At 66.6% G+C, this 53,206-nt stretch carries 53 protein-coding genes; 24 read left to right on the top strand and 29 right to left on the bottom strand.

Annotation, left to right across the window (positions count from 1 at the left end):
• Positions 1 to 632 precede the first annotated feature (632 nt).
• Genes rpsN through rpmB form a run of 3 tightly spaced genes read right to left on the bottom strand, consistent with a single transcriptional unit; the run spans position 633 to position 1,346 of the window.
• A complete protein-coding gene (gene rpsN / locus AC1D14_RS19645; RefSeq protein WP_026266887.1) occupies positions 633 to 938 on the bottom strand; it encodes a 30S ribosomal protein S14 in 306 nt (101 codons plus the stop codon).
• A gap of 4 nt (positions 939 to 942) precedes the next feature.
• Positions 943 to 1,110 (bottom strand): 50S ribosomal protein L33, encoded by a 168-nt coding sequence (rpmG, locus tag AC1D14_RS19640; protein WP_078026306.1) that lies wholly within the window; start codon positions 1,108 to 1,110, stop codon positions 943 to 945.
• Positions 1,110 to 1,346, bottom strand: a complete 237-nt coding sequence (gene rpmB / locus AC1D14_RS19635; RefSeq protein ID WP_050687447.1) for a 50S ribosomal protein L28 — start codon at positions 1,344 to 1,346, stop codon at positions 1,110 to 1,112. Before rpmB ends, rpmG begins: the two co-directional genes overlap by 1 nt.
• Before the next feature lie 481 nt (positions 1,347 to 1,827).
• Here rpmB and AC1D14_RS19630 point away from each other — a divergent pair, with 481 nt between their 5' ends.
• Genes AC1D14_RS19630 through AC1D14_RS19620 form a run of 3 tightly spaced genes read left to right on the top strand, consistent with a single transcriptional unit; the run spans position 1,828 to position 4,695 of the window.
• Positions 1,828 to 3,294: a ferredoxin reductase family protein gene (locus AC1D14_RS19630; protein WP_230121187.1), complete on the top strand. Its 1,467-nt coding sequence runs from the start codon at positions 1,828 to 1,830 to the stop codon at positions 3,292 to 3,294.
• Positions 3,291 to 3,848, top strand: a complete 558-nt coding sequence (locus tag AC1D14_RS19625) for an FMN-binding protein (protein WP_230121188.1) — start codon at positions 3,291 to 3,293, stop codon at positions 3,846 to 3,848. Before AC1D14_RS19630 ends, AC1D14_RS19625 begins: the two co-directional genes overlap by 4 nt.
• Positions 3,832 to 4,695 carry an FAD:protein FMN transferase gene (locus tag AC1D14_RS19620; protein WP_230121190.1) on the top strand — a complete coding sequence of 288 codons (864 nt, stop codon included), beginning with the start codon at positions 3,832 to 3,834 and terminating at the stop codon, positions 4,693 to 4,695. Before AC1D14_RS19625 ends, AC1D14_RS19620 begins: the two co-directional genes overlap by 17 nt.
• A gap of 112 nt (positions 4,696 to 4,807) precedes the next feature.
• Here AC1D14_RS19620 and AC1D14_RS19615 read toward each other — a convergent pair whose 3' ends face one another.
• On the bottom strand, positions 4,808 to 5,569 hold the full coding sequence (locus tag AC1D14_RS19615) for an SGNH/GDSL hydrolase family protein (protein WP_230121192.1): 762 nt from the start codon (positions 5,567 to 5,569) through the stop codon (positions 4,808 to 4,810).
• Positions 5,570 to 5,645: 76 nt separating this feature from the next.
• The gene (locus AC1D14_RS19610) at positions 5,646 to 6,128 is read right to left on the bottom strand and encodes a MarR family winged helix-turn-helix transcriptional regulator (protein WP_230121194.1); all 483 of its coding nucleotides are present in this window, start codon (positions 6,126 to 6,128) and stop codon (positions 5,646 to 5,648) included.
• Positions 6,129 to 6,269: 141 nt separating this feature from the next.
• Between AC1D14_RS19610 and AC1D14_RS19605 the strand changes: the two genes are divergently transcribed.
• Entirely contained in the window at positions 6,270 to 6,572 is a 303-nt protein-coding gene (locus AC1D14_RS19605) for a YciI family protein (RefSeq protein WP_230121196.1), read from the top strand.
• Between the two features lie 90 nt (positions 6,573 to 6,662).
• Here AC1D14_RS19605 and AC1D14_RS19600 read toward each other — a convergent pair whose 3' ends face one another.
• The 10 genes from AC1D14_RS19600 to AC1D14_RS19555 form a co-directional block, all read right to left on the bottom strand.
• The gene (locus AC1D14_RS19600) at positions 6,663 to 7,784 is read right to left on the bottom strand and encodes an ABC transporter ATP-binding protein (protein ID WP_230121198.1); all 1,122 of its coding nucleotides are present in this window, start codon (positions 7,782 to 7,784) and stop codon (positions 6,663 to 6,665) included.
• Positions 7,785 to 7,794: 10 nt separating this feature from the next.
• Positions 7,795 to 8,622: an ABC transporter permease gene (locus tag AC1D14_RS19595; RefSeq protein WP_230121199.1), complete on the bottom strand. Its 828-nt coding sequence runs from the start codon at positions 8,620 to 8,622 to the stop codon at positions 7,795 to 7,797.
• Positions 8,609 to 9,496: an ABC transporter permease gene (locus tag AC1D14_RS19590; RefSeq protein WP_230121200.1), complete on the bottom strand. Its 888-nt coding sequence runs from the start codon at positions 9,494 to 9,496 to the stop codon at positions 8,609 to 8,611. Before AC1D14_RS19590 ends, AC1D14_RS19595 begins: the two co-directional genes overlap by 14 nt.
• Position 9,497: 1 nt before the next feature.
• The gene (locus AC1D14_RS19585; RefSeq protein WP_230121201.1) at positions 9,498 to 10,592 is read right to left on the bottom strand and encodes an extracellular solute-binding protein; all 1,095 of its coding nucleotides are present in this window, start codon (positions 10,590 to 10,592) and stop codon (positions 9,498 to 9,500) included.
• Between the two features lie 233 nt (positions 10,593 to 10,825).
• Complete coding sequence (locus AC1D14_RS19580) at positions 10,826 to 11,644, bottom strand: SGNH/GDSL hydrolase family protein (RefSeq protein WP_476882325.1); 819 nt, start codon at positions 11,642 to 11,644, stop codon at positions 10,826 to 10,828.
• A 234-nt stretch (positions 11,645 to 11,878) separates the two neighbouring features.
• Complete coding sequence (locus tag AC1D14_RS19575; protein ID WP_476969041.1) at positions 11,879 to 12,886, bottom strand: siderophore-interacting protein; 1,008 nt, start codon at positions 12,884 to 12,886, stop codon at positions 11,879 to 11,881.
• 89 nt (positions 12,887 to 12,975) lie between these two features.
• Positions 12,976 to 13,803 carry an ABC transporter ATP-binding protein gene (locus tag AC1D14_RS19570; protein ID WP_230121203.1) on the bottom strand — a complete coding sequence of 276 codons (828 nt, stop codon included), beginning with the start codon at positions 13,801 to 13,803 and terminating at the stop codon, positions 12,976 to 12,978.
• Between the two features lies 1 nt (position 13,804).
• Positions 13,805 to 14,920: a FecCD family ABC transporter permease gene (locus AC1D14_RS19565; RefSeq protein ID WP_476882326.1), complete on the bottom strand. Its 1,116-nt coding sequence runs from the start codon at positions 14,918 to 14,920 to the stop codon at positions 13,805 to 13,807.
• Positions 14,917 to 16,017 (bottom strand): FecCD family ABC transporter permease, encoded by a 1,101-nt coding sequence (locus AC1D14_RS19560; RefSeq protein WP_476882347.1) that lies wholly within the window; start codon positions 16,015 to 16,017, stop codon positions 14,917 to 14,919. Before AC1D14_RS19560 ends, AC1D14_RS19565 begins: the two co-directional genes overlap by 4 nt.
• A gap of 48 nt (positions 16,018 to 16,065) precedes the next feature.
• Positions 16,066 to 17,187: an iron-siderophore ABC transporter substrate-binding protein gene (locus AC1D14_RS19555; RefSeq protein ID WP_476882327.1), complete on the bottom strand. Its 1,122-nt coding sequence runs from the start codon at positions 17,185 to 17,187 to the stop codon at positions 16,066 to 16,068.
• A 208-nt stretch (positions 17,188 to 17,395) separates the two neighbouring features.
• Between AC1D14_RS19555 and AC1D14_RS19550 the strand changes: the two genes are divergently transcribed.
• The 3 genes from AC1D14_RS19550 to AC1D14_RS19540 all read left to right on the top strand — a co-directional run bounded on the left by AC1D14_RS19550 (position 17,396) and on the right by AC1D14_RS19540 (position 20,810).
• Positions 17,396 to 19,354, top strand: coding sequence for an MFS transporter (locus AC1D14_RS19550; RefSeq protein WP_230121206.1), 1,959 nt, complete (start codon positions 17,396 to 17,398; stop codon positions 19,352 to 19,354).
• The gene (locus tag AC1D14_RS19545) at positions 19,351 to 19,899 is read left to right on the top strand and encodes a TetR/AcrR family transcriptional regulator (RefSeq protein ID WP_230121207.1); all 549 of its coding nucleotides are present in this window, start codon (positions 19,351 to 19,353) and stop codon (positions 19,897 to 19,899) included. The genes AC1D14_RS19550 and AC1D14_RS19545 overlap by 4 nt, the downstream gene beginning before the upstream one ends.
• A gap of 416 nt (positions 19,900 to 20,315) precedes the next feature.
• Positions 20,316 to 20,810, top strand: a complete 495-nt coding sequence (locus AC1D14_RS19540; protein WP_476969040.1) for an FBP domain-containing protein — start codon at positions 20,316 to 20,318, stop codon at positions 20,808 to 20,810.
• A gap of 186 nt (positions 20,811 to 20,996) precedes the next feature.
• Here AC1D14_RS19540 and AC1D14_RS19535 read toward each other — a convergent pair whose 3' ends face one another.
• From AC1D14_RS19535 to AC1D14_RS19525, 3 genes are read right to left on the bottom strand one after another with little or no spacing between them, the layout of a single operon-like run.
• Complete coding sequence (locus AC1D14_RS19535) at positions 20,997 to 24,467, bottom strand: ATP-binding protein (RefSeq protein WP_476969039.1); 3,471 nt, start codon at positions 24,465 to 24,467, stop codon at positions 20,997 to 20,999.
• A complete protein-coding gene (locus AC1D14_RS19530) occupies positions 24,464 to 25,300 on the bottom strand; it encodes a DUF4194 domain-containing protein (protein WP_476969038.1) in 837 nt (278 codons plus the stop codon). Before AC1D14_RS19530 ends, AC1D14_RS19535 begins: the two co-directional genes overlap by 4 nt.
• Positions 25,293 to 26,750: a DUF3375 family protein gene (locus AC1D14_RS19525; protein ID WP_476882330.1), complete on the bottom strand. Its 1,458-nt coding sequence runs from the start codon at positions 26,748 to 26,750 to the stop codon at positions 25,293 to 25,295. The genes AC1D14_RS19530 and AC1D14_RS19525 overlap by 8 nt, the downstream gene beginning before the upstream one ends.
• A 347-nt stretch (positions 26,751 to 27,097) precedes the next feature.
• Between AC1D14_RS19525 and AC1D14_RS19520 the strand changes: the two genes are divergently transcribed.
• The 3 genes from AC1D14_RS19520 to AC1D14_RS19510 all read left to right on the top strand — a co-directional run bounded on the left by AC1D14_RS19520 (position 27,098) and on the right by AC1D14_RS19510 (position 30,527).
• Positions 27,098 to 27,400, top strand: coding sequence for a hypothetical protein (locus AC1D14_RS19520; protein WP_230120282.1), 303 nt, complete (start codon positions 27,098 to 27,100; stop codon positions 27,398 to 27,400).
• A 62-nt stretch (positions 27,401 to 27,462) separates the two neighbouring features.
• Entirely contained in the window at positions 27,463 to 29,517 is a 2,055-nt protein-coding gene (locus AC1D14_RS19515) for an acyl-CoA dehydrogenase family protein (RefSeq protein ID WP_476882331.1), read from the top strand.
• A gap of 176 nt (positions 29,518 to 29,693) precedes the next feature.
• Positions 29,694 to 30,527 (top strand): TIGR04086 family membrane protein, encoded by an 834-nt coding sequence (locus tag AC1D14_RS19510; protein WP_476882332.1) that lies wholly within the window; start codon positions 29,694 to 29,696, stop codon positions 30,525 to 30,527.
• Between the two features lie 9 nt (positions 30,528 to 30,536).
• On the opposite strand, the gene AC1D14_RS19505 is transcribed toward AC1D14_RS19510, so the two are convergent.
• Positions 30,537 to 30,944, bottom strand: a complete 408-nt coding sequence (locus AC1D14_RS19505; protein ID WP_230120286.1) for a YchJ family protein — start codon at positions 30,942 to 30,944, stop codon at positions 30,537 to 30,539.
• 208 nt (positions 30,945 to 31,152) lie between these two features.
• On the opposite strand from AC1D14_RS19505, the gene AC1D14_RS19500 reads away from it, so the two are divergent.
• The 6 genes from AC1D14_RS19500 to AC1D14_RS19475 all read left to right on the top strand — a co-directional run bounded on the left by AC1D14_RS19500 (position 31,153) and on the right by AC1D14_RS19475 (position 36,219).
• Entirely contained in the window at positions 31,153 to 32,004 is an 852-nt protein-coding gene (locus AC1D14_RS19500; RefSeq protein ID WP_476882333.1) for a hypothetical protein, read from the top strand.
• Positions 32,005 to 32,137: 133 nt separating this feature from the next.
• A complete protein-coding gene (locus tag AC1D14_RS19495) occupies positions 32,138 to 33,142 on the top strand; it encodes an aldo/keto reductase family protein (protein ID WP_230120289.1) in 1,005 nt (334 codons plus the stop codon).
• Positions 33,143 to 33,150: 8 nt separating this feature from the next.
• Positions 33,151 to 34,002, top strand: a complete 852-nt coding sequence (locus tag AC1D14_RS19490) for an SDR family oxidoreductase (RefSeq protein WP_476882334.1) — start codon at positions 33,151 to 33,153, stop codon at positions 34,000 to 34,002.
• A gap of 137 nt (positions 34,003 to 34,139) precedes the next feature.
• Positions 34,140 to 35,249, top strand: a complete 1,110-nt coding sequence (locus AC1D14_RS19485; RefSeq protein ID WP_230120291.1) for a sulfite oxidase — start codon at positions 34,140 to 34,142, stop codon at positions 35,247 to 35,249.
• A 40-nt stretch (positions 35,250 to 35,289) separates the two neighbouring features.
• On the top strand, positions 35,290 to 35,733 hold the full coding sequence (locus AC1D14_RS19480) for a DUF1003 domain-containing protein (RefSeq protein WP_230120292.1): 444 nt from the start codon (positions 35,290 to 35,292) through the stop codon (positions 35,731 to 35,733).
• 99 nt (positions 35,734 to 35,832) lie between these two features.
• Complete coding sequence (locus AC1D14_RS19475) at positions 35,833 to 36,219, top strand: RNA-binding S4 domain-containing protein (protein ID WP_230120293.1); 387 nt, start codon at positions 35,833 to 35,835, stop codon at positions 36,217 to 36,219.
• Positions 36,220 to 36,308: 89 nt separating this feature from the next.
• Here AC1D14_RS19475 and AC1D14_RS19470 read toward each other — a convergent pair whose 3' ends face one another.
• The 4 genes from AC1D14_RS19470 to AC1D14_RS19455 are packed head-to-tail and all read right to left on the bottom strand — an operon-like array spanning position 36,309 to position 39,346.
• Complete coding sequence (locus AC1D14_RS19470) at positions 36,309 to 36,959, bottom strand: dihydrofolate reductase family protein (RefSeq protein WP_230120294.1); 651 nt, start codon at positions 36,957 to 36,959, stop codon at positions 36,309 to 36,311.
• Positions 36,956 to 38,536: a DUF4389 domain-containing protein gene (locus tag AC1D14_RS19465; protein ID WP_476882335.1), complete on the bottom strand. Its 1,581-nt coding sequence runs from the start codon at positions 38,534 to 38,536 to the stop codon at positions 36,956 to 36,958. Before AC1D14_RS19465 ends, AC1D14_RS19470 begins: the two co-directional genes overlap by 4 nt.
• 37 nt (positions 38,537 to 38,573) lie before the next feature.
• Positions 38,574 to 39,020, bottom strand: coding sequence for a flavodoxin family protein (locus tag AC1D14_RS19460; RefSeq protein ID WP_476882336.1), 447 nt, complete (start codon positions 39,018 to 39,020; stop codon positions 38,574 to 38,576).
• The gene (locus AC1D14_RS19455) at positions 39,017 to 39,346 is read right to left on the bottom strand and encodes a hypothetical protein (protein WP_476882337.1); all 330 of its coding nucleotides are present in this window, start codon (positions 39,344 to 39,346) and stop codon (positions 39,017 to 39,019) included. The genes AC1D14_RS19460 and AC1D14_RS19455 overlap by 4 nt, the downstream gene beginning before the upstream one ends.
• Positions 39,347 to 39,676: 330 nt before the next feature.
• Here AC1D14_RS19455 and AC1D14_RS19450 point away from each other — a divergent pair, with 330 nt between their 5' ends.
• Positions 39,677 to 41,170: an amidohydrolase gene (locus AC1D14_RS19450; protein ID WP_476969037.1), complete on the top strand. Its 1,494-nt coding sequence runs from the start codon at positions 39,677 to 39,679 to the stop codon at positions 41,168 to 41,170.
• Here the strand turns inward: AC1D14_RS19450 and AC1D14_RS19445 are convergent.
• Entirely contained in the window at positions 41,167 to 41,676 is a 510-nt protein-coding gene (locus tag AC1D14_RS19445; RefSeq protein WP_230120304.1) for a hypothetical protein, read from the bottom strand. The genes AC1D14_RS19450 and AC1D14_RS19445 overlap by 4 nt on opposite strands.
• 57 nt (positions 41,677 to 41,733) lie before the next feature.
• Positions 41,734 to 43,077, bottom strand: coding sequence for a serine hydrolase (locus AC1D14_RS19440; protein ID WP_476882340.1), 1,344 nt, complete (start codon positions 43,075 to 43,077; stop codon positions 41,734 to 41,736).
• A 203-nt stretch (positions 43,078 to 43,280) separates the two neighbouring features.
• Here AC1D14_RS19440 and AC1D14_RS19435 point away from each other — a divergent pair, with 203 nt between their 5' ends.
• Positions 43,281 to 43,898, top strand: a complete 618-nt coding sequence (locus AC1D14_RS19435) for a uracil-DNA glycosylase family protein (RefSeq protein WP_230120308.1) — start codon at positions 43,281 to 43,283, stop codon at positions 43,896 to 43,898.
• Positions 43,899 to 43,992: 94 nt separating this feature from the next.
• Here AC1D14_RS19435 and AC1D14_RS19430 read toward each other — a convergent pair whose 3' ends face one another.
• Genes AC1D14_RS19430 through AC1D14_RS19415 form a run of 4 tightly spaced genes read right to left on the bottom strand, consistent with a single transcriptional unit; the run spans position 43,993 to position 47,191 of the window.
• Positions 43,993 to 45,033: a CU044_5270 family protein gene (locus AC1D14_RS19430; protein ID WP_476882341.1), complete on the bottom strand. Its 1,041-nt coding sequence runs from the start codon at positions 45,031 to 45,033 to the stop codon at positions 43,993 to 43,995.
• Positions 44,999 to 45,595: an RNA polymerase sigma factor gene (locus AC1D14_RS19425; protein ID WP_230120311.1), complete on the bottom strand. Its 597-nt coding sequence runs from the start codon at positions 45,593 to 45,595 to the stop codon at positions 44,999 to 45,001. The genes AC1D14_RS19430 and AC1D14_RS19425 overlap by 35 nt, the downstream gene beginning before the upstream one ends.
• A gap of 58 nt (positions 45,596 to 45,653) precedes the next feature.
• On the bottom strand, positions 45,654 to 46,898 hold the full coding sequence (locus tag AC1D14_RS19420) for a type II toxin-antitoxin system HipA family toxin (protein WP_476882342.1): 1,245 nt from the start codon (positions 46,896 to 46,898) through the stop codon (positions 45,654 to 45,656).
• Complete coding sequence (locus AC1D14_RS19415; protein ID WP_230120315.1) at positions 46,895 to 47,191, bottom strand: helix-turn-helix transcriptional regulator; 297 nt, start codon at positions 47,189 to 47,191, stop codon at positions 46,895 to 46,897. The genes AC1D14_RS19420 and AC1D14_RS19415 overlap by 4 nt, the downstream gene beginning before the upstream one ends.
• Before the next feature lie 218 nt (positions 47,192 to 47,409).
• Here AC1D14_RS19415 and AC1D14_RS19410 point away from each other — a divergent pair, with 218 nt between their 5' ends.
• The 6 genes from AC1D14_RS19410 to AC1D14_RS19385 form a co-directional block, all read left to right on the top strand.
• On the top strand, positions 47,410 to 48,153 hold the full coding sequence (locus AC1D14_RS19410) for a phosphatase PAP2 family protein (protein ID WP_230120319.1): 744 nt from the start codon (positions 47,410 to 47,412) through the stop codon (positions 48,151 to 48,153).
• 67 nt (positions 48,154 to 48,220) lie between these two features.
• A complete protein-coding gene (locus AC1D14_RS19405) occupies positions 48,221 to 48,892 on the top strand; it encodes a response regulator transcription factor (protein ID WP_476882343.1) in 672 nt (223 codons plus the stop codon).
• Positions 48,889 to 49,860 (top strand): sensor histidine kinase, encoded by a 972-nt coding sequence (locus AC1D14_RS19400; protein WP_476882344.1) that lies wholly within the window; start codon positions 48,889 to 48,891, stop codon positions 49,858 to 49,860. The genes AC1D14_RS19405 and AC1D14_RS19400 overlap by 4 nt, the downstream gene beginning before the upstream one ends.
• Positions 49,861 to 49,931: 71 nt before the next feature.
• A complete protein-coding gene (locus AC1D14_RS19395) occupies positions 49,932 to 50,648 on the top strand; it encodes a FadR/GntR family transcriptional regulator (RefSeq protein ID WP_230120323.1) in 717 nt (238 codons plus the stop codon).
• A gap of 33 nt (positions 50,649 to 50,681) precedes the next feature.
• Entirely contained in the window at positions 50,682 to 51,782 is a 1,101-nt protein-coding gene (locus tag AC1D14_RS19390) for an asparaginase (RefSeq protein WP_476882345.1), read from the top strand.
• 9 nt (positions 51,783 to 51,791) lie between these two features.
• Positions 51,792 to 53,206, top strand: a 1,415-nt coding sequence (locus tag AC1D14_RS19385; protein WP_476969036.1) for an aspartate ammonia-lyase, incomplete at its 3' end; no start/stop codon positions are given.

The raw sequence follows: 53,206 nt of genomic DNA, 5'->3' as shown, positions 1-53,206 counted from the left end.
CGGAACCAAGCTGCACAAAATTTGAAACCAGCTGTAAAAACCAGACCACACCACAGGGGCGGCGCAACCTGGTCAATTCAACCAATTCATATAAAATAAACCGGTATCAACAAACTTGGCACACTATTGAGTTCTCAAACAACAGACACACCCGGCACCACCACAACCAAACAACCAGTCGCAGATCGCTCCGGAGCAACTTCCCAAACTTACCCGAATCCAAACCACATTGCAAACCAGCGTCTCCGCAACCTGCAACCATTCAAACTCGCCCCCACCAAACCCGGAGCGCACGAAGCGCCGACCGGATCAGGTCTTGAAATTTAGGGGATTTGTCACCGTCGGTTCCCAGCTTTCCGCTGGTCTCCCTCTCGGCGACTTAGAAAACAATACACCCACCACGCCCCCACCGCAAACCCGCCTCCATTCGGCATCCCGAACGCGAAAATCCGCGCCGTTCCGCGGAGAAAGGATGACGTCCGCAGCAAAAGCCAGGTGCCGGCGTCGTAATTCCTTGTTGTGTGCTGCATCACCCGCAACCGGCCCCGGAAATCCAGCCGCCGTCAACGCAAAGAAGGGCCGGCAACCATTCGGTTGCCGGCCCTTCTCAGGCTGGATTCAGCGGTGCTGAATTACCAGGAAGACTTGGTGATGCCCGGGAGCTCACCGCGGTGAGCCATGTCGCGGAAGCGAACACGGGAGATACCGAACTTCTGGAAGGTACCGCGGGGACGGCCATCGATGATGTCGCGGTTACGCAGACGTACCGGCGAGGCGTTGCGGGGCAGCTTCTGCAGGCCGAGGCGTGCGGCTTCGCGAACTTCGTCGGTCGAGTTGGGGTCAACCAGAGCCTTCTTCAGTTCGAGGCGCTTTGCAGCGTAACGCTCGACGATGACTTTACGCTGTTCGTTCTTAGCGATCATTGACTTCTTAGCCATGTGTTTAGCGCTCCTCTCGGAATTCGACGTGCTTGCGGATCTTGGGGTCGTACTTCTTCAGGACCATGCGGTCCGGGTCGTTACGACGGTTCTTACGGGTTACGTAGGTGTAACCCGTGCCCGCGGTCGACTTGAGCTTGATGATCGGACGTACGTCCTTGTCCTTAGCCACTAGAGCTTCACCCCTCGTGCCAGGATGGCGGCGACGACTACGTCGATGCCGCGTACGTCGATGGTCTTAATGCCCTTTGCAGAGACCTGCAGGGTGACATTGCGGCGCAGGGACGGAACCCAGTAGCGCTTCTTCTGAATGTTCGGGTCGAACCGGCGCTTGTTGCGGCGGTGCGAGTGCGAAATGCTGTGTCCAAAGCCCGGCTCGGCTCCGGTCACCTGGCAGTGTGCTGCCATGACGACTCTCCTCTGAAAAATAAATGAAACGGCTGGCAGAGTTCTGCGTTACCGTGCGGCAGGCGGCGTCCGCATCCAGCCCCCACGCGTTTCCGGTTTCCGCATGCCCGAAAATACTGGCGAAAAGCCAAGATTTCCTTGCTGCGGCGAAATACGATGAGCCACGGGCACCGGGCAGTCGAAACCACTGCGAAGTACCGGGATGCTGGGCGAATACAGGAATGCACGCAACTTGAGCCCCTAACTACCGGCCATTGGGACTGTCATTTCTGCTGACAGCCGCCGCCAACCGGAGCAATTGCACACGCTCCGCGCCACCTAGCGCCTACCAAGTCTACGAGACGTGCGAATTAAAGGCTAATCCGGCGGTGGAGGGTGTATAAGGGGAGCCTGCCGGCGCCACTCCCGCTGACAGGGAAGACACATCCGGGGAGAAGGATTTTCACAGGAAAATGAAAGCCTGGCAGCGGAGTCTTGAGACATGAACACAGACCTCCTTCCTTCCCCCGGGGCCGACGCCCTTCGGCGGCCCGGTCCTGGACAGCCCGCAAATCCCGGGCGCGGCCGCTTCGCCTCGCAGCACCGGCGCCGGCTTCTCCGCGCTGACGCCCTGACGGTAGCGGCGTGGGGATCGCTGGCGGCCTCGGTTGCGTTATGGCTGGCCGACGGCGGCATGACAGGGATCTCGACGCTCGGCGCCGGGATCACGGCCTTGGGGATTGTGGCCGGTCTCGCCGGCATGGACCTGGTGCTGCTCATGCTCCTGCTCGCAGCCCGGATTCCGCTCATCGACGGCGCGGTCGGGCATGACCGTGCCTTGGAGTTCCACCGGAAGCTCGGCAAACCGTCGCTCTACCTCCTGCTGGCTCACGGTGTCCTGATTGCTATCGGCTACGGCATGGCGGAAGGGCTGGACCCCGTGAGTGAGGCCGTGGCGCTGTGGGTCCTGGTGCCGGACATGTGGCTGGCATTCGTGTCCATGGCCCTGTTCATTGCCGTGGTGGTGACCTCGCTCGTGGCAGTCCGGCGGCGCTTCCCCTACGAGTTCTGGTACGTCGTCCATCTACTCACGTATGCGGCGGTGCTGACAGCCCTGCCGCACCAGTTCAGCGTGGGGGCACTGTTCGCTCCCGGAACGTGGCAGCGCTGGTACTGGCTCGCCATCTGCATCGCCACCGGCGCGGCGCTGCTGTACTACCGGGTGATGCAGCCGGTCCTCGCCACCTTCCGGCATCAGTTGACGGTTGAGCGCGTGACGGCGGTCGCCCCTGGAGTGGTCAATATCGAGATGAGCGGCCTGAACTTGAACACCTTGGCCGGCGCCGGCGGCCGGTTCTTCATCTGGCGCTTCCTGGCCCCCGGTCTCTGGTGGCACCCGCATCCGTTCAGCCTTTCCGCCGAGCCTTTGGCCGTGGACCGGAATGGCCGCGGCCGGCTAAGGATTACCGTTCGGAATCTCGGCAAGGGGTCGGCGCAGCTGTCCCGGCTGAAACGGGGAACCAAGGTTGCCGTGGAAGGACCCTACGGCCTTTTCAGTTCCGCCGCCCGCAGCAAGGACCACGTGGTGATGATCGGCGCCGGAATCGGCATCACCCCTTTGCGGGCACTGCTGGAAACGACGCCTTTTGAGCCGGGGAAGGCGACGGTGCTCCTCCGCGGCCACAGCGACCAGGAGCTCTATCTCGGCGATGAAATTCTCGAACTGTGCCGTGCACGCGGTGCCACGCTTTTCCACCTGACCGGCTCCCGGGATCCGGGCTCCCGGGAGAGCTGGCTTCCCGCGAGCGAACAGCGGGCAGGCTACAGCCTCACGGACTACGCTCCGGAGGTCGCCGGCGCCGACATCTACGTGTGTGGCCCCGCTCGCTGGGCGGAGAACGTCCTGGACGCCGCCCGCTCGGCGGGCGTCCGCGAAGATCAGCTCCACTACGAAAGGTTTGACTGGTGAGAATCAGAGCAGCGGTTTCAGCCGCCTTGGCTTCGGCCGGAATCCTCCTAGTCGGCTGGCAGTCAGGCGTCCATGTGGCCGACACCCGCAGCGCTGTTGCGGCTGCGTCCACGGGGAATGAAACCGCCGGGACTTCGGCGGGGACGGGATCATCGGACACCAGCGGCCCGGCATCGTCCGGGACATCCGGATCTTCAGGCGCTGCCGGTTCGTCCGGATCGGCTGGCTCATCCGGCGCTGCCGGCTCGTCCGCGGCAGCCGGTTCGGCGGCCAAAGCCGGCGGCACCTACGACGGCGACATCGTCCAGACCCGCTTCGGCACCGTACAGGTGCAGGTCACCGTCAAGGCAGGCGCCATCACGGACGTCACCGCCCTCAAGCTGACCGACGCAGAAGGCAGATCCATGCAGATCAGCAACTACGCCGCCCCGATTCTTCGCAGCGAAGTACTTCAGGCACAGTCGGCGGAGGTCCAGACCGTCGGCGGCGCAACGGTGACCAGCAACGCCTACCTCACCTCACTCCAGGCGGCCCTCGATGCAGCAAACCTCTGAACCCAGGCACGGTCTGCGGGCACGGACCTTCAGCTGCATGGGGACGGTCATCAGCCTCACCATGCCGGCCGGTCCGCACAAAGCACCCCATGCTGCGGACGATGAGCTGGAAGCCGCAACCGCGGTCGTCGAACGCCTTTTCGCCCGGCTGGATGGGACCTTCAGCCTGTACCGTCCCGATTCCGAAGCCAGCAGGCTGGGGCGCGGCGAACTTGGGCTGCAGGAGGCGTCGGACGAAATGCGGGCACGGTATACGGAGGCATCCGAGTGGCGGCTCCTGACCGAAGGCGCGTTCACGGCCGAACGTCCGGACGGCATCCTGGACCTCTCCGGCCTCATCAAAGGCCATGCTATGAAGGAAGCGGGGATTTCTCTCCACGCCCTGGGACTGGAGGACTGGTGCCTCAATGCCGGCGGGGATGTGCTCGTCAGCGGCTCCCCTGATCCCGGCAGCGGCGAAGCGTGGCGGGCGGGGATCGTGGATCCGGCCGACCGCAGAACGCTGCTCGCCGGCTTTCCGCTGGGTGGCTTGCCGGGCGGGCTTGCGTCTGGACTCGCGGCCGACGGCGGTGCCCCCGGAAACACCGCCTCCCGGAGCAGGATGGCCCTGGCGACCTCGGGCTCAGCCGAACGCGGCGACCACATCTGGGCCGCGGGCGGGCGTGCCGCGGAATTCTGGCAGGTCTCCGTGGCGGCGGCCGACGCGGTCACCGCCGACGTCCTCGCGACGGCGATCGTGGCCGGCGGAACCGCGATGCTAAACCGCGCAGCCGAGTTGTGGGACGTCGAGGTGCTGGCTGTGCGCAGGGACGGGGACCTCCTGGCGACGGCGGGATTTCGACGTTAGGTCTCGACAGGCTCGACCGGCGTCGACAGGCTCGACCGGCGTCGACAGGCTCGACCAGCGTCGACAGGCTCGACCAGCGTCGGTGGGCTGGGCCCGCAGCGCCGCCGGCTCGTTAGAGCCGGGTGAGCTGGCCGTATTTCGGCTGGAGGCCGTCGCCGGAGGATTTGCCGGTGACCCGCCGAACCACCCAAGGGGCAGCGAATTCCTTGACCCAGCGGGCATTGGCCCGCACCGCCTCAGCGCGGCTGAGCTCCGGCACCGGCGTCATGGGCGGGACCTCGATCGAATGATCGTGTTCCAGGACGGTAAGGACGCGCTTGGCCATGTTCGTGTGGCCGGCGGCAGACATATGCATCCGGTCCTTGGCCCACATTCCCCAGTCGTAGTATTCGTTGAAGCGCCAGTAGTCGACGATCAACGCACCGTGGTCACCGGCGATGCCACGGACAAGTTCGTTGTAGATGGCGGTGCGGCCGCGCATGGTGCCGAACACCTTGGAGCCGCGGGCGTCGAAGCCGGTGAACATCACCACTGTGGCGCCGGTGGCCCTGAGTTTGCGGATACCGGCGTCGTACTCCTCAAGCAGGTCGTCGATGTCTATCTTAGGCCGGAGGATGTCGTTGGCGCCGGCGTAGATGCTTACGAGCGTCGGTTTGAGGCCGACGGCGGCGTCCACCTGATCGGCCATGATCTGGCGGAGTTTCTTGCCGCGGATGGCAAGGTTTGCGTAACCGAAGCCCGGGTCCGCGGCGCCGAGCTGTTCGGCCACCCGGTCTGCCCAGCCCCGGACGCCGTTGGGTCGGGTTGGGTCGTCGTCGCCGACTCCTTCCGTGAAGGAGTCTCCGAGGGCTACATAGCGGGACGTGAAATCCATGGATCCAGTCTGCCAGCAGTTGCCGCGAGCAACCAAGACGGCCGCCGGCGGCGCGGCTTCGGCTGACTGGCCGCGGCTACGGCTGCTCGCGGAGGATCCAGTGGTTGTTGTCCAGGCGCGCCACGATCTTTTCCCCAATCCGGGCGAGATCGGCGACGTCGCGCTCGGTCAGGGCGTCAAGAAACAGCGAGCGGACGGATTCCACGTGGCCTGGGGCTAGCTCCACAATGGTGGCCATCCCCTGCTCGGTCAGGTGCGCGGTGGTCACGCGGGCATCGCCCGGGTGCGGCCGGCGCTCCACCCAGCCGCGGTTCTGGAGTTTGGTCACCACATGGGAAAGCCGGGAAAGTGATGCGCTGGTCCGGGCCGCGAGTTCACTCATTGGCAGAAAGCGCCCCTCTGCCTCGGAGAGCATGGCCAGGACGTTGTAGTCGAACAGGGACACTTTGCCCGCTGCGTGCAGCTGGGTATCCAGGGCGGCTGGCAGCATGGTGTTGATGCTCAGCTGGGCGAGCCAGGCCCGGCGTTCATCGGCGTTGAGCCAGCGCGGTTCCGTCATGACTCCATCCTAGGAGAATTAAAGCTTGACAGTTCAAGCCGGGGCCGTTGCGGCGGGCCGCGGCGCCGGCGGCTGAAGGCGGGCGCCGGCGGCTGTCACAGCCAGGGTTCTCCAGTAGTGGGTGGCGGTAGGCTGGCGGACATGTACGTAGTTTCCCTCACTTACAAGGTCGCCCAAGACATCGTCGACTACCACCTGGACGCCCACGTGGCCTGGCTCAAGGACGCCTTTGACCAGGGCGTGTTCCTGGCCGCCGGCAGGAAGGTCCCGCGCACGGGCGGTCTCCTGCTGTCGAAGGCTGACCGGGTGACACTGGACGACTCTCTGGCCAAAGACCCTTTCTACGTCAACGGCGTGGCCGAGTTCGAAGTCATGGAATTCGCCGCGGACAGGGTGGCCCCGGGGTTCGAAAACCTCCTGGATGAGCCAGCGCCGCGGAATTAACCCACGTTTGGGCCCCGGACGCGCTGTCCGGGGCACCATCGGGCAGGGTGTGGCCCACAACTCGGCTGGTTCAGCCCTGGGCGGGCCGGGCTAGGACTCCAAGACCAGGAGCTGGGCGCGCCCCGGGTCCCATCCCACGAATACCTGGCCGCCGGGCTCGGGCCTGCAGGCCGAGTCCGCGCTGAGCTCGCGCAGCTGAAGATCGAGGCCGCCCGCCGTCAGACGGTGGCGGACCGTGGCCCCGAGGTTGGTGGAGGACACCAGTGTTGCTTCGCCACCGTTGCCGCCAGCGCCCTCCGGGCGGAATTTGAGGTGCTCCGGCCGGATGGAGACGGCGTAGTTTTCGCCGCTCGCTCCGCGGTCTGCGACCCGCGCTGTACCGAGGCCGCCAAGATCCACCAAGGCCTCTGAACCGTCGCGTTCCAGCACGGTGCACGGAATGAGGTTGGTGTCGCCGAGGAAACTGGCCACCCAGTCCGTCAAGGGCTGGTTGTAGACCTCCTCCGGCGGTCCTGACTGGACGATCTTGCCGTCCTTCATCACCACGATCCTGTCGGACATGGCCATGGCCTCGTCCTGGTCGTGGGTGACGAACAGCACCGAGATGCCGAGGCTCTTTTGCAAGGTCTTGATTTCCTCCTGCATCTGCTCGCGGAGCCGTTTGTCCAGGGCTGCCATAGGCTCGTCCAGGAGCAGCGCGGCCGGGTTGAAGACCAGCGCGCGGGCCAACGCGACGCGCTGTTGCTGGCCTCCTGACAGCTGGCGGGGCTTGCGGCCGCCCATTTTTCCGAGGCCCACGCGCTCAAGGGCCTCTTCTGCGCGCTGGCGGCGCTCTTCCTTGGGGATTTTGCGCATCCGGAGCGCAAATTCCACGTTTTCGAGCGCGCTCATGTGCGGGAACAGTGCGTAGTTCTGGAACACGACGCCCAGGTTGCGCTCCCGCGGGGGCAGTGTGTCCACCGGCTGGCCATCGATGAGCACCGATCCTGCGGTGTGTTCTTCGAAGCCGGCAACCATCATCATGGTGGTTGTTTTGCCGGACCCGCTTGGCCCGAGCAGCGTGACGAATTCGCCCGGCTGAACCACGAGGTCCAGCCGGTCCACGGCCACAACGTCGCCATAGTTCTTGCTGACGTTGCGGAGTTCAATGGCACCACGGGACGCGCTCCCGGTGCCGGCAATTGATTCTGCGGAGATCACTGATGTGGTCATCGGCATTCCTTTACGTTTGGGCCGACACTGCCAGCGGCAGCATCCGTGCGGTGGATCGGCGCCTGAGGACAAACAAGACCTGAAGGAGGAGCCCTATTGTGGCGACGCTGACCAGAAGCGCAGATGAAACAGCGATCTTCGGGGTCAGGTTGAACTGGATGTCGGTGAACATCTTGACCGGAAGCGTGGTGGCCCCCGGGGACTGCATGAACAGTGACATCACGGTCTCGTCGATCGAGACCGAGAAGGCAAACAAGGCCCCGGAGATCAGGCCCGGCAGGATGATCGGAAGGTATACGTGCCTTAATACGGACAACGGTCCCGCGCCGAGGCTCTGCGCTGACCTCACCAGGGCCGGGTTGAGGCCCGCCAGGGCCGCGCGGGTCGTCAGATACACGTACGGGGTGGCAATCACGGCGTGGGCCAGGCCGATCGGGATGATGCTGCCCACCATCCCGATCGAGATGAAGAACTGGTAGAAGGCGAGTGCCAGTACCACTGTGGGTACGATCATGGGAGCCAGGATCAGTCCCATCACAGCCGATCTGCCGGGGAATTTCCGGCCGTGCAGGCCGATGGCCGCCGTGGAGCCAAGGAGCACTCCGATGACGACGGCGATTCCCGCCGATTGCAGGCTGGCAGTCAGTGCCGAGGTCCATGCCTTGTCCGCGAAGAAGCCGGCGACGGCCGCCAGGGAGAATCCTTCCGGCGGAAAAGTGATGTAGCGGCTGTCATTCAGCGCCACCGGCACCACGATCGCCGTCGGAATCACCAGAAACAGAAACACGGGGACGGAGAGCAGCGCCAGCAGGCGGTGCTGCGGATTAGTTGTCTTCATGTTGGCCTCCTGCCTTGAGAACGCGCTGATACACGGCCACCATGATGCTCACCATCACCGTCAGCACGACGGCAAGTGCCGCGGCGCCCGAGAAGTCCGTGAGCTGGCGGGCGTAGTAATCGATCTGGTTGGCGATCATCATGTCGCCCGGTCCGCCCATGACGACGGGCGTGATGAAGAAGCCGGTGCTGATGATGAACACCAACAACCCCGCCGCCGAGATGCCGGGAGCGGAGAGCGGCAGGGTGATCCGCCGGAACACCGATCCTTCCCGCGCACCCAGCGACCGGGCGGCCAGGCCCAGCCGGTCGTCGATGGCGGTCAGGGAGGAGAAGATCGGAAACACGGCGTACGGAAGGAGGCAGTGGACCATGCCGATGATGACGGCGAACCGGTTATGCAGCAGTTCGATCGGCGCATGGGTGAGCCCGATGCCTTGAAGGAACACGTTGACGATGCCGTTGTCCTGCAGCAGCACCGCCCAGGCGAAGTTTTTCACCAGAATGCCGGTCCAGAACGGCAGAAGAACGACGGCGAACAGGATCACCCGGGTGACGGTGCCGGCACGCCACAGCACGAGTGCGATCACGTATCCCAGCACCACTGTCACGATCGTGGAAGCCAGGCTGATGCTCAAGGTGTTGACGAGCGAGCGAAGCACCAGAGGATCCTCGAGCACCCGCTGGTAGGCGTTGTCGGCAAAGCTTGAGGCCACCAGCTTTCCCAGCGGCGTCAGGAAGAGGACGACGTCGAAGGCCAGGATCGGTGCAAGCAGCAGCCACCAGCCGCTGAGCCGGCGCCGGCCCTTCGGCCTTCCCTCCCCCGGCGCGTGGCGGCCCTGCTCCAGAGCCGTCTGCAGAGTTGCGGCAGTCATGTCAGCTGGCCTGCCACAGCTTGAACTGCTGCTCGGTCTTCTTCAGGTTCTGAGACCACCACTTGTCATCACGCACGAGGATCTTGTCGGCCAACCGCGGGCTCGTGGGCAGCGTGTCCGCAACTGCCTTCGGCAGCTTGGACAGGGCCGGCGTGTTGGCCAGGGTCAGGTTGGTCACCTTGTCGAATGCGGCACCTGCTTCGGCGTCGTTTGACATGAAGTTCATGAGCTGGAACGCCGCTTCCTTGTTCTTGGCGCCCTTGGGGACCACAAAGTAGTCTCCGGCGAGGACCGCATTCTCGGGTGAGAAGTTCAGCTTCGCACCGTCCGTGCGGGCGGCGTTGATGCGGTTGTTGAAGCTTGTGGAAAGTGAGACCTCTCCGGACGTGAGCTGCTGGATCGGCTCCTGGTTCGCCGAGTGGTAGAGCAGCCTGTCCTTGCCCGGATGGTGTCCGAGGACGCGAAGGGCGCGGTCCACATCGAGGGGGTAGATCTTGTCGAACGGAACCCCGTCGGCCAGAAGGGCCGCCTCCAGAACCGAGCTGTCGGAGAGCTGGTTGTAGACGGAGCGCTTGGTGTTGTACTTGTCCTGGTCGAAGAACTGCGCCCAGTCCTTCGGTGCCTTGGCGTCCGGGATGACCTTCTGGTCCCAGGCCATGACGAACAGGAAGCTCAGGTACTTGATGCCGTATTCAGCCTTGGCGTACCCGGGCAGTCCTTTGTCGCTGATGATGTCGTAGTCGAACTTTTCCAGGAGTCCCTCGGCCACGGCCGTTTCATACTCCGGTGCGGTGATTTCCACGAGGTCCCACTGCACGTCGCCGGACTGCACCTGGGCCTTGAGCGCGGCAAGGCTGGTATTGGCCAGCAGCGTGGGCTGGATGCCCGTCTTCTTGGAGAACGGATCCAGGATGGTCTGCGTCAGCTGGTCATTGTAGGAGCCTCCGTAGGACGTGACCGTCACGGTCTTGTTCGCGGCCGCACTTTGGGCCGGCTTGGCGTCGCAACCGGACAGCGCCAGCCCGGCGAACGGTGTCAGCGCCGCAGCCTTCAGGAGCTTCCGGCGGTCGAAATGGAGGGATTTGCTGTCAGTCATGGCGGTGATGCCTCTCGTGGCGTGGCTCGCCCGGAACACGCAGAAAGAAGGCCCGCGTGAATGGGGAAGCAAGAGCTGGGATCCTGCTGTCACGTCGGGTTACCGGCGACGGCGGTTCGCGCCTTCGAGCGGTCCACGCAACGCTGGGCGGACTTGAAGCTTGATGCATTGACGGATTGTCAGTGCCGCAACACTAGCTGTGATGTTGCACACAAGTCAACAGCTGTTTACACTCAAAGTATCTGCTCGCCACCACGTCCGGGAGGAGCCGCAGGGACGACGAGTTTTCTCAGGCCGCGCTTGCGCGGAACCAATACCGGCCGGGGCCATCGCGGGCTGAGGTTGTCCCCCAGCGTGACGCCGCGGAGTTTCCGCCCGAACAGGGGCAGCACCCAGTCATTCAGCCAGAGCCGCTGCCGCCGCTCCCAGTCGCGCAGCGTCATCCTGACCGGGGGCTCCCACTCCTTGAGGCTGATCTTGTGGGGCACGCCGAGGTGGTCCAGGACCTGTGCCGCGAGGTACTTGTGGCCGGCCTTGGACATGTGCAGCCGGTCCGTGTCCCACATCCGGCGGTCGTGGAAGGCCTCGAAGCACCAGTAGTCCACCAGCACAGCCCCGTATTGGGCTGCCAGTTCCCTGACCCGTTGGTTATAAGAGGCGTTTCTCTTCTTCAGCGGCTCGAGCAGGGGGGACACCTTGATGTCGAAACCCGTGAAGAGCACCAGGGTGGCGCCGGTGTCAGCGAGTTTCGCCACGAGTGCTTCGTACTGCGCCATGAGCGCGTCCATGTCCGTCCCGAAATCCAGGATGTCGTTCCCGCCGGCGTACAGCGTGATGAGGGTCGGTTCCATGGCGAGCGCAGCTTCCAGCTGTTCGTCGATGATGTGGCGCAGCCGCTTGCTCCTGATGGCGAGGTTGGCGTACTCCCAGCCCGGTTCCGCCTTGGCGAGCCTCTCCGCCACCCGGTCCGCCCAGCCGCGCACCCCATTCGGCAGATGCTTGTTCCGGTCCCCGACCCCCTCAGTGAAGGAATCCCCCAAAGCGACAAACACCCGCCGCCCATCATGATCCGGAAGCAAAGGAGAGACACCCACCCCGGCACCCTAGTCACCGAAAGAAACGACAGGGTTAACGGCCAACGACAGGAACTGCGAGAGCGTTGGCCGTTACGCGACAGGAACTGCGAGAGCGTTGGCCGTTACGCGACAGGAACTGCGAGAGCGTTGGCGAGGTGTCTACAGCGACGGCAAGTCGGCGGCGGAGGCGGACCAAGCACCGCCAGAGGCTCAGAGCTCGGCCTTCCCCTGCCGCCAGTACCCCATGAACGCGACCTGCTTCCGGTCGATCCCGACGTCGCGCACCAGGTACCGGCGCAGCTCCTTGATGACGGCCGCTTCACCGGCCAGCCACGCATAGAACGGCAGGGCGCCGGAGGGCAGACCCGGGTTTTTGGTGGCACTGATCGCGGCGGTATCCATGCGGGCCGGTGTTTCCCACAGGATGTCCCGGTCCACGTTGACGTCTTCCGGCTCGGGGCCCGCCGCGGCGTCAGGGAACGTCACGCCCACCCAGCCCGGCAGCTGCACGGCAGAACGGACCGCTTCCTGAAGCAGTTGCCCGTGCGGGCGGGAGCGGCCGATCGGGGCGCCGCGGGCCAGCCAGGTGATTTCGACGTCGGCTGCCGTGCTGAGATCCAGAAAGTCGCCGGCTTCAGGGACTTCCAGGAAGGCGTGACCGGTCATGTAGCCGGGGAGGTTTTCCAGGATGGCGCTGATGGCGGGAACGGCGGTCTCGTCGCCGGCCAGGAGTACCCGCTGGGCCAGGCCGGGCCGCCACTCGATGCCCGAGTAGGTTTCCGCCGTGACGCAACGCGCGGCACGGTTGTTCGGGCCGATCAGCGTCAGGGCGTCCCCCGGCTTGGCGTTGAGCGCCCAGTTCGCCGCAGGGCCGCCGTTCCCGTCGGCGTCAAAGTGCATCACGAAGTCGACGTCGATCTCCGGATAAACGGCGTCAAGCCGGGCCTGCCGGACAGTGTACGTTCGCATGGAGCCGCGAGTGGAGATTTCCATCGCCAGCCATTCCCGGTACCAACTGCTGTTCTCCATCCGGAACGTTGGCAGCGGATGCTGCATCCCGTCGTCGGCAAGGGACGGAATCATGAGCTTGATCCGCAGGTCCATGGTGTCCCCGTGCACGCCGAAGTCCCGCAGGGAATACCCGCCAAAAGTCACCCGCCGGAAGTTGGGGCTGAGTTCCTGGACCGCGGAGACGGTGACGTTGAAGGCCAGCGTCATGGGTTCGGTGGCGGGCTGTTGCCTGGCGGCCGCACTGTTCCTTCCGGCGCGCACCGCCAGCGGTGTGCGCTCGGGGCTGGGTCCTGATTTCATGAGGCCATCTCCAAGGTTGCGGTCGGGGATTCTGGGTCTGCGTGGTGCCTCCCCAGCGGAATCACGAGCGGCGTGCCGGAGACGGGGTCAGGCACCACCCGGGAGTCCAGTCCGAACACGCCGCGGACAAGCGCCTCGGTGACCACCTCGGCCGAAGGGCCCGCGGCCACCACGCGCCCGCCCTTCAGCGCAATGACATGGTCCGCGTAGCGCGCCGCCAGGTTCAGGTCGTGCAGCACGATCGCCACGGTGGTGCCGCGCTGCCGGTTAAGGTCGGTGACGAGATCCAGCACCTCCACCTGGTGCGCAAGGTCAAGGTAGGTCGTGGGTTCGTCCAGCAGGAGAACGTCCGTTTCCTGGGCGAGCGCCATGGCGATCCACACGCGCTGGCGCTGCCCGCCGGACAGCTCGTCGACGTTCCGCCCGGCGAGGTCCTGCGTTCCCGTCGCTTCCAGCGCGCGCTGCACCGCGGCGTCGTCCTTCTCCGACCAGCTGCGGAAGAAGCCCTGGTGCGGATAACGGCCGCGGCGCACCAGATCCCGGACGGAGATGCCGTCCGGCGCTGTGGGGTGCTGCGGGAGCAGGCCGAGCGTGCGGGCAAGTTCGCGCGCCGGAAGGGAGTGGATGTCCTTCCCGTCGAGGGTGACGGTGCCGCCGGCCGGCCTGAGCAGCCGTGAGAGTCCGCGCAGCAGAGTGGATTTTCCGCAGGCGTTGGCGCCCACAATCATGGTCACCTTGCCCTCTGGGATCTCCGCCGTGAGGCCTTCCACGACGCGGCGCTGGTCGTACTGGAGGGTCAGGTTGCTGGCTTTGAGACGGGCCATGTCAGGCATCCTTTCGGTTGGAAGTGACCAGAAGCCACAACAGGAAGGGCGCGCCGAGCGCGCCGGTGACCACGCCGACGGGCAGGACGGTGCCGTCCAGCAGCAGCGGGGCGATGTTGGCGGCAAAGTAGTCAGCGGCCAGGACGATCAGGGCACCGGTAAGGGCCGACGCCGGGAGGCTGGCCTTGCCGGCGTGGCGGCGGCCGATGGGACCGGCCAGGAAGGCGACGAATGCCACCGGCCCGGCCGCGGCGGTCGCCACTGCGGCGAGCGCGACGGCGGTGAGCACCAGACCCAGCCGGGTCCGGTCCACGCGGATGCCGAGCCCGGCGGCGGCGTCGTCTCCCAGTTCGAGAATCCGCAGCGGGGCGGCCAGCAGCGCGGCGGTAGGAACCAGGACCACGAACGCCGCAATGAGGACGCCGGCGCGGTCCCAGCTGGCGGAATTGAGCGAACCGTTGAGCCAGACGAGGGCGTCGGCGGCGGTGCGGATGTCCGTCCGCGTCAGCAGGAAGCTGACCACGGCGCTGAGTGCCGCGGCGATCCCGACTCCCGCGAGGATGAGCCGGCTTCCGGCGGAGCTTCCGCGGTTGCCGCCCCCGCCGCCTGTTCCAATGGAGCCGCTGCGGGAGATGCCGTAAATCAGTGCCGCCACTGCGACGGCGCCGCCCAGGGCCGCGCCTGAAATGGCGGCCCCCGACGCACCGAAAACGACGATGGCGGTGACGGCGGCGGCACTGGCGCCGTAGCTGATGCCGATGACGTCCGGACTGGCCAGCGGATTCCGGAGCATGGTCTGGAACAAGCCGCCGGACAGCCCGAACGCGATCCCGACGAGGGTGCCGGTCACCGCCCGCGGCAGCTTGGCCTCCATCACGATAAAACTGGCACCCGGAATCTTGTCTCCAGCGGTGAAGTGGGCGGTGAGGATCGTGAGGAAGTCCGGGATGGTGACTGTGTAGCTGCCCAGCAGGATGCTCGCGGCGAAGAGAAACACGACGGCGAGCGCCAGGACCGCGGTGCGGTTCAGCAAGCTCGGGCTCGGGAACGATGCGCGGGGCTTAAGTATTCGTTCGCGCTGGTCGGTTGGGGCAGGGTGCGCAGTCACGGGTCTCATAGGCCCGCCGCCTTGCCGCGGCGAACCAGCCAGACGAACACGGGCGCGCCCACCAGGGCCGTCATGATGCCCGCCGGGACCTCGCCCGGAAGCAGGACCACGCGCCCCACCACATCGGACACGAGCAGCAATGCCGGAGCCAGCACCAGCGAGAACGGCAGGATCCAGCGGTAATCCGGGCCGACGAGAAAGCGGACGGCATGCGGCACCACGAGGCCCACAAACCCGATCGGCCCGGCGAGGGCAGTCGCAGAGCCGCACAGCAGCACGATGCCCAGCGCCGTGATGCCGCGCGCCAGGCCCACCCGCTGGCCCAGGCCGCGGGCGATGTCGTCGCCGAGGGCCAGGCTGTTGAGGGTCCTTCCGGTGAACAGCACGATCAGCGCGCCCGCCGCGAGAAAAGGCAGACCCGGCAGCACCACTGACCAGTCCCGGCCGGCTATCCCGCCCACCTGCCAGAACCGGAACCGGTCCAGCGTGTCCTGGCTCGAGACGAGGATGACGTTCATGAGCGAATACAGCCCGGCGCTCAGGGCCGCGCCCGCAAGGGCGAGCTTCACCGGCGTCGCGCCGTCCCTGCCCATGGACGCGATCAGAAAGACGACGACGGCCGCCACTGCGGCACCGGTGAACGCGAACCAGATATACCCGCTCAACGAAGAGACGCCGAAGACATAGATTCCGGTGACCACGGCCAGGGCGGCGCCCGCGTTGACGCCGATGATGCCGGGGTCCGCGAGCGGGTTGCGGGCCACACCCTGCATGGCCGCACCGGCGAGGCCCAGGGCCCCGCCCGCGAGCAGACCGAGGACGGTTCGCGGGATCCGTGCCTGGACAACCGCATGGTCGCCGTTCCCCGCATCGGAATGGACCAGCGCCTGCCAGACGGTTTCCAGGGACATCCCCCGGGCGCCCACGGCCAGTGAAGCAGCGCAGACGGCAACAAGAACAACGACGGCGGCCAACAGCCAGGCAGCCGGCTGGCCTTGAGCATTCCCCCGCCCTTCAGCGCGAACGGACAGTTGGGGCCCTGTTCCGGCGGCGTCAGGTGCCTCAAGCGTCGGTTCGCGCGCGGTGATGGGGCTGGAAGGTGCCATGGCGGCAGTGCCGGCTGGCGCCGTCGTCGTTCTTGGTGTCATGGCCCGTTACTTGACCGCGTCGGCGGCTTTGCCCAGCTGCGGCAGGAAGGTGTCGAGCGACCACGGCAGGCTCAGCGGCGAGGAAGCCGAAATGGACAGCGTCAGGGTGTTATCCGAGTCGGCCACGAGGGCACCGCTCTTGATGGCCGGAATCTGGCCGAGCAGGGGGTCTGCCTTGATGGCTTCGGTGGCTTTGGTGTCAGGGACCCAGGTCACGAAGATGTCGGATTCCAGCTCATTGGCCTTTTCGGCGGACCAGGGCAGGAAGAATTCCTTGGAGCCCTTCGACTTCTCCTCCACAACGGGCGCGAGCTTCATGCCGATGGCGGACAGGAACCTCGGGCGGTTGTCGTTGGCGGTGTAGACGTTGACGCCGTCGCCCTTGGCCGGTTCGAGGTTGCCGTAGATGTAGGACTTGCCCTGGATCTGCGGGTACCCGGCCACCTTGTCTCTGATGGTGGCTTCCGTGTCGGAGATCAGCTTGGCGGCCTCGGTCTGTTTGCCGAGGGCCTTGCCGATGATGCTGGTGGACTCCTGCCAGGACGTGCCGTAGGCGAGCTCCGGGTAGGCAACCATCGGGGCGATCTGGCTGAGCTTCTGGTAGTCCTCTTCGCTCAGGCCGGAGTAGGCGCCGAGGATGACGTCCGGATTGAGCTTGGCGATTTCGGTGAAATTGATGCCGTCTGCCTCGGAGAACTGGACCGGAGCCTTGTCCGTGCCGAAGCCGGCGCCGAGCGTCTCGAGCGCGGCATCCTTCCAGGGCGTGGAACCCTTGCCATTGCCGCCCCAGTCGTTCTTGGGCACGCCCACCGGAACCACTCCGAGGGCGATGGCGACGTCGTCGTTGACCCAGGAGACCGTGACAACCCGCTGTGGCTGAGTCTTGATGGTGGTCTGGCCGAAGGCGTGCTTGATGGTCACCGGGAACTGGGAACTGGCGGACTGAGACGCGGCTGCCCCGGGAGCGGAGGCACCGGTCCCCGTGGAGCACGCCGTGAGGGACAGTGCCGCGGCGGCCAGGATGGCGGTCGCCTTGCCGGCTGTTTTGAGCAGGGCGCGGCGGGTGGTGCCGCAGGCCGGGAATGTGCTGCGGCCGGCCGACTGGCCGGAAGAAAGAGGGGAAGCCACGGAACTCCTTAGGTCTATGAAGCAAACCTAAGTAAGGCTAGCCTACCCTCTGCAGAATTAGGAAAGCTTTGCGTCACGTAATTGTGATCGTGACGGAAAACATGAGCCCGTTCTTTGCCGCCACGGGGTGAACAGTGGTTCACTCGTTAGGAAGTAAACGCTCGTTCACCCTGGCGTTCACCTAAATCCTTCTTTCGAAAGCTCCCCCATGCCGAGTTCCACCGCCGCCGGGCAACTGTCCCGCACCCCGTCCCCGTCCGCCATCACAGCAGTCCTTGCACTGAGCGGTACGGTCGTGGCCCTGATGCAGACCCTCGTGGTGCCGCTGCTGCCGGACTTCCCCAAGATCCTGGGCGTCACGGCAGACGACGCGTCCTGGCTTGTGACCGCCACCCTGCTCTCCAGCGCCGTAGCCACCCCCATCGTGTCCCGCAGCGCCGACATGTACGGCAAGCGCAAGATGATGGTGGTGTGCCTGGCGATCATGGTGGCGGGTTCGGTGATGGCGGCACTGGGGGGATCGTTCCTGTGGCTCATCATCGGCCGCGCCCTCCAGGGGTTCTCGTCCGCGCTGATCCCGGTGGGCATCAGCATCATGCGTGACGAACTGCCCAAGGAAAAGATGGGCTCGGCAGTGGCACTGATGAGCGCGACCCTGGGCATCGGCAGCGCCATGGGGCTCCCTCTTGCCGGCGTCCTCTACGAGAGCCTCGGCTGGGAATCGATCTTCTGGGTTGCCGCAGGGGCCGGCTCCCTGCTGCTCCTTGCCGTGGTGCTGGTGGTTCCCGAGTCCAAGGTCCGAACGCCGGGCCGTTTCGATTTCGCTGGCGCCATGGTGCTGTCCGGGGCGCTGGCCGCCCTGCTGCTGGCCATCTCGAAGGGCGGCTCGTGGGGCTGGGGTTCGGAACCCGTGCTGCTTCTGTTCCTAGCGGCCGCGGTTCTTCTCGCTGCCTGGGTTCCCTACGAACTCAAAGTGGCGCAGCCGATGGTGGATCTGCGGACCTCGGCACGCCGACCGGTCCTCATGACCAACATGGCATCGTTGCTGATCGGTTTTGCCATGTTCGCCAACATGCTCCTGACCACGCAGCAGCTCCAGCTCCCCAGCGCCACGGGATACGGATTCCAGCTGAGCGTCATCACGGCCGGCCTGTGCATGGTGCCGTCAGGCTTGGCCATGGTTGTCTTCGCGCCGGTGTCCGGCCGCATCATCCGGGTCTTCGGCGGCAAAACCGCCCTCATGGCCGGAGCAGCCGTCATGATTGTGGGCTACGTCGGACGCGTCTTCTTCTATGACTCCATCGCCTCGGTAATCATCGGCTCCACCGTGGTGAGCGTCGGCACGGCCATCGCCTACGCCGCCATGCCCACCCTCATCATGGGCGCGGTGCCCATTACCGAGACCGCCTCCGCCAACGGCCTGAACAGCCTGGTGCGCTCGATCGGCACATCGACCTCAAGTGCCGCCGTCGCCGCTGTCCTCACCTCGGTGACCATCGGATCCACGCGGCTGCCCTCGTTCGACGCGTTCAAGGACGTGTTCTGGATGGCAGCCCTGGCATCGTCCGCCTCCGTCCTCGCCGCCTTCTTCATCCCGCGGGCCGCGGCAGCGCACCGCCCGGCGGTGCCTGCCGTGGCCGCTACCGAACTCGTGGTGCAGGGGCGCGTCCTCGCGGCGGACCACCGCCCCCTGACCCCCGCCGTCGTCACCGTCCTCCAGACCGACGGCGAGCCGGTGGACTGGAGCCGGGTGGACACGGACGGAAACTATTCCGTGGCGCTGCCGGGCGCAGGCAAGTACCTCATGGTGGCGAACGCCGCCGGGTGGGCGCCGATGGCGGAAGTCTTCGAGTTCGACGGCCGCACCCTCCGGCAGAACTTCCTGCTGCAGGACCGCTTGGAACTAAGCGGGACGGCCAGCCTGGACGGCGAACGTGTTTCCGGCGCCGTGGTCACCCTGCTTCAGGCCAGCGGCGAGCATGTGGCCACCACCCTGACGGACGCCGACGGCGTGTACACACTTCCGCTGCCCGTCGCAGGCCGCTACGTGGTGACCATGCTTCATCCCGTGACGCATCAGGCCATGGCGCGGAAGCTCGCCGTCGACAACCGATCCGTGACCGTGGACCTTGCCGCCCCGCTACTGACGGAACAGGCTTCCGCGTGAGCAGCCCCAGCCATGAAGCCATCCTGGATGCGGCCGGCCGGCTGTTCGGCGAGCGCGGCTACCGTGCAGTGACCGTCCGGGACATCGCCGCCGGGGCCGGCGTCTCGGCTGCCCTGGTGATGAAGCTTTTCGCGTCCAAGGACAAGTTGTTTGCCGCCGTCCAGCCGGACGAATCGCTGCTCGCGGAACTGGACGTCCCGACGTCGGAACTCGGCAGTGCGCTCGTGTTCCGTGTGCTGATGCGGCGGGAGAGGGGCATGCAGGAGCCGTGGGCCATGATCCCGTTCAGCATCCACGACTCCCCCGACCCCGGCGCGGCCCGGGCCGAAGTGCGCGAGCGTTACCTCAGCAGCATCGCGGGGCTGATCGGGGACACGACGCCGGAACGCCGCTTCGCGTCGACAGTGACTGCCCTGATGACCGGCTTCGGCGAGACTGTGCGGACACTCGGGCTGTTCGACGGCTGGGACTTTGACGATCTCGTGGCCCACTACGGGGCGATCGTCCAGGCCCAGATCGACGCTTGCGCGGCAACCCGCGCGTAGCCGTCCGCCCCCTCCCCCAACGCTCTCTCACCTCCCGCACACTTCCCCCCAACGCTCTCTCACCTCCCGCACACTTCCCCCCAACGCTCTCTCACCTCCCGCGTTGCCGAGATGGCCCGGATTTGGGAGGATGGCGAGGGGGGCCAGTGGTGCCCGCCGACAGGCGATGGGCATCGGCCGGGAACGAGGGGATGAGCATGCTGAGGACCACTGAGGTCATCGCAGCCGTGGGAAGCGGGGCGGCCACAATGGCTTGCTTGGCCTCTGCAGCAACGCCAGCCTTCCCGCGCCGGACCTGCCTTTAGCCGTCCCGACGAGCAATGCCCAAGAACGGGCTTTCTTTAGTGTGCGCGGATCCGCTGACACGGACCGTCATGCCCCCGAGGGGGACCATTCAAATTCGAAAGCTCATGACCATGCAAAAAATTACTCAGCAGCAGATCCGCTCGTCCTTCGTAAATGCAAGCCGCTCGGAGACGGCCAAGCTGACGTTACCCAGGGACTTCGACACCCTGGACTGGGACAGGCTGGACTTCCTCGGGTGGCGGGACGGCAAGATGCCGCTACGCGGCTATCTGGTCCTGCCTCGGACCGGAGGTCTCACGGGGATTATGCTTCGTGCGCCTGAAGGCGGAGCAAGGAAAAGCCGTGCCGTGCTCTGCGAGCTGTGCCGCGACGTGTTCTCGAAGGACGACGTCCTGTTGTGGGTCGCGAAACGAGCCGGGCAATCCGGCAGGGACGGCAACACCGTCGGGACGCTGATCTGCGCCGACTTCCTGTGCTGCGGCAACGTGCGCGTGGAGCCACCGGTCAACGAGATCAACCCGGACCCTGCCGCCGTCGTACTTCGGCAGATCGATGGACTGATGGCAAGGACCGAGCTGTTCCTGGACCGGGTTCAAGGACGCTAGCGCCCGACGCTCCATCAGATCCTGCCGTCTCAGCCGCGGACGCTCGCTCACATCCAGTGGGAGAGCGTCCGCGGCATTCCCGCAGGAAGTGAGAGAGCGTCGGGATGGACCGGGCGAAAGGTGAGAGAGCGTCCGGGAAAACACCGCAGGAAGTGAGAGAGCGTCCTGATGGGCCGCCGGACGGGGTCAGCGGAGCACGATGTCCACGGGGTTGGCTTCGGACCGCCATTGCCCTCCGGACCCGGGTTTCGGCGCGATCACCGGGGCCGTCAGCACGCCCGAGCGGTTGGTGCGTTTGTCGCGCAGGATTTCAGTGACGGAACCAAGGTGCCGCGACAGGTCGATGACGTTTTCCGGAGCGGCCAGGAGCAGCTGGAAACCAAATTCATGCAGCGCCTTGATGCCCGCACCGGCGAACTCTTCGGACGCCAAAACGAAGGCCTCATCCATCATCACGGTGCCGTAGGTGGTGAAGCCCTGCTCTGCGATGCCCAGCTGGTAGCTCAGCGCCGCGGCCATGATGAACGCCGTGAACCGCTGCCGCTCGCCGCCGGACATGGAGCCGGTGTCCGCGTGCATGAACACCTCGTTCTTCGTGCCCGCTTTGGCGCCTTTCTTTCCGGCAGGAACGTCCACCTCGCGGTGCTCCTTGCACTGGATGAACAAGTGCCCGCGCACGTCCAGCACCTCGGCGCGCCAGCGCCGGTCCTCCGGCGTCTGCGACCCCAGCCGCTTCACGAGAGTTTCCAGCGACTTGTAACGGTTGGTGAGCTCGGCGTCGTCGTCCGTTTCCGAAGCAGCCGCGCCCGCAGCGCGCGAGGGCCGCGTATGCCGCGTCTTCAGCGCGTTCTGGATGGCGTCCTTGAACTGCTTCGCGGTGGGCGGCAGCGTCTGCTTGATGTCCAGTTCCAAGAAGCTGCCCTCGTGGAAATTGACCTCGGACAGGATGCCGTTCAGCGGCAGGATGCGGCTGGTGATGGAGCGCCGCTCCTCGTCCAACAGATGCAGCAGCGTGCTGAACGATTCGTGCGTGCGCTGGTTGAAAAACTGCCGGAACTCGGCCTCCTGCGCGGGCAGTCCATCGCTGACAATCGCATGGTAGCGGGCTTCGAACTCGCTGGCCGCGCCGATCGACGTGCCGTGGTCGGCGGAGATGGCGGTGCCCCATTCGCGCACGAAGCCCTCGAAAAGGCGCGTGAGCCGCTCGGACGTGGCCTGCCCGCGCGATTCCGCCGCATGCAGCTCGCCCAGCAGCTGGGTCTTGACCCTGGCGGCGAGGTTGTCGAGCTCATGCATTTCCGTAACGTCGCCAAAACCGGTGAAGTACGGTTCCAGCGCGGTGACTGTGGAGTCCGACGGCGGCGCCTGGTTCAGGCGGGCCCGCGCGGCTTCCAGCAGCGAATCGGAGGTGGTGAGCTGGTGGTCCAGCGCCTTGTATTCGCTCTGCAGCACGGCGGCGGACTCGGTGCTGGACTGGTGTTTCTGGCGTGCCGTCTCGATGTTGGCGCGCAGCGGTTCGAGGTCGGCCTGGGCCGCGAGGGCGTCCTTGAGCCGCTGCTCGATCCGGGTGAGTTCGTCCGTGGCAACGGCTGCCGAGACCTGGTCCCACGGGCGGTGGTCCTCGGCCACCCGGCGCAGCGCCTCGAGCTGCCGGGTCATGCCCTGGTGCGATTCCTCCCTGCTCTGGGCAAGCTCCGCGGCCTTGGCGAGTTCCTGCCGCAGGTCCGCCACCTGCCCGGCCACCAGTTCGAGCTTGGAGGCGTTGTCGAAGCCGAGGACGTAGTCCTGGCGGCTGTTGAATCGGTCGTCCTTTTCCACGGTGTGCCGGTTCCGTTTGACCACGCCGCCCAGGCTCAGGCCCCGGTCCAGCCGGGCCAGTTCGTCCGGGTCTTCCACGCAAGGGTAGGCGAAGTCGAGGGCGATGCGTTCGCGGATCCACTGCCCGGCGTCGGCCACGGACCCGGTGGTGAGGATGTCCAGCTTGGTCAGCAGGTCGCCGTCGGACACGTCCTCCACAGCCAGCGCGCCGCCGGCAAGGGGCTTGGACACGTCAACTGCGCGGAGGGCACCGCGGACGGTGTGGTCGTTCAGGTACCGCGTGACGGCGGCGAAGTGCTCGCCCGGAACCAGCAGCGTGGTCGCCAGGTTGCGGAGCGCGCGCTCGGCGGCCGGCCGCCACTGTTCCTCACCCTCGGCAAGGTCGATGAGCTCTCCCCCGAAGGGCATCAGCTCCTCGGGGACGCCCGCCGCGGCCGCGATGGCGGCCCGGTTTTCGATGCTCGACGGCGGCAACAGGGACTTCCGCGTCTTCAGCGACACGAGCTCCTGCTCGGCGGCGGCGAGCTCGCGCTTCCTGGTGGCGTGGCCATCAAAAGCCTCGAAACGGAGCTCCTTCAACGCCTCCGAATCATCCTTGAGTTCGGCGGAGCGGGCGGCAGCCTGCTCGTGGGCCTGCTCCCAGCCCTCGGCCGACCAGTGCAGCTGAAGGCCGGCGTCGGCCAGCGCCTGGCGGGCGGCCTCCTCCACCTGCTCGCGTAGCTTGAGCCCCACCCGGGCATTCTCGAGCGATTGCTCGATGGATGAGATGGCGTTGCCGCCCTGGTTGTTGTAGTCGGCTTCGAGCTGGCGCAGCTCTTTGGCCAGGCCGTCGCGGACAGCACGTTCGGCCCCGAGCTCCTTGGCCTTTACCTGCGCGAGTGCCTTGAAGCGGGCCAGGGTCTTCCCGTGCACCGCGACGGCCAGCTGCTGCCGGTAGGCCTCGAATTCCCCGCCTGCCAGTTCCCGGAGCCGGTTCGCGTCCAGCAGCGAATGGGCGTATTCCCTGTTCAGCTCCGGAACCGGGGCGAGCTGGTCGCGCTGCTGGCGCACGTCCTCGAGCCGCTGCCGGATGGACATGAGGTTGCTGAATTCCTCAACGACGCCGTCCGCCGCGGCCAGCGTGGCCGGGGCATCCAGAACCTGGTCGCGGAAGAAGGTGTTGACGCTCCCGCCCAGGCCTTTTCCGGCCTGGATCACGCGGAGCAGCGGCAGCGCCTGGTCAGAGTTGATGCCCAGGAGGCGCCGGAAACGCTCGGCGAAGGCCTTATGGACATCAAAGATCTGCGCGTCCGGGAAGATGCTTTCCAGCGCAGCCTTGGTGAAGCGCTTCTCGGCGATGTCCTCAATCGCGGGCAGGTCCAGCGGCACGTTGTCGATCAGGTAGTACCGGCCGACGCTCGACTCCGTACCGTTCTTCGGCAGGTCGAACAGGGCGGACACCGTCACCTTGGTGCCGGCCGCGTTGTCGAACGTCAGGGCGACGGCGGACCAGGTGGCACCGGGGCGCTGGAAGGCACTGGCCGAGCCCTCGCCTACTGCTTTGTCCCCCATCTTGCCGCGCATGTACGTGAACGTGGTCCTCTTGTCCTCGACAGCTCCGCCGGAGCGCTGGGCGGCAGCCTCGTTGGAGCGCGGCCGGGCGTCGAACACGCGGAGCATGGCGTCGAACAGCGTTGACTTGCCGACGCCCGAGTTGCCCGTAAGCAGTGTGCCGTTGCGGTCCACGTGCATCGTATGCGCTCCGTGGAACGTCCCCCAGTTGACCACTTGGACCAGCGCGAGGCGCATCTGGCCGGGGTTGGTGAGCTCGCCCATCGGGAGCATGGTTGCGATGCTCACTTGGCCGCCTCCACTTCGTCAGTGTCATCGTCAGTTTCGGCAGGCCCAACCAGCGTACTGTCGTCGAGCTCTATCAGCGCTTCCGTACCTGTGGGGTCGGCAGTGGCTGCGACCAGGGCTTCGATCTGGGCCGGGATGTCTCCGATGTTTTCGAAGGGGAGGGCCAGCGGGAGGGCGTTGGAGATTGTGTAGACGTCATCCAGGCCTGTGGTGAGCAGGAGTTGGCGGGCCAGGAGCTTGGTGATTGCCCGGTTGACCACGTCTGAGTCGCGGAGGGCGTCCTGCTGGCCGGCCGGCTGGTAGTGCGCCACGAGCTCGGCGATTTCCTCGCGGGTGATCGTGGGATCGGTTTGGGCCGTGACGTGGCGGTCCAGCAGGAGTCTGAGGCGGAGCAGCACGATTGTTTCCACCCGGCTCAGGGCACGCTGCTGGCGAAGGATGCTCGAACGGGTGCTGCCGCCGATGGCTTCGGGGTCCACCGGGCGCAGCACAGCAATCTTGCGTTCATGGTCCAGCTGGAGCGTGAGGAACAGTTCGGAGAGCCGGCTGCGAAGGATCAGCTGGTTGTCGAGGAGGGTTGTCCAGAGTTTCTCGTCGCGGCCGCCATCCACGTACGGGCCCTTCAGCAGCTTCACGAGGGCTTGGCGCACCTTCATGGAAAGCACGCCGGTGTCGCCCGGGAAGAGCGCGGCGCCGTCCACGAAGGTGTCGCGCGGGGTGACTCCGCCGCTGATTGAGCTTGTCGAAATCCCGGCCTCCTGGGGCTCGACAGGCTCGACCACCGGTGCGTGCTCGTCCACCGGGGTTTCCGTCGTCGTAATCTCTTCAGTCATCGGAATCCTTCTTGAGCGTGACCACCGGCAGGAAAGCCTTGCGGGTGGTGCCGTCGATCTGTTTGAACTCGACGGCGTCCCAGGCCTCGCGGTGGAAGCCTGCGCCGTCGTGGAGGGCGTGCGAGAGAAGCGCGCGGATGGAGTTGATGTGCCGTTCCTCCGGTGCGAGCTGCTCCCACGCCTCGGAAAGTGACGCTGCACCCGCAAGCGCTGCCCGGATGGCCTCGGGGCGGGCCTTGCCGGTGCGCGGCGAGCGCACGCGGTCCGAGTCGCTGAACGCGATGGGGTCGGCGAGCTTGGGCGGGGCCGCGAACTCGTCGGGATCGAACAGCTTCACCATGGCAAGGGACTCGAAGCCTGCGTTGAACAGCACCGGGCCGCGGACCATGCCGGGCTGCTCGCGTTCGTAGGGCAGGGAACGGATGGCCTGTTCGGCCTCGCGCAGCACCTTGCGGAGCCGGACAGACTGGCGGAAATCGTCGCTCTGGACGTAGGTGTTCAGGCTCTCGCTGAGCTTGCCGTAGATGCGCTGGATCTGGCTGTGCTGCTGCCTGAGCTCGGCCACGAGGTTCTTCAGTGTTTCGCGGTCCTCAGGTGAAAGGTCGTCCGCGAACTGCCGGCTCAGGACCTCGCCGATCGCCGAGCGGAAGCGCAGCTGCTGCTGCGGGTCCTCGAGGAAGGCGGCAAAGGAGCGGAAAGTCCTGCCCTCGGGGCTCTGCCTCAGCCGCTTGTCCGCCTCCAGCACCTGCGCCATGGTAGCGCCCTTGCTCAGCGATTCCTCAATGATCTGGTTGCGCAGCCCGCCGACGAGCTCCTCGATGCGGTCACGCATTTTCTTGTAGTCCGCGGGCAGGCTGGCCGCGAGGTCCAGGATGTTGCCCGCCGCTTCCACGGCCTCGTCGTCATCCAGCAGCCCGTCGAAATCGCCGGAACTGATGTCCTGGATGAGCTGCTGCCGCTCCTCGATCTCCTCTTCCAGCGACTCCAGACGGGCGCTCTGGTCCGGGTTGGTCTCGTTGGCCAGCTTCTCCACGTCACCCAGCAGGGTTCCCAGCCGGGATCCGTTCAGGGTGGAACGTTCACTGGAAAGACTGTCCAGGAACGCCAGCACGCGGGCCGCCGGTTCTGTGACTTCGTAAACGATCTGTCCGGACTGGTTCCGCCGGGTCAGGAACTGCTTGCGTGTCCATTCGTCACCGAAGGACTTGCCGTTGGCGCTGCCACCCAGCCCCGGCTCCTGGCGGCGGAGCTGCTCAAGGAAGGAATCGACGTCGGCATGGAACTCTTCCAGCGGAAGCTGCGGCCGCGTGCGGGTGAAGGATGCCTGCAGCACCGCGATCACCCAGGGCGCGGAGCGCGTGAGCGCCCAGGCGGGCCCCCTGGTGAGGAGCTCGAGGTCCCGGAGCCGTGCGCTGATGGCGTCAGCGGAGGACGTGGCTGACCGGGGCACACACTCTCCTTAAGCTGAGTTGGGGATGGTCTCGGCAGAGGAAACCGGAAAACTGCCAACTACAAGGTTAACGCAGAGGGCCTTTCACCTAAGGCGTGAGGGTGCGCTGGGCCAGGCCTGGGCCAACGAGCGTCCCGATTGGGCTGCCGCTGACCGCGCGTTGACGGGGGAAAAACGTCAGGCATGTTGCTGGTGGGGTTGCTGAGACAAAGCCGTGACCTACGGAGCAGTATGATTTCGATCCCGTATCAACAGGCGCGACCCGCCATGCAGCCTGTGGATGGACCCGGCGGCCCGCCCTAAGCTCGTGCTACTGATCCAACCGCAGCAAAGGCGCAGGGGGAAGCATGGAGTTCGACCTAAGTGCAGTGGAGACGGCAACCTTGGTGTTCACAGGAACGCTGGTTTTTGCCATGGTGCTGGTCCTGTTCGTGGCGGCGGCGGCATGTGCCGCGTTGGTCCTGGTGGGGGTGGGGCGGCTGGCCTGGCTGATCGTCGCCGGCACCCTGCTCGGGCTGGTCCACGGCATCAACCATTTGTGGGACCGGCTGGTGCACCATGCCTCCACCGTGGAGCTGCCCGGAGATTTTCAGGGCCAGCCCTCCCCTAGCACCGGTACTTACCCGCGGGTAGCATTGAGGGACAGCTGAAGGGTTCTCCACCCGCGGCGGACCCAGGGCTCAAGCCGGTCACCGGTTAGAGGAGATGCCCCGTGAGCTCCGCCACTGAGAGTCCCGCCACCGAAGGCCAGCCCGCCCCCGCAGAAACAACGGGTCACGGCACCATCCCGACTATCGACAGCCCGGCCTCCGAAACGCCGGTGGCCGCCGAGAAGATCGGCGCCGGCGCCTCCGCGGAGGACGCCCGCGCCGTCGCCGAGGCGGCCCGCGAGACCGCCTGGGAGCGGCCGAGCTTTGCCAAAGGCCTGTACCTCGGCAGCTTCGACCTCAGCCTCATCCATCCCTGGCCCGCGGCCAAGGCCGATGACGTGGAGCGCGGCGAAGCCTTCATGGAGCGTCTCACGGAGCTCTGCCGGACCATGTCCGGCAGGCTGATCGAGCGTGAGGCCAAAGTCCCGGACGAATACCTCAGGGGCCTGGCCGACCTCGGCGTGTTCGGCATGAAGATCCCGCTGGAGTACGGCGGCCTGGGGCTGTCGCTGGTGTATTACGGCCGCGCCCTCGCGCTGCTGGGTTCGGTGCACCCCAGCCTCGGCGCGCTGCTGTCCGCCCACCAGTCCATCGGCGTGCCCGAGCCGGTAAAGGTGTTCGGCACCGCTGAACAGAAGCAGGAATACCTGCCGCGATGCGCGGGCGGCGCCATTACCGCCTTCCTCCTCACCGAGCCCGACGTCGGCAGCGACCCCGCCAGGATGGGCAGCACCGCCGTGCCCACGGACGACGGCGAGGCATACGTTTTGGACGGCGTGAAACTTTGGACCACCAACGGAGTGATCGCGGAACTTGTGGTGGTAATGGCCGTGGTGCCGCGGCACACCGACGCCGACGGAACCGTCCACAAAGGCGGCATCACCGCCTTCGTCGTGGAGATGGACACGCCGGGCATCACGGTGGAAAACAGGAATGCCTTCATGGGCCTGCGCGGCATCGAGAACGGCGTCACCCGCTTCCACCGGGTCAGGGTTCCGGCGGCCAACAGGCTGGGCCGCGAGGGCCAGGGCCTGAAAATCGCGCTGACAACCCTCAACACGGGCCGCCTCTCCATCCCCGCACTGTGTGTTGCGTCGGGCCGGTGGAGCCTGAAGATTGCCCGGGAATGGTCCAACGCCCGCACCCAGTGGGGCCGCCCGGTGGGACAGCACGAGGCCGTCAGCAAGAAAATTGCCTACATCGCCGCCACCGCCTTCGCCCTCGACGCGGTGTTTGAACTGTCCGCTGAACTGGCCGATGCCGGCCAAAAGGATGTGCGGATCGAGGCCGCCCTGGCGAAGCTGTGGTCCACCGAACGCAGCTGCCAGATTGCCGACGAACTCGTGCAGATCCGTGGCGGCCGCGGCTTCGAAACCGCCGATTCGCTGGAGGCCCGCGGCGAGCGCGCCGTCCCCGCGGAGCAGCAGCTGCGCGACCTGCGCATCAACCGGATCTTTGAAGGATCCTCGGAGATCATGAAGCTGCTCATCGCCCGTGAAGCCGTGGACGCCCACCTGGCCGCCGCCGGGGACCTGGCGTCCGTGGACGCCAGCCTCTCGGACAAGGCGAGGGCCGCCGTCGGGGCGTCCGGCTTCTACGCGAAGTGGCTGCCCAAACTCCTGGCGGGCGCCGGCATGGACCCGCGGTCCTACAGCGAGTTCGGCCGGCTCGCCAAGCAGCTCCGCTTTGTGGAACGGTCCTCGCGGCGGCTCGCCCGACAGACGTTCTACGGCATGGGGCGCTGGCAGGCCAAGCTGGAGCATAAGCAGGCGTTCCTGGGACGGATCGTGGACATCGGCGCCGAGCTCTTCGCCATGGCCGCGTGCTGCTCCCGGGCGGAGATGCTGCTCCGCACGGCTCCAGAGCGCGGCGCCACCGCGTTCGAGCTGGCCGAGGCCTTTTGCGAGCAGGCCCGCGTCCGGGTGGACGAATACTTCGACCAGCTGTGGCGCAACACCGACGACGGCGACCGTGAACTCTCGCGCAAAGTCCTCGCCGGAGACTACGAGTGGCTCGAAGCCGGTGTGCTGGACCAGTCCGAGGGCACCGGGCCGTGGATTGCCGACGCCGCACCCCGGGCCTCGGTAAAGGAGGACCTACACCGGAAATACCGCTGAGCGCGGGACGGAACCCGCTTGCCGGCCGGCAGACGGCACGAAAACCAAATAGTAAGCATCCTTGCTAAGTGGGATTGAACGGAGTTAGCTAGAACTGAGGCCAGCGCCTTGGCCTCGGCATTGCGTTGCCCGGCTTAGATCTGAGCCCGGTCCGTTCAATGAAAGCGAGACGTTCAATGAGCAGCCCCATAAGTTCCGAGGACAGGCGCCCCCGCCGCACCCAATCCCAACCCAGCACCGACGACACCCCGGTTTACGACGCCACGCAATCAGGCGACACGGACGCATGGAGCACGGACGAGCGCGAGGGCGGCCGGAGGGACACCGACACGCGGGCCATGAACACCCAGGCGCCCTACGCTGAGCGCGACTACACACAGGAGGCGCACACCAGCGCGGTCCCGCGTACCGATCCCGGGATGGCGTCGCGGGAGATCGCCGTGGCCCGTGAAAAGGAGGCCTTCGGCGGTATCCAGGTGGGCTCGGCGTTCTTCGGCTGGCTGGCCGCTACGGGCATGGCCGTCCTGCTGACCGCCCTGGTGGCGGCCGCCGGGACAGCCGTCGGCCTCGCCACGAACACTGATGTGAACGCGGCTGTCGGACAGGCGACGACGAATCAGACAGTGGGCGTCGTGGGCATCATTATGCTGCTGGTCATCCTGTTCGTCTCCTACTACAGCGGCGGCTATGTCGCCGGCCGGATGGCGCGCTTCAACGGGGCCAAGCAGGGCTTCATGGTGTGGATCTGGGCCCTGATCGCCGCCGTGATCGTGGCCGTGCTGGGCCTGATCGCCGGGGAGCGGTTCAATATCCTCGCACAGTTGAACAGCTTCCCGAGGATTCCCATTAACGAAGGCCAGCTCAACACCACGAGCATCATCGCCGCCGTTGTGGTGGCTGCGGTGGCCCTGGTGGGCGCCGTGCTGGGCGGGATGACCGGCATGCACTTCCACCGCAAGGTGGACCGCGCCGGCTTCACGCCCACCGCGGACTACGATGACCGCCATTAAGGGCTGCGATCAGGCCTGGTGCAGAACGACGGCGTCCAAGTAGTACCAGCGCCGGTCCACCCTTAGAAAGCGGCTCGTTTCGTGGTGGACGCCGCGTTCGCCGTCCTGCCTGAAGTGCGCCCTGAATTCCACCGTGCCCTGGGTGTCCAGCGGGCCGCCGCGGCTCGTGGACACGACGTCCAGCCGGCGCCACTCAAGGCCAGGATCGAGCTCCAGCTCCGAGGGCCGCGTGTCCGGATGCCAGGTTTTGAGCAGATAACCGGCATCGAGGAGGACGAACGCGCTGTAGCGGGAACGCATCAGCTGTTCTGCCGTTGCGGCTTCAGCGGATCCGCGGTGGAAACGGCCGCAGCAGTCCGCGTACTGCTCTCCGGAGAGGCACGGGCAGTTACCGGCAAAGGGCTCTGGCTGGGTCACGGCATCCCCTGGAAAATGTGGTGTTTACTTGCTAATTCCGACTATATGCCTGCCGGGAGGGGCGCATCCGATAACAGGTTCGAAACAACACCGGCGGGGCCTTGTCATGCGGGCATGTCGGCAGTAAATAGTCCGTATGGTGGTTAGGGGCTGTTTCCGGTTGTGGCTGTCGCGGGATGCGGCAGCCGCGGGCTGTTAGGAGGGTGAAGTGGGAGATCCGACAACGATTGCACTGAACCTGACATTTTTTGGCACGGTGTTTGTGGCCTTTGTCATGTTCATTGGGCTCTTCATTATTTTCACGGCCATGCTGCTGATCGCCGGGACCGGCCGCCTCACCGCCCTGATCGTCATGGCCCTGTTCGGCAGGTTCCCCAAAACCGACACCATCGAGCTGGTGCGGCTGTCCGCGGACGGCCAGATCGCCCGGAGTGTGCCCGTCGCAGAGTCCGCCAACAGCCACCCCGCCGAGGATCGGCCGGGAAAGGCCCGGCCCGCAAAGCCCCGGCTGCCCAAGACGCAAAGCACTTCCCGCCCGGTTCGCGCGCCGCGCCCTCCCATCGACTGGAAGAAACTGCTGACCCGCGCCGGACTCGAAGAGGCGCTGCGCACCGCCGTCGTTCATCACCCCCTGGTGACAGCAGCGTGCCCGGTACCGCCGGTCCTCGCGAAGGACTGGGCGGACGCCGTTGCCGCGGCGGATGCCCGTGCCGTGGCGCGGGCCCGCGCGGCGGCTCCCACGATCGATGTCCCGGTCCGCGACGTTCCCGTCACGGGCACCGGCGAAATCGTGAAAGTTGCGCCGCTGGTGGAATCCGCCCTGCACCATGGCGCCCGCGCACCGCTCACCCAGGTCCCGCCGCCGCCGTCCCACGCGCCCGGCGAAAACGGCAGCGGAAACGGAGCAAAGAGCCCGCAGCCGGCGCAGCCATCGACCGCGAAGTCCGCCCAGCCGGCAAGGCCCGCCAAGAAGCCTGCCAACGCCGGCCACATGGCCATCCTGGATACCGGGTCCATGGTCTCGCTGTCGCAGCACACCGAATCACGCATCCGGTCCTGACACCGCGGGGGACGGCAGCGCAGGGGACCCCCCGTGCCAGCTAACCCCGCGGCAGCCCTGCGGGTGACACGGCCGGCGGATGATCGGCCTGTATCCCTTACCCTGAGCAACCATCTCCGCTAGCGTGAAACCCATGGAATTCAGATACCTCGGAAACAGCGGCTTCAAGATCTCGGAAATCACGTTCGGCAACTGGCTGACGCACGGCTCCCAGGTGGAGAACGACGTCGCCACCCAATGCGTGCGGGCAGCGCTGGACGCCGGCATCAGCACCTTTGACACCGCCGACGTCTACGCCAACACCGCCGCGGAGACCGTCCTCGGCGAAGCACTCAAGGGCGAACGGCGCCAGTCCCTCGAAATTTTCACCAAGGTCTTCGGTCCCACCGGGCCCAAGGGCAAGAACGATCTCGGCCTGTCCCGCAAGCACATCATGGAGTCGATAGACGGCTCGCTCAGCAGGCTGCAGACGGACTACGTGGACCTGTACCAGGCACACCGCTACGACGTCGAGACACCGCTGGAAGAGACCATGCAGGCGTTCGCGGACATCGTGCGGCAGGGCAAAGCGCTGTACATCGGCGTCAGCGAATGGACCGCGGAGCAGCTCAGGAACGGGCACGCGCTGGCGAAGGAACTCGGCTTCCAGCTGATCTCCAACCAGCCGCAATACTCCATGCTCTGGCGGGTCATCGAGGAAGAGGTGGTCCCGGCGTCGGAGGAACTGGGCGTCTCCCAGATCGTGTGGTCCCCCATGGCGCAGGGCGTGCTGAGCGGCAAGTACCTGCCCGGCCAGCCGCTGCCGGAGGGCAGCCGCGCCACGGATGAAAAGGGCGGCGCCAAGATGATCCAGCGCTGGATGCGCGACGACGTCCTCACCGGCGTGCAGGAGCTCAAGCCGATCGCCGACGAAGCCGGGCTGACCATGCCGCAGTTGGCGGTGGCCTGGGTGCTGCAGAACCCGAACGTGGCGTCCGCCATTATTGGCGCCTCGCGGCCCGAGCAGATCGCGGACACTGTGGCTGCATCGGGAGTCACGCTTGAGGCGGACATCATGAAGAAGATCGACGCCGCGATCGGTTCACTCGCCGAGCGTGATCCTTCCCAGACGAAGTCCCCCGAAACGCGCGAAGGCTAGGAGGGGCCATGACAGATCTCCCTGACCTTGCCGTGACCGGCTCCACCGGCGTGCTCGGAGGGATGGTGGCGCGCCAGCTTGCGGATGCCGGCTTCTCCCAGCGCCTGCTGGTGCGCGACGCCGGCCGCGCACCGGAGCTGCAGGACGCACCGTCCGCCGTGGTCAGCTACGCGGATCCGGTGCTTGCACGTTCCGCCCTTGACGGCGTGAAGACGCTGTTCATGGTTTCCGCGGCCGAGGCCGAGGACCGGCTGCAGCAGCACTACACGTTCGTGGACGCCGCTGCCGCGGCCGGGGTGCAGCACATTGTCTACACCTCGTTCTTCGGTGCGGCGCCGGACGCGTCCTTCACCCTGGCGCGGGACCACTACGCCACGGAGGAGCGGATCCGGACGTCCGGCATGGCCTTCACGTTCCTGCGGGACAACTTCTACCTGGACTTCCTGCCGATGCTGGCCGGGGAGGACGGCGTGGTCCGGGGGCCCGCCGGGGACGGCGTCATGGCTGCCGTGGCCCGGGAAGACATTGCCCGGAGCGCAGTGGCGGTGCTGCGGGACCCCGCGGTGCATGCGGGCTTCACCTACAACCTCACCGGGCCGGAGGACATCTCGCTGGCCCGCGCGGCCGAAGTGCTTTCCAACGCCACGGGAAGGACCGTCACGTACCACAATGAAACGCTCGAGGAGGCGTACTCCTCGCGGGCTTCCTACGGCGCTCCGGCGTGGCAGGTCAAGGCCTGGGTGAGCACGTACACGGCGATCGCGAACCGGGAGCTGGCCGGGCCGACGTCGGATGTGCACGGCCTGACGGGGCAGGACCCCATCGGGCTCGCGGAGTTCGTGAAGCTGCCGCAGATTTAGCTGGCCGGCTCGCGCGGCTAATCAGGCGCTGACGGTCCTGGGATTGACGGTCCCGGGATTGACGGTCCTGGGGGCGCGGCGTAAACCTGTGAAGTGGGGGGACGCCCGTCCGCAGAACCGAGCAGAATCGCAATGCCATGTCCAAGCTGATCTACAGACGCCGTCAGTCCGCCCGGCCGGCTCCGCATGCTGGGGAACCCACCTATGGTCCGCTCACCGCAGAGGAACTGCAGCTCGCGGTGCGAAACCACTCAATGCCGCTGGAGGCGCTCCGGGAGGACATCACGCCGCCCGGACTGCATTATGTTCTGACGCATTTCGATATCCCGCACATCGACGCCGGGTCCTGGCATTTGCGGATCGGCGGCGCCGTGGAGCGGTCGCTGGAACTGAGCCTGGCCGCACTGAAGAAGGACCCGGCCATCAGCGTCCCTGTGACGCTGGAGTGTGCCGGCAACGGGCGCTCACTCCTGAAACCGAGGCCGCTGAGCCAGCCGTGGACGCTCGAAGCAGTGGGCACCGCGGTGTGGACGGGGGTTCCGCTGGCTTACCTGCTGGCGCAGGCCCGCGTGGAGCCCGAAGCCGTTGAGATCGTGTTCACCGGGTTGGACGAGGGAATCCAGGGCGGCGTCCGGCAGCAGTACGCGCGGAGCCTGCCGATCGCGGAGGCGCTCCGGGCCGACGTCGTGCTTGCCTACAAGATGAACGGCAGCGAGCTCCCGCCGCAGCACGGCTATCCGCTGCGGCTGGTGGTTCCCGGTTGGTACGGCATGACGAGCGTCAAGTGGCTGCAGTCCATCCAGGTGGTGACCGTGCCGTTCCACGGCTTCCAGCAGTCGGTCGCGTACCGCTACCAGCACACCGCGGACGACGCCGGCGCGCCGGTTTCGCGGATCAGGATCCGTTCGCTGATGCTTCCGCCGGGCATTCCGGACTTCTATACACGCCGGCGCATCCTTTCCCGCGGCCCGGTGATGCTGCGCGGCCGGGCCTGGTCCGGTGAAGGCGCCGTGACGGGTGTGGACGTCGGTATCGACGGCAAGTGGGCGCCCGCGCAGCTGGAGAAGGCCGCCGGCGCTTTTGCATGGCGCGGCTGGAGCTTCCCGTGGGTCGCCGATCCCGGCGAGCATGAGCTGGCCTGCCGGGCCACGGACGCAACCGGCGCCGTCCAGCCGCTCGAGCAGCACTGGAACTACCAGGGCATGGGCAACAACGTGGTCCAGCGGGTAAAGGTCAGGGTGGAGTAGCCGGGACGCTGGCACTCCGCTCCGCCCGTACTCTGGGCACATGAGCAAGCAACCAACAACGTGGCACGAAGAGCATAAGGCCCAGTTAAGCCGGGGGCAACGCGCGGCCGACGTCATGCGGAACGGCATGGGCAGCTGGCCGTTTGTGGGCGGCTTCATCGGGTTCATGATTGCCTGGGCATTGGTGAATTCCCTCGTCCTTGCGTCCAAGGCGTGGGATCCCTACCCGTACATCCTGCTGAACCTGTTCCTTTCCATGCTCGCCGGGCTGCAGGGCGCCATCCTGCTCATCGCCGCCAAACGCCAGGATGCCATCGCGGCGGTTATGGCCCAGCACGACTACGACACCGATGTGCAGGCCGAAGCCGAGATCGAGCGGCTGACGGCCATCAACAACCAGCAGCTGGAGATCCTCCACGAGCTGCGCCAGCTTCTTCGCGACCGCGGTGACGCGGCGCAGCGGGAGGGTGGTCACTCCCAGTAGTTCCCGCCGGGCGTGCCCTTTTGATAGATCACCCGTCATGTTATTCGGCGGCCGGGCTGCAGAGGGTCGGAATGGGGGCCGCTATACTCGGCAGCAGTCATGAGCAGCCTTCCTTCAGCACCCGCCACGGTCCGCATTGATGCCTGGCTGTGGGCCATCCGTGCCTACAAGACACGCTCCGCGGCCACTGCTGCATGCCGCGCCGGACACGTCCGGCTCAACGGAAACCCGGCCAAGGCGTCGCATTCGCTGGTCCCGGGCGACACCGTCCGCGTCCGCCAGCCGGGATATGAGCGCATCCTTGAGGTGCGCCGGCTCATCGCCAAGCGCGTCGGCGCGGAGGCGGCCTCGCACTGCTTCACCGACCACACGCCCCCGCGGCCCGCGGCCCCGGCTCTCGGCCTCCCACAGCGTGACCGCGGAACCGGGCGGCCCACCAAGAAGGACCGCCGCGAGATGGAGCGCCTCAAGGGTTCCGGCGGCTAAATGCAACGCGGGGTCACATAACGCCCAATCGGCCGTCGATATTGGGCCGTATCTGACCCCGCGTTGCTCTATTTCGGCGAGGCGGCGGCTCAGTCCCGGACGCGCTCCCGCCCGTCCCGCACCTCGAACTCCCCCACGTCCAACTCTCCGGCGCCGAACGCCGTGGGCAGCAGGGTCAGGTGGACGGCGCCGGCAGCCGTCGCTTTGTGCCCGGCCAGGGTAAAGGCCGACGGCGCGGAGCCGGTGTCGAACAGGCGCTTGCCCTGCCCCAGCACCACCGGGAACACGAAGAGCCGGTACTCGTCCACCAGACCGGCGTTGTGCAGGGCTCGGGCCAAAACGTGGCTGCCGTGCACCTGAAGTTCACGACCGGGGCTGGATTTGAGGTCGTCGATGGCCTCGAGAATGTTGCCGGACAGAATCGTGGTGTTGTTCCATGTGGCTTCGCTGAGGGTGTTTGAGACCACGTACTTGGGCAGGCCGTTGAGCGCGGCCGCCACTGCGTTATCCGGGTCCGAGACCTGTTCCCAATAGGGTTGGAACAGCTGGTATGTGGTGCGGCCCAAGAGGATGGCGTCGGCCTCGGCGAACCAGCCGTCCACGATCCTGCCCATGTCCTCGTCCGCGTGCGGGACAAGCCAGCCGCCAAGTTCGAATCCGCCGCTGGCGTCCTCTTCCTTTCCGCCCGGGCCCTGCATGACTCCATCCAGGCTCAGGAACGTGTTGACAGTCAGTTTCATGGTTCACCTCTCGGGGGATTGCCGGGTTGGGTTCCGTAGAAATCGGCCGGACCCATGTCGAGGCGGAACGGCGGATACTCGTCCCGCATGAGTGCCACATAGGCGGCCACCCGGTACACCCAGCGGTTCAGGCCGAGCAACAGGTCAAACAGACTCCCGAGGTAGCTCCCGGTGAACAGCAGGATGACGCCGGCGATGAAGGCCAGGAGCGATATCAGAGCGACTCCGCCGCCAGACGAGTAGCGGGCGGCACCACCTGCAAAGTCGTCGTCGGACGCCGCCCAGGTGCGGGAGTTGCCCGCCAGCACGCCCACGATCAGCAGGTGCGGGATGGCCAGCAGCCATGACTTCACCAGGACCAGGCCGCGGGAGAGGTGTTCCGGATAGTCGACGTCGAAGTCGGCCGGATAGTCCGTGCGGGCCAAGGTGAAGGGCGGGTAGCGGTCCGTGCCGATCGCGGAGAAGGCGTAGAAAGACACCCGCCAGCTCCAGCGCAGCACGCCTACGTTGAAGTTGAACAGCGAACGCGGGTAGCGGGCGGTGAACAGGATGGCGAACCACGCCACGATGGTGGTGATGACCAGGGCGAACCAGAGGAAGAACAGCACGATGAGGTGCGGAATCGCAAGGAACCACTTGACCAGCCACATCCAGCGCGACAGCCCCGGATCGAGGTGCCCGCTCAGGCGGGCCGGGTATGGTGCGTTCGAAAACAGCCCGACGGCGGGTGGCGGCGGTGGTACGGCCGCCCCGCTGCCCGGGACGCCTCCGCCGTACGGAGTGCCGGCCCCATACGGGGGACCGGCACCATACTGGGGGCCAGCGGCTGCATTGGCGAGTGGAGCGGTGCCGCCGGGTCCAGCGGCGTGCGGTCCCGCCGTCGGATATTGCGGCGGCGGGCCGTGCCGTCCGAGACCCATGGCACCGGCGACGATCAGCGGGACGCCGACGGCCAGGAGCACGATGCCGGAGATCAGCAGTCCCACGAACAAGGGCCACAGCAGGTCCGAACGGATGCCGCCCTGCAGTTCGGCGGCGATGGGCGCGCTGGCGTCTGCATTCATCACCACGATTGCCCAGCTGCCGGGGCGAAGGTCCCACCTGAGTTCCTGGGTGCCGGCGCCAGTGGCAGAAGCCGTCCAGAAGGTCTGGACACTGGGGCGTGCAGGGGTGCGCGCGCCCGGAATTTCACGGTAAGCAACCCTGAAGGGCCTTGTTTCAAGGTCCCGGATTTCCGACCGTTTGACCCCCTCCAGATACCGCTCCATGTCCGGCTCCGGGGCGATGCCGATAAAGATTTCCTTGCCGGCTGTGCCTGACGCGCCGCGGATGAGGATGCTGCCGGCGCTGTCAGACGGGATGACATCGGGGAGACGTTGGCCCGCCATGATGTCCAGCCCGACGGATGTGATGGCGTTGGAGCTGGCCTCGAAGCGCTCCGTTGACGAGGTGAAGTAGCCCTCGTCGCGCTGCTGGAAGTTGAGCCATCCGACTCCCGCTGCGCCGGCGAGCAGCCCCAGGCCCAGAAGCGCCGAGAGCGTGCCCAGGACGAGCATCACGATGCGGCTTGGTTTCATGGCCGCGTTCCTTTCCTGATGAGTGGCCTACGGCGCACTACGGGTGCAAAGCCGCGAGGAGTTCCTTTGCCCAGGCGGTGGCCTTCTCAAGTTCTCCGGGGCGCAGCGGTCCCTCGCTGCCGCGGACGTAGAAGGGCATCGGCTTGGCAATGATGTGGGCACCGTCTGCCCGGAGCGTTTCCGTGATCTTCCGGGCCGCGTCGCCGTGGATGAAGAGCCGGATGCGGGTGTCGAACGCGGCGGCCCTAACGCCGTCGAGCTGTCCGTTGCCGAGCGCTGACAGCAGCTCGTTGATTTTCGGCGTCGGACGCCAGCCGTTGATCGGGCTCCCGACGACGAGGAGGTCGCCCAGAGCCAGGTCACCGGGGTTGAAGTCACCTACCGGCACGGCCTCGGCAGGAAGCGGATCCAGTGATGCCGCGATCGTCGTGGCGACCTCCTTCGTGTTGCCGTAGGCGGAGTCGTAGACAATGTGCGCCTTCATACTCTCTCCCGGCTCTTTGCTGCCGGCGGTGGATCCAGGATGCGCAAAGGGCAAAGCAGCCCTGAACTTCCGGCAGCGGCCGCCAGGCGGTTGAGCTGGGCTGGATCGTGAAGGGCCGTGACGGCATCCGACGCAGCGCGCGCATGGGTCAGGTCTATGACGATCTCCCGGCCGGGCAGGAGAGCGCTTGTCCGGCGGGCCACCACATATAGTGCCCTCAGGTTCGCGGCCGTCAGCGTGCCACGCACGTCGATGCGCGCCGATTCCATGTTGGCGTCGATGTGGACGTGGACTTTAAGCCGGTGCTGGGTGGAGGTTCTGTCCACCGCGGTCACGCCTCTCCGGCGGGGAGCGTGAGTCCGGCGGGCAGCGGCGGTGGCTGACGAATCTGTCCAGGGTCAATCTGCTTCTTCATGCGGCCGCGGCCTCCCCGTTTCCTGCTCCTGCGGGAAACGGCGGGTTCACGGTGCCATTCCCCAACACGTGGTGAGACCCGGTGACGCCAGCGACCACGGATCCTCCCCCGGACTTCTTTGTCAGAACCGCGTCACGTCCAGAATGCACCTTCAGGCGTGCGCTGTGAAGAGGGCTAAAGTCGCGGGCAGGAGGTCCTGCCCGGATTGTTGCCCGGGCATTCGGCCCATAACCTGTTTCCTATGCTCTTCGACCAAGAGGGACACCCACTGCCTGACATCATTCTGGCTTCCGTCAGGCAGCCGGGGGACCCTGCACTGTTGAACATCCACATCTCAGACGGCGCGGTCACCCGGCTCAGCCCTGCGGGCGAGCGGCCGCCCGCCGATGTCCCCGTGATTGACCTCGATGGCCGGCACGTCATTCCAGGGCTGTGGGACGAGCACGTGCACATGACGCAGTGGGCCCTGGCGGCCAACCGGATCGATCTTTCCCTGGCGGCGTCGGCGCGGGAGGCCGCGGGGGTGGTGCGCGCCCGGTTGGCGGACGCCGACCGGAGCCTGACTGTGGTGGGGGTCGGGTTCCGCGATGCGGTGTGGGAGGACGTCCCCAGCCGTGAAATGCTCGACGACGTCACTCACCGGGTGCCGACGGCACTGATCAGCCACGACCTCCACTGCGTGTGGCTGAACTCAGCCGCGGCTTCGAGATACGGCGTTGAGGTGGATGCCGGCGGCCTGCTACGCGAGGACGCTGCGTTCGCCCTGACCCGCGAGCTGGGACGTTTGCCTGATGAGGTTGTTGATTCGTGGGTCCGGACTGCTTCTCGGGAGGCCGCCGCACGGGGAATCGTGGGCGTGGTCGACTTCGAGATGACCTGGAACCGCGACGTCTGGCTGCGCCGGGTGGCAGGCGGCTTCGACTCGTTCAGGATCGACGCGGGCGTCTATCCGGATGACCTGGCCCGGGCGGTCGCCGCGGGCATGCGGACCGGGCAGGAGCCCGACGGCGGGGCAGGCCTTTTGCGCGTCGGCCCGCTGAAGGTGCTCATAGACGGATCCCTGAACACGCGCACCGCGTACTGCGTGGACCCGTATCCGCACGGCGGCCACGGGATGCTGACCGTCAGCGAAGCGGAGCTGCTGGCGCTGCTGGTCACGGCCCGGGAGTCCGGGTTCGTTCCGGCCGTCCATGCGATTGGCGACGGCGCAAACCAGGTGGCACTGGATGCTTTCGCCGCTGCCGGGATCCCGGGCCGGATTGAGCATGCCCAGTTTGTGCGGCACGAGGACTTTGCCCGCTTTGGCGAGCTGGGCCTGACCGCCAGCGTCCAGCCCGCGCATGCCCTGGACGACCGGGACGCCGCCGAGGCCAACTGGAGCGGGCGCACCGACCGGGCCTTCCCGCTGCGGTCCCTGCTCGAGGCCGGCGCGGTGCTGGCACTCGGCTCCGATGCGCCGGTGGCTGTACTTGATCCGTGGGTAGCGATGTCGGCCGCGACCACCCGGTCGCGTGTGGACGGGCGCGGACCGTGGCATCCGGAGCAGGGTCTCACTCGGCGGGAAGCGCTCATGGCTTCGACCCGGGGACGCGGCCTGATCCGGGTAGGGGACCCTGCGGACATCGCTGTGCTCGACGCCGATCCGCTGTCCGTGCCGGACGAGGTGTTCGCCGGGATGCCGGTCGCTGCGACACTGGTGGCGGGCAGGTTTACGCACCGCGGCTCCGGCGTTTAGACCCCTTTGGCCCGGGCCTGGACGAGGTTGGCGAAGGGGAGCCTGCCGAAGTGTTCGCGGAATTCGGCGTGGTACCTGGCTTCGGCGAGGTTCACCTCCTCTGCGGCCAGCTCCTTCCACGCGATGAGCAGGGTCCGGGAGTCGGCGAGCTGCCAAATCAGTCGACCGTCCCAGTGCCCGGGCGGCTTGCCCTTTCCGAAGTCCACGAACTCCTGGATCTGCCTGCGGAGGCCGCGGTTTCCCTTGCTTCCGGGGCCGGCCTTACCCAGGTAAATAACGTCCGCGTCCTCGACCCATTCGGCGTGGAGCGCTTCCGCCCGGAGCGACGGGTCCTTCTTCTTGAACACCCCGGCGGTGCTCTTGGCCAGGAACCGCGGCTCGAAGCCCTCGGGGCGGAGCACTGCGAAGATCCCGGGCCGCTGCGGAATCCGGTTGATTTCGAGGTCCCTGACAGGCCGGAATCCGGTGAACCCGTCGTCCTTCAGCGTTTGTTTGGAGATAGGCAATGGGTTCCTTGGATCGGGGCGGTCATTCCCTTGAAGCTTACGAAAGTACTCCGGCCCTCACTCGCGGGTGAAGGTGCCGAGCCCCGTCTGGTCGTAGAAGTCGAGCCTGACGCTGGCTGCCGTGCCGCCCGCCCCTTCGGTGAAGATTGCGCCTGCCAGGCCGTTGCCATTCTCTCCAATGGATTCAAAGCTGAACGTATCGCCGTCGAAGTGGGTGAGCCTGAACGTTGTGGCCTTGGCAGCCGGGCCCATTTTCAGGGCAAGTCCGCGGCCATCCTCGGCGACAGCCAGTGCCCCGTAGTAGGAATTGGCGTAGCTGCCGGTGTAGAAAGTGCTGGTCCGCGCTGGTTGGGTGTGCTCTGGTGCCTTGGAGTAGTCCGTCTTCGGCTTCTCCGCCTCATCGATCTGCCGGAACGCCCGGGCGGTAAAACCAAGCCAGTCGACGGTCGGCGCACCGTTCTGAGCCGCGTCCAAGAAGCCCGCGCTGATGGCTTCCGGGATTCCCTGGGGACGTCCGTTGGTGAGGACCACGATGCCAAGCTGCTCACCCGGAAGCATGGAGACGGCGGTCGCTGCTCCAAGGTTGAAGGCTCCGGAGTGCCCCAACAGGAGCCGGGCATGGTCGTCGTAGGAGACATTCCAGCCGAGGCCGTAAAAGCGTGTGCGGGCTCCCGGCGTGGCGGGCAGCCCTGAGACGGCGTGTGGAACGTGGGTGACGCCAAGGGCCTCCGGCTCGATGATCTGCTTTCCCTCATAGCTGCCGTTGGCGAGCTGCAGACGGGGCCAGCGGGCAAGGTCCCGGATTGCGCCCGCGGTGTAGCCGAAGTTGCTGTAGTTGTAGCTGGCCCGGAATGAGTCCAGCGGCTGCTGGTCGAGGTGGCTGAGGATATAGGACCCGTCGGCTCCGGCCGCCACTGTGGAGGCAAGCGGTTTGGACACCGACGCCAGCTGGAAGACCGTGTCGGCGTCGACCTGCTCCGTCTTCCCCGCCGCCCGCACGCCGAAACCCTTGGCGTACACGGACTGGTCCCGGTAGACCACCGCCACGGCGATCCCGGGAACCCCAGTGCTCGCCATGGCGCTTTGGACCATCCCGTCGAGCTTGGCCAGTGCATCGCTGACCTTCTGCGGGTTGAGCAGCGGCTTGACCTGTGGTTCCGGCGCAGGGAGCAACGACGCCGGCGTGCTCGGGTCGCCGGGCTCGCCGGCGGGCCTGGCTGCGGCAGTGCAGGCGGACAGAAGCGGGGTCCCCGCAATTCCAGCGGCTCCGATCCCTATCAATTTCAGAAGCGACCGGCGGTCCGGGGATGCCGAACTGGTCCTGGTCACGGCGATCATCTCAAGTTCATGGGCACCAGGCTCGCCCCTCGCGCCGAGGAGGGCGGTCGCGCTGGCTTTCATCCTTCATGATGAACCTGTGCCGGCGCCGGAGAAAGATCCAATGCCCAGGTAGCACCACCCATCCGCCCATTTCGAGGACTGAACAGCCGGAAGACGCCGGTCCGCAGCCACGACTGTGAACTCCCCCGCGCACCCAAACCGGCAAAAGCGTACAGTGGAACAAGACGCCTGATTCTGGACGCCTTGCTGCTGAGGGAGAGATCGTGACGATTGACTGGGACGAAAAAAAGGCCCTGCTACAGGAACCGAACATTGCGGCGGTAACGCAGCTGTGCGACGAACTCATGGAAAAGAAGCCGGGATCCACCGTCCCCTACATTGACCCCATCCATGACGAGGACGAGTGCCGCATCGTCAGCCTCCACGTCAGCCCGGGCAAGGGCACCGAGTCCGGATTCGTGTCCCACTTCAACGACGATGAAGCCGCCCGCCGGGCCACCCAGATCTACGAGCTCGCGGAACTCGACCCTCGCTACGTCATGCCGTGGAACGCCTACCCCTGGGTTCGGGATCCTGACCTTCCGTCGGCCCTGAATGTCCAGGAGAAAACGGACGGCCTGCGCCCCTTCCGCCAGTTCCTGAAAATCAATAAACGCGTCTCGGCCGTCATCGCCCACGGCACCGACGCCTCGACCTTCCTGACCCTCTTCGAGAAGACCTACCACTCCTCACTGAAGAACAACGGCATCAAAATCTACAAGGCCAGCGCGCTCGGCGGGCGGGCCTTTGCTGTTTCCGAGGCCAAGCAGGAGGAGCTCCTCACCAAGAGCGTGGACATCTACAAGGACGCCATGCAGCGGGCGGGCATCCAGCACCTGTAGTTCCGCCACATCCGACAAATTACAGGCCAATGGGCGCCGGGAGGGATATCCCAGCGCCCATTTTCCCGTCGTAGGAGTCTACGGCCGTAGGCGTTTAAGGTGCCGCGTTGACCACTGTGGTCCGAACGGACGTCCACGACGTGGCGGTCCCGGCAGGAAAGTCTGGGGTGGCCTTGAGCAGGACGTCCCGTTCTCCGATCATTAGACCGGTGGCCGGATCGATGATGATGTCTCGCCTGCTTCTGCCGTCCGGTCCTACAATGCCAATGGCGACGCCGGTTTTTCCGTCGAGGGTGGCTTGGCGGTCCACCATCGTGACGCCGGGGACGAGAGCCGCAGCCTTGTAGAGAGACGCCCGCAGGTCCGCAGGAATGATGCCCGTACGCAGGGTATCCGCAATGGTCACCAATGCCTCGGCTTCCGGTGAAACCCCTGCGCCCTTGGTGCGGGAGTAGATCAGGTCCAGGAGCGCTTTGGGATCGCGGGGAAGCTTGGCGGCTTCATCCAGCCGCATGCCGTTGATCACTGTCTGTTCTCCGCCGTAGAAAGCACCGCCCGGGGCGCGCAGGGTTTCGGCCCCGGCCCCCTTGGAGCCGGAAACTGATTCCTGCATCTTGGCCGCCGCCTTCTTGGCTGCGTCGCTGAAGAAAGTCCCCGGGACCCGGTCTTCCCGGGTCCACACCCATACGCCGGTGCGGTCCGCTGGGACGTAAACCTGGCCTCCTGTCCTTTCCAGCCAGGACAACTGGCTCCCGTCTGCAAACGCTTGGGTTGTGCCGTAAACGGCGTTGGTATCGATCTTCAGGTACTGCCCCGGTTTCACCACCGGGTCGGAGGTCTTGATCGTGGCCGTGGCAGCCCTGCTGAGGACTTCGGCGGCCTCGGCGGTGGCGCCTTTGTGCGCCCCGGGAATGATGACGTCGGCGGCGACCATGGCCCCGACGAGCAGCGCGGCGGCCGCGGAGGCCAAGACCGCCCGGCGGACAATCCTCCGCGGCCTCACCCCGCTGGTGGTGGCCCGGGCATCCGGCGCTCCGATTTTGGCCATGAGGGTATTCCGGCCCCGGGCAAGTGTGGCCTGGGGTGCCGAGCCAACATCGCTACGCATTGCGCGGAGCAGCTGCAAATCGTCCATGATCGTTCTCCGTATCTTCAAGTCGTTCCAGGCCCAGCGTGTCCCGCAGTGTTTTGCGGGCGCGGTTCAGACGGGACCTCACGGTGCCCACCGGCACGTCCATCGCCTGGGAGATTCCTTCGTATGTCAGGTCGGCCCAGGCGTAGAGCAGCAGGGTTTCCCGGTCTATGGCTGCCATGGATTTCAGCGTGCCGGCGATCCGGGCCGTCGCTACGGTGGCGTCAACCTGCGCCGCGATCCGGTCCGAACTGTCATCCACTCCCTCCCGGGGAGCGGACCTGGCCAGGGTCTTCAGGGTGCGCGCCTCGGCCCGGTGGTGCCGCCGCAGCAGATTGGTGGCGATGCCGAACAGCCAGGGCCTGGCGTCGTCCCGCCCGTGGTCGAAGGTGTCCAGCCGCTCGAAGGCGACCAGGAAGGTCTCGGACGTGACGTCGTCGGCCGCGAAGTCCCCCGCCCGCCTGGCCGCGTACCGGTAGATGACTGAGGCGTGTCTGTCGTACAGCTCCCCAAACGCTGCGGGGCTGTCGCGGGACCGCCTGATGATGTCGCTGTCTGTACTCACACTCTGTATTGCCCGCTGCCCGGGAAAGGGTTCACGGAACATATCCTCCGGCGCCGGCTCACCCTTCCAGCAGCCTCCGCCGGTGCTTCAGCTCCTTCACCCACGCCCGGGTGACCATGTCCGGAAAAGGCGAGCCGCCGCCGTCGTGCGTTGTCGCGAACGCAGTGCCCGCCTCCAGGTCTGCGAGCAGCGGGCCCGCTGCTTTCAGCGTCAGGTCCACCACCTGGACCGACGCACGCTCCGTCAGCCCCAGGGCCGCGGCCCAGCTTAGGAAATGCTTCCGGGAGATGCCGCTGCGCTTGCCGGCGAGCGTCAGGGCGAGTGTCTTGTCGCCGTAGACGACGGTGGAGGGGATGTCGTACACCGGCGCGACGGACCACTCCCCTGACGGCTGCTGCACCATGGACACATTCTTGGCGTGCAGGTCGCCGTTGCCGCTCAGCCACGCAAACGCGACCTGGATAGCCAGGTTCCGCAGCGCCGGCAGCGGCGCCGCGCAGTATTCCGCCAAGGCATGGCAGACCGTCCCGAACCCCACGTTGTACTTGTCCGCCGGGTACAGCTTGAGCACCTGGGCACCGTCCTCGACGGCGAGGCGCTGCACCGCGTCCGATGCACCTGCCGCTCCGGGCCGTTCCGCCAGCGGCACCCGGTCGAATCGCTCCACAAGCAGGCCCGGGCGGCCTGCGACATCGCGCATCAGCTGCACGCGGCTCAACGGAATCCGCAGCTTGGCCGCGTAGCGGAACATGATGAACTCGTTCTCCACCACGTGCGGGAACTCGGGCGCATTGAGCTTGAGGATGAACCGCCGGCCGGCGCTGGCCACGGGCATCGAAATCATCCCGGCAGACAGTTTGTCCTGCACGCCCGCGAGCGCCACGGGATCGATCAGCCCGGAATCGCCGAGCAGCTCGTCGAAGTCCACCGGCTTCCGCGGGTCCACCTCGACGGCATGTTCCTCGGGGTCCAGAGTCTCCCCGTGCCCCACGATCTGCACGTCGCCCACCGGGTTACCGCCCGCGGCGATGAGCAGCGACAGGTCATCGTCCGCGCTGGTCTTGATGGACCGGCGCAGCGCGTTGAGCCGGCGCCCCTCCGGCAGCAGCCCGGTGAAATAGGGCGGGGCGGCGCCTGCCGCGGACAGCACCGGCTCCGCGGAGAGCGGCAGGGAACTGGCGACGGCGGGACCGCCCGCCTGCAGGTACGCCGGCAGATAGGCGAACCTTGTGCCGCCCTCGTGCCGTTCCAGGCGCGCGGCCAGGATGCCCCGCTTGTAGATGTCCGCCACGCGGTGCCTCATGGCCGGGCGCTGCTTTCAGGTTCAGCTGCTCCAGAGGCGCCGTCCGACGCCGGCTGGCTCGCGAGGGCGCGTGCCGCCTCCCTCGACCGTGTGGCGAGCCGAAGCTCCAGGCCCAGTGTCTCCAGGACGGCCATCAGCGAGTCCAGCTGGACGCTCGGCTTGCCCTGCTCGACGAACCGGACAAACCGCTCGGAGACTCCCGCCATGTCCGCAAGGTCCTGCTGGCTGAGCCGCAGGACGGCCCTGCGCGCGCGGACTTCACCGGCAAGGTGATCGGGGAAGGATGTGGCCACAAATACCCTCTTAATAGGAACGAACGTGCCGAAATTTGCTCAGATTCAGTGTAAAACGCTTTTTGGGGCTCGGGCAACGGTATTTCGGCACGAACGTGCCGAAGGGGAATCCACACAGAATTCGGACCCATTCTATTTCTTAGAGATTTCTTGGCAGCCCGCTCCCACACTTGAATCAGGCACAGCACCACGCATGCCGAAAACGAAAGGGACAGCCTGTGACCAGGACAGAGCCGGCAACAGACAGTACGCCGGACCGCACCCGCATGGCAACGCTGCCACAGCTCCGCCACTGGATCGTGCTGCCGCTGGTCTTTGCTGCCCTGATCGTGGCCGCAGGGCTGACACTCGGCTCCGTCCCCGCCCTTACCGCTGCCGACCTGTCCGTGGATGCCGAACTCAGCCACGGCCACTCGCCCCCGCTGACCGCGATCGCCCTGTTCTTCAACGTCGTGTTCAGCCCGGTCGGCGGCGTGCTGATGATCGCCGCGCTGTGCCTGTTCCTGCTCTTCGCCCGCCGGAGCCCGGTGAACGCGGTGGCCACCGGGCTGGTGGCGTCCGCCGCGTGGGTCAGCAGCGAACTGTTCAAGCTGGTTGTCGCCCGGCATCGGCCGGATTCCGCCGCCCTCTTCGATCCCCTGACGCCCGAGCCCGGCACCGACAGCTTCCCCAGCGGGCACACCGCCTTGGCCGCGGCCCTCGCGATCGCCGTGTTCCTCCTGGCCCGCGGCACCCGCTGGCAGTGGCCAGCCCTGGTCGGCGGAGCCCTCGTGGCCGTCGCGGTGGCCCTGTCCCGCATCTATCTGGGCGTCCACTACCCAACTGACGTGGCGGCGTCGTTCCTGTCAGCCCTGACCGGGGCGTCGTTTATCACGGGGCTGTGGAACACTTACGGGCTGGCGGTCCTGTCCCGCATACCCCTCCTGGCCCGGCTGGGCCCCGTTCCCGCAGCGAGCGCGTGAGCACCGCCTCCGCGCGGGCCGCCGCATCCTGTTGGCACAATCCCCCGTGTTGGCAGAATGGTGCGTAATGGACGCCAACCGAAAGAAGCGCGTGCTGCTGGTCGAGGATGACCGGCAGCTCGGCCCCCTCATCGCCGAGCTCATCGGTGACGATTTCAACGTGACCCTCGCACGGGACGGGCAGGAGGGCCTGCACCTCGGCCTGACGCAGGAGTGGGACGCCCTGGTGGTGGACCGCGGACTCCCGCTGCTCGACGGCGCCGCGCTCGTCGCAGCGCTGCGCGGCAAGGGCGTCAGCACTCCGGTGCTGATCCTCACCGCCCTGGGCACCGTGCAGGACAAGGTGGACGGGCTGGACGCCGGGGCCAATGACTACCTGGTCAAGCCGTTCGACGCCGCAGAGCTCGCCGCCCGCCTCCGCGCCCTGACCCGCACCTACGAGGCTCCGCTGCGGTCCCTGCCGCTCGGCGACTGGACGTACGACGCCGATGCCCGGCTCCTGCTCTCGCCTTACGGCGACCGCGTGTCCCTTTCCCCCAGGGAGGGGTCGCTGCTCGAAGTGCTGGCCACCGAACCGGAGCGGGTCTTCTCCCGCACCGAGCTCCTCGGCAAGGTGTTCACGGAAGGTGACCAGCCCGGCGCCGTCGACACTTACGTCCATTACCTCCGCCGGAAGGCAGGCCGGGACATCGTCCGCACGGTCCACGGCACGGGCTACCAGCTGGGAGAGCCGTCATGAACCCGTCCGATGCCGACCGGCTTATCCTGCGCACGGCTGCCCGCAAGGTCAGCACGCAGATCGCGCTCGTGTGCGCGGCGTGCGTCGCCGTCGTCATCCTGGCGCTCGTGCTGTTCGCGGTCTACCGGTCACAGCCGGCCGAGCTCGCCCAACACCCTGCCGGCGCCGGCAGGATCTACATCGACGAAGCCGACGGACTGCTGGCGCTGATCTTTGGCGGCGTCCTGGGCGTGGTGCTTGCGGCAGCCGCCGGACTGGTCAGCGCGAGGAGCGCCGTGAGGCCGCTCGGCGAAGCCCTTGCGGTGCAACGGCGCTTCGTCCAGGATGCAAGCCACGAACTGCGCACGCCGCTGGCCATCCTGGACGCACGGCTGCAGCTTGCCCAGCGCAAGGCCGGTCCGGACAGCCCCGCGGCGACCACGCTTGCCCGACTCCGCGAGGACAGCGCCGGTCTCGCCGAACTGGTGGACGACCTGCTGCTGTTGTCCGCGCCCGCCTCCATCGAGGCCACCGAGCCCGTGGACGCGGCCACGGTCGTTGCGGCAGTGACGGACGACCTCCAGCTCCTCGCCGGCGCCGCGGGCATTGAGCTGGCCTGCTCAGCAGCCGGCCCGGCAGGCGTGCGCATTCCGCCGCATTTGCTGCGGAGGATGGTCACCGCACTGGTGGAGAACGCCATTTCCCACACCCCCGATTCGGGCCGTATCAGCGTGGTCGTGACTGCCACCGGCCGCATGATCAGGATCAGCGTCCGGGACACCGGCCCGGGCATCACGGACATCGAACCGGACCGAGTGTTCGAACGGTTTGCGCGCGGGAGGCCGGCAGACCATGAGGCGGCGCGGCATAGCTACGGAATCGGGCTGGCACTGGTCAAGGACGCGGCCATGCGCCACGGCGGCGACGTGACCGTGAAGGAAACCGGCCCCAGCGGAACGGTGCTGAGCCTCGAGCTTCCGGCTTCGTAATCCAGGCGGCCGGCGGCAGCCGCCCAATTCACAGTTGACAGTCCGGTGTGACCCGTGCCATATTTTTAAGCGTGAACCTGTCAGACAGCCGGACAGCCGGACAGCAAAGCGGAGGAAACACCTCCCCCCTTGCCCGCCTCAGCGCCGCCGAGGCTGTCTTCAACGCCATCCGCGGCGACATCGAGGGCGGCAGGGTGGGCGTGGGCGCCAAGCTCAACTCCGAGGCGGCCCTGGCCCAGCAGTACGGCGTGAGCCGATCGGTGATCCGTGAGGCCCTCCGCTCCTGCACCGCCCTCGGCCTGACCATGACGCGCACAGGCCGGGGCACGTTTGTCGTGGCCGACCACGTAGCCAACGACCTCGTCCTCGGCCAGTTCTCCGCCCGCGACCTCACCGAGGCCCGGCCGCATATCGAAGTCCCCGCCGCGGGCCTCGCCGCCGAACGGAGGACAGCCGAAGACCTCGACATCCTCCGCGCCATGGTCACCTCCATGGCCGTGGAGACCGATCCCGAAGCCTGGGTGGCGCTCGATTCCGGCTACCACGCCGCCATCGCCCGAGCCAGCGGCAACAAGGTCTTCGAAAGCGTGGTGGCCGACATCCGCGATGCCCTGGCCCACCAGTCCGAAACCCTGAACCTGGTGACCGACCGCCAGCACGCCTCCAACGAAGAGCACCAGCGCATCCTCGACGCCATCGAAGCCGGCTCCGCCTCAGACGCCAGCGCCGCCATGAGCGAGCACCTCCGCGCCGTCGGCGAGGCCCTCGACTCCATCCTCAACCAGTAACCGCCAGCAACAATCCAACAGCCCAAGGACTCCATGCCCTCCCCTGCCATGCCGGCAAGCCCCCAGATTCCCGCGCCCGCCGCAGCTGCCCCCTGGGCAACCGCGCCCCATGCGTCTAAAAGGCTGCCCCGGCACGAACCGCTGGCCTTCCAGACCCGCGACGGACTTGTCGAAAGCATCCATTACGGCTCGCTCATCGCCACCGCGCCTGGCGGCAGGACCCTTCTTTCCGCCGGTGACCCGCTGGCGGCTTTCTACCCGCGGTCCTCGCTCAAGCCGCTGCAGGCAGTGGCCATGGTCCGCGCCGGGCTTGATCTCCCCGGCGATCTTCTGGCCCTTGCCGCCGCAAGCCACTCCGGCGGCGCCAGGCACCGCGACGGCACCAGCCGGATCCTGCAGCTCCACGGGCTCACGGCCGCCGCGCTGGAAAACACCACCGACCTCCCGTACGGCGTGGGCGAACGCGAGGAGTGGCTCCGCGAGGGCGGCCAGGCCACCCAGATCGCCCAGAACTGCTCGGGCAAGCACGCCGCCATGGCGGCCACGTGCGTCATCAACGGCTGGCCGGTGGAGGGTTACCTCGACCCCGGGCACCCGCTGCAGAAGATCGTGGCGGAAACCGTGACGGAGCTGACCGGCGAAGAACCGTCCGGGATCAGCACGGACGGCTGCGGCACGCCGCTGTTCGCCCTGACCCTCGCCGGCATGGCGCGCGCCTTCGGCCGTCTCGCGTCCGCAGAACTGCCGGACGGTGCGTCCGCCCCCGAGAGCCCGGAAGCCGCCGTCGCGCATGCCATGCGGCACTACCCGGAGATGGTGGCAGGCGAAGGCCGGGACGTCACCGAGCTCATGCGCCTCGTGCCGGGGCTCCTGGCCAAGGACGGTTTTGAGGGCGTCCAGCTCGTGGGACTGCCGGACGGCCGCGGCATTGCAGTCAAGATTTCCGACGGCGGCGACCGCGCCCGCATGCCTGTCACCGTCCGCGCACTGGAAGCGCTCGACGTCGACACGTCACCGCTGGCGGGCATCGCGACCAGCGCAGTGCTGGGCGGCGGCCGGCCCGTGGGTCTGCTTCAGGCCGCCGATTTTCACTCCACAGCTCCCGCAATTTCCCCAGCCAACGACGCCTTCTAAGGATTGCAAGTGACCATCACCAATACCGCTCCGGACGTCCGTTCCGAGCATGATCTCCTGGGCGACCGGGACGTTCCGGCCGCCGCGTACTGGGGTGTGCACACGCTCCGGGCCGTGGAGAACTTCCCCATCACCGGCCAGCCGCTGTCCACGAACATGCACCTGGTCCGCGGCTTGGCCGCCGTGAAACTCGCCGCCGCCCGCACCAACCTCGAACTCGGGCTCCTGGACCCCGAGCGCGCCGCCGCGATCGAAGCCGCCTGCACCGACGTGCTCAACGGGCTCCTGAACGACCAGTTCGTCGTCGACGTCATCCAGGGCGGCGCCGGGACCTCCTCGAACATGAACGCCAACGAGGTCATCGCCAACCGCGCCCTGGAAATCCTCGGCCACCCCAAGGGCGACTACGCCCGGCTGCACCCCAACGACCACGTAAACCTCTCCCAGTCCACCAACGACGTCTACCCCACCGCCGTCAAGCTCGGCACCATCTTCGCCGCCCGCGAACTCCTCGCCGCCCTGGCCGAACTCGAAGACGCATTCGCGGCCAAAGCCGCCGAGTTCCGCACCGTCGTGAAAATGGGCCGCACCCAGCTCCAGGACGCCGTGCCCATGACCCTGGGCCAGGAATTCGGCACCTACGCCGTCACCATCGGCGAAGACCGGCTCCGCCTCGCCGAAGCGGACCTGCTCATCCACGAAATCAACCTCGGCGCCACCGCCATCGGCACCGGCCTGAACGCCCCGCCCGGCTACGCCGAAACCGCCTGCCGGCACCTGGCCGACATCACCGGCCTGCCGCTGGTCACCGCCGTGGACCTGATCGAGGCCACCCAGGACGTCGGCGCGTTCGTGCACCTCTCCGGCGTCCTCAAACGCGTGGCCGTGAAACTCTCCAAGATCTGCAACGACCTGCGCCTGCTCTCCTCCGGCCCCCGCGCCGGGTTCGGCGAAATCAACCTCCCGGCCGTGCAGTCCGGATCCTCCATCATGCCCGGCAAGATCAACCCGGTGATCCCGGAAGTCGTCAGCCAGGTMGCCTACGAAGTCATCGGCAACGACGTCACCATCACCATGGCCGCCGAAGCCGGACAGCTCCAGCTCAACGCCTTCGAACCCGTCATCGTCCACAGCCTCCACAAGAGCATCTCCCACCTCGAAGCCGCCTGCCGCACCCTCACCGCACGCTGCGTCCGGGGCATCACCGCGAACACCGAACACCTCCGCCTCACCGTGGAACAATCCATCGGCCTGGTCACCGCCCTGAACCCCCACCTGGGCTACGCCACCGCCACCGCCATCGCCCAGGAAGCCCTCGCCACCGGCAAGGGCGTGGCCGAACTCGTCCTCGAACACGGCCTCCTCACCGCCGACCAACTCCAGGAACTCCTCAGCCCCGAACGCCTCGCCAACCTCAGCAAATA

The sequence above is a fragment of the Arthrobacter sp. P1_B11 genome (assembly GCF_056406715.1).
This window is presented reverse-complemented; position numbering and strand designations above follow the sequence as displayed.

Coding starts and splice junctions, on each gene's coding strand:
- AC1D14_RS19605 (WP_230121196.1), top strand. CDS start 6,270: ATGTACGTAGTTTCCCTCACTTACAAGGTCGCCCAAGACATCGTCGAC.
- AC1D14_RS19590 (WP_230121200.1), bottom strand. CDS start 9,496: ATGACTGCCGCAACTCTGCAGACGGCTCTGGAGCAGGGCCGCCACGCG.
- AC1D14_RS19560 (WP_476882347.1), bottom strand. CDS start 16,017: ATGGCACCTTCCAGCCCCATCACCGCGCGCGAACCGACGCTTGAGGCA.
- AC1D14_RS19550 (WP_230121206.1), top strand. CDS start 17,396: ATGCCGAGTTCCACCGCCGCCGGGCAACTGTCCCGCACCCCGTCCCCG.
- AC1D14_RS19465 (WP_476882335.1), bottom strand. CDS start 38,536: ATGAAACCAAGCCGCATCGTGATGCTCGTCCTGGGCACGCTCTCGGCG.
- AC1D14_RS19490 (WP_476882334.1), top strand. CDS start 33,151: ATGACAGATCTCCCTGACCTTGCCGTGACCGGCTCCACCGGCGTGCTC.
- AC1D14_RS19440 (WP_476882340.1), bottom strand. CDS start 43,077: ATGAAAGCCAGCGCGACCGCCCTCCTCGGCGCGAGGGGCGAGCCTGGT.
- AC1D14_RS19615 (WP_230121192.1), bottom strand. CDS start 5,569: ATGGATTTCACGTCCCGCTATGTAGCCCTCGGAGACTCCTTCACGGAA.
- AC1D14_RS19420 (WP_476882342.1), bottom strand. CDS start 46,898: ATGAGGCACCGCGTGGCGGACATCTACAAGCGGGGCATCCTGGCCGCG.
- AC1D14_RS19430 (WP_476882341.1), bottom strand. CDS start 45,033: ATGGACGATTTGCAGCTGCTCCGCGCAATGCGTAGCGATGTTGGCTCG.
- AC1D14_RS19495 (WP_230120289.1), top strand. CDS start 32,138: ATGGAATTCAGATACCTCGGAAACAGCGGCTTCAAGATCTCGGAAATC.
- AC1D14_RS19620 (WP_230121190.1), top strand. CDS start 3,832: ATGCAGCAAACCTCTGAACCCAGGCACGGTCTGCGGGCACGGACCTTC.
- AC1D14_RS19595 (WP_230121199.1), bottom strand. CDS start 8,622: ATGAAGACAACTAATCCGCAGCACCGCCTGCTGGCGCTGCTCTCCGTC.
- AC1D14_RS19585 (WP_230121201.1), bottom strand. CDS start 10,592: ATGACTGACAGCAAATCCCTCCATTTCGACCGCCGGAAGCTCCTGAAG.
- AC1D14_RS19475 (WP_230120293.1), top strand. CDS start 35,833: ATGAGCAGCCTTCCTTCAGCACCCGCCACGGTCCGCATTGATGCCTGG.
- AC1D14_RS19630 (WP_230121187.1), top strand. CDS start 1,828: ATGAACACAGACCTCCTTCCTTCCCCCGGGGCCGACGCCCTTCGGCGG.
- rpmB (WP_050687447.1), bottom strand. CDS start 1,346: ATGGCAGCACACTGCCAGGTGACCGGAGCCGAGCCGGGCTTTGGACAC.
- AC1D14_RS19480 (WP_230120292.1), top strand. CDS start 35,290: ATGAGCAAGCAACCAACAACGTGGCACGAAGAGCATAAGGCCCAGTTA.
- AC1D14_RS19485 (WP_230120291.1), top strand. CDS start 34,140: ATGTCCAAGCTGATCTACAGACGCCGTCAGTCCGCCCGGCCGGCTCCG.
- AC1D14_RS19470 (WP_230120294.1), bottom strand. CDS start 36,959: ATGAAACTGACTGTCAACACGTTCCTGAGCCTGGATGGAGTCATGCAG.
- AC1D14_RS19600 (WP_230121198.1), bottom strand. CDS start 7,784: ATGACCACATCAGTGATCTCCGCAGAATCAATTGCCGGCACCGGGAGC.
- AC1D14_RS19530 (WP_476969038.1), bottom strand. CDS start 25,300: ATGACTGAAGAGATTACGACGACGGAAACCCCGGTGGACGAGCACGCA.
- AC1D14_RS19610 (WP_230121194.1), bottom strand. CDS start 6,128: ATGACGGAACCGCGCTGGCTCAACGCCGATGAACGCCGGGCCTGGCTC.
- AC1D14_RS19540 (WP_476969040.1), top strand. CDS start 20,316: ATGCAAAAAATTACTCAGCAGCAGATCCGCTCGTCCTTCGTAAATGCA.
- rpsN (WP_026266887.1), bottom strand. CDS start 938: ATGGCTAAGAAGTCAATGATCGCTAAGAACGAACAGCGTAAAGTCATC.
- AC1D14_RS19520 (WP_230120282.1), top strand. CDS start 27,098: ATGGAGTTCGACCTAAGTGCAGTGGAGACGGCAACCTTGGTGTTCACA.
- AC1D14_RS19450 (WP_476969037.1), top strand. CDS start 39,677: ATGCTCTTCGACCAAGAGGGACACCCACTGCCTGACATCATTCTGGCT.
- AC1D14_RS19570 (WP_230121203.1), bottom strand. CDS start 13,803: ATGGCCCGTCTCAAAGCCAGCAACCTGACCCTCCAGTACGACCAGCGC.
- AC1D14_RS19575 (WP_476969041.1), bottom strand. CDS start 12,886: ATGACGCTGGCCTTCAACGTCACCGTCTCCGCGGTCCAGGAACTCAGC.
- AC1D14_RS19405 (WP_476882343.1), top strand. CDS start 48,221: ATGGACGCCAACCGAAAGAAGCGCGTGCTGCTGGTCGAGGATGACCGG.
- AC1D14_RS19400 (WP_476882344.1), top strand. CDS start 48,889: ATGAACCCGTCCGATGCCGACCGGCTTATCCTGCGCACGGCTGCCCGC.
- AC1D14_RS19565 (WP_476882326.1), bottom strand. CDS start 14,920: ATGAGACCCGTGACTGCGCACCCTGCCCCAACCGACCAGCGCGAACGA.
- AC1D14_RS19510 (WP_476882332.1), top strand. CDS start 29,694: ATGAGCAGCCCCATAAGTTCCGAGGACAGGCGCCCCCGCCGCACCCAA.
- AC1D14_RS19390 (WP_476882345.1), top strand. CDS start 50,682: ATGCCCTCCCCTGCCATGCCGGCAAGCCCCCAGATTCCCGCGCCCGCC.
- AC1D14_RS19460 (WP_476882336.1), bottom strand. CDS start 39,020: ATGAAGGCGCACATTGTCTACGACTCCGCCTACGGCAACACGAAGGAG.